Below are 57,671 nucleotides of genomic sequence, written 5' to 3'. Positions count from 1 at the left end.
CGGGAGGCGGCCATCTCCTCACCGATCCTGGCCAGCGGCCGGTCGTCGGCGCTGCGGACGGACTCACCGTGCGCGTTCAGACCCGGCGCCCTGGCCCCGACGAGTCGGGCCTCGCACGCCGTGTGTACCCCGTCTTCCTCGAAGCTCAGCTCCACGTCCCACTGGTTGTGCATGCCGCACCTCCTGCGCCGACCCCCTCGTCGCACCCGCTCCCACCAGCGTGCGCCCGCGCGGGGCCCGGCGGCAAGCCGCAACCGGGGGCCTGCGGTGCGACGCGCGCGCCGGTGGCGCACCGGACCGGGCCGGGCCCCCGGCGGTAGGCTGGCGACAGCGCGCCGTGGCACCGGACCGGCCGGACCGGCTCGGATACGGCGCAGCCACCAGACCTTTGGGTGGTCCTCCGTGGTGGTCTTCCTCCTGGCTATCGGCGCGGCCTGCTGCCTGGGTCTCGGGTTCGTCCTCCAGCAGCAGGCGGCCCAGCGCGCACCGCGCGCCGACCTGCTGCACTGGCGGCTGCTGCTGGACCTGCTCCGGATGCCGCAGTGGCTGCTGGGCACCGCCTTCATGGTCTGCGGGCTGGCGCTGAGCGCGCTCGCCCTGGACAAGGGCGAGGTCTCGCTGGTCGAACCCCTGCTGGCCACCAACCTGCTCTTCGCGATGGCCCTCGCCCGGATCCTGACCCGCCAGTCGCTCGGCCGCTCCGGCTGGTTCGGGGTCCTGCTGCTCGCCGCCGGGGTGACGGCCTTCATCGTGGCCGGCCAGCCGCAGGGCGGCGGGCCGGAGGCGGGCGCACTGCGGCACTGGCTGACCGTCGGCATCGTGGTCGGACTGACCGTGCTGCTGGTCTCGACCGCCCGCCGGATGCCGCTGCTGGAGGAGGCGACCCTGCTCGCCCTCGCCGCCGGCCTGCTGTACGGCCTCCAGGACGCGCTGACCCGGACGGTCGCGCAGCGGCTGGACGATCACGGGGTCGGCGAGGTGCTGCGGACGTGGGAGCCGTACGCCGTACTGGCCGCGGGCGTGGTGGGACTGCTGCTGGTGCAGAGCGCCTTCGAGGCGGCCCCGCTGCGGATGTCCCTGCCCGCGCTGACCGCCGCGCAGCCGCTCACCGGGATCGCCTGTGCGGTGGCCTTCCTCGGCGACCGGTTACGGGTCACGCCGGGGGCGCTGGCCTGGGAGGCGGTCGGGCTGGTCGGCATCGTGGTCGGCGTGGTGGTGATCGGCCGCCATCCGGCCATGCCCGGCTCCGGCCCGGGCGCCGACACCGGCACCGGCCCCGACCCCGGTAGCGGCAGCGGCAGCGGCAGTCCCAGCGGCAGCGGTACGGAGACGGGCCATGGCCCCGACGGCCCGGCGGACCCCGGCACCGGCACTGGCACCGGCACCGGCCGCTGACACGGCGACGGCCCGTCACCTCCCCAACCCGTCACCGCCCGAACCCGTCACCAGGAGTCCCCATGTGCTGGAGCGCCGAGGCCGATCTGGTGGCGGGCGCCGTGGTCAGCGGAATCGGGCTCGCCTGCCTGGCGCAGGTCAGGCGGGCCGGGCAGCTGCCACTGGCCGCGCTGCCGCTCGTCCTGGGGGTCCACCAACTGGTCGAGGCGGCGGTCTGGCTGGGCGTCGACGGCAGGATCGGCCCGGGGCCCGCGCAGTGGGCGCGCACCGTCTGGGCGGTGATCGCGCTGCCGCTGCTGCCCGCCCTGGTGCCGGTGGGCGTCCGCCGGGCGGTTCCCGATCCGCCCGGCCGGGGCCTGCGGACCGCCCTCGCGGTGCTGGGTCTGGTGGTCGCGGCGGCGCTCGCGGTGGCCGTCGCCACGCACCCCGTGTCCGCCGAGGCGAGCGGGCACGCCCTGAGCTACGCGATCGGCATCCCGTACGCGCCGCTGCTGGTGGCCGGGTACCTGCTCGCCACCGTGGGCTCGCTGCTGCTCAGCGGCGACCGGGTGCTGCGGCTGCTCGGGCTGCTCACCGGCGCCGGCGCCGTGGCCGGCGCGCTGCTCTGGCGGCTGGCCTTCGCCTCGGCCTGGTGCGCGCTGGCCGCGCTGGTCAGCGTCGTCCTGCTGTGGTGGGTCCGCCGGGACGGCCACCCGGGGGCGGCTCCGCTCAGCGCCCGGCGTGACCCAGGCCGCGCAGGGCGGAGCGGGCCGCGTTGAACCCGCACATCCCGTGCACCCCGCCGCCGGGCGGCGTCGCGGCCGAGCACAGGTAGACCCCGGGGACCCCGGTGCGGTACGGGTCGAGCGCCGCCCGGGGGCGCAGCAGGGTCTGCCGGGCGGTGTTGGCGCCGGTGCCGATGTCACCGCCCACGTAGTTGGCGTTGTGCCGCTCCAGCCCGCTCGCCGAACGGCTCGCCAGGCCCACGATCCGCTCCCGCACACCGGGCGCGAAGCGCTCGATCTGGTCGAGCAGGGCGTCGGTGGCGTCGCCCGCGTACCCGTGCGGGACGTGCGTGTACGCCCAGACCGGGTGGACGTCACCGGCCGAGCGGCCCGGGTCCGCGAGGTACTGCTGCGCGACCAGCACGAACGGGCGCCGGGGCATCCTGCCGCGGTGGATCTCCCGCTCGGCGAAGGCGATCTCCTCCAGGGTGCCGCCCAGGTGCACGGTGCCGGCCCGGCGGCAGGCCTCGTCGGTCCACGGCACGCCGCCCTCCACGGCGAGGTCCACCTTGAAGGCGCCCGGCCCGTACTGCCAGCGCCGGTAGGCGCGGCGGACCCGGGCGGGCAGGCGCTCCCCGCAGATGTCCGCGGCCGCGCCGGGCGCCACGGCGAGCATCACCGTCGCCACCGGCGGCAGCTCGTCCAGCGACCGCACCCGCACGCCGGTCTCGATCCGGCCGCCGAGCGCACGCAGGGCGGCGGCCAGCGCGTCGGTGACGGTGCGGGAGCCGCCCCGGGCCACCGGCCAGCCGAAACGGTGCCCGGAGGCGAGCAGCATCAGGCCGAAGGCGGAGGTCATGGGGTGGCTCAGGGGCTGCATCGCGTGCGCGGCGGCCCCCGCGAACAGGGCGCGGGCCTGGTCGGTGCGCCAGCGCCGGGCGAGCAGGTCGGCGGGCTGGACGGCCCGCAGGCCGAAGCCGGTGAGTTTCAGCGGGTGTCCGGGCAGTCGCAGTGCGGGCTGCAGGACGTCCGCGGCCAGCTCGTCGAAGCCGCCCGCCAGCGGCCCGAACAGCCGGCGCCAGGCCGGGCCGTCCGCACCGAGGCGCTCGGCCGTCCCGTCGAGGCTGCGGGTCAGTACGCCCGCCGGGGCCGCGTCCAGCGGATGCGCCAGGTCGAGCTCGGGCCAGAGCCACTCGACCCCGTAGTCCTCCAGGCCGACCGACCGCAGGAAGGGCGAGCCGACGCCCAGCGGGTGCACCGCCGAGCAGTGGTCGTGCAGGAGGCCGGGGAGGGTCAGCTCGCTCGTCCGCGTCCCGCCGCCGATCTCGGACTCCGCCTCCAGCACGGTGACGCCGATCCCCGCCCGGGCCAGCGTGAGCGCCGCCGCCAGCCCGTTCGGGCCGGAGCCCACCACGATCGCCTCACCCGTACGAGCCGCGTCCATGAGGCGCATCATCCCAGAGACCGCTCAGGGAGCCGTCCAGAGGGTGAGCTTCCCCTCGATGTCGAACAGGCCGCCGACGGGGGTGAGGGCGGTGATCTCCAGCATCGCGAGATCGCCCTTGGTGGTGACGGTGCACAGCAGGGAGCCGACCGGCAGGGTGGCGGGGAGCTCCTTCATCCGGACCGGGGAGCGCAGGGGGCTGCCGTCGGCCGCCTCGCGGCACTTGTCCGCCGTCCGGCCCCGGCTCTTCCCGGTCCCGGTGAGGAAGGTCAGGGTGGAGCTGTCGTCGTTCTCGTAGTAGTTCCACTCCTTGTCGCTGGTGTCCCAGTCCCGCTCCACCTTGGCCAGGTCGAAGTCCACCATGGCGCTGTTCAGCCGGCCGGCCCCGCGAATCGCCATCGGCCGGTCCTGGAACCTGACCACGTAGCCGGCCGACGGGGCCGCTCCCCCGGTGGGGGGCGTCGAGGCCGCGCCGGGCGTGGGCCCGGTCGGCGCGGCGTCCCCCGCCGGGGTCTGCGCACCGGCCGCCGGCGCGGAGGCCCCCGGTTGCGGGGTGCCCGGCCCGCCGGCGGTGTCCTCCTTCCCGTCGTCCCGGCTGATGATCCAGCCGGTCACCGAGGCCGCGACCACGGCCGCCACCAGCAGCGCCGCCCACAGCCGCACCCGGCGGCCGCCCGCCCGCGCCGAAGCCGGGGCGACCGACCCGACGGCGGGCGCCGACTGCGGCGGTGACTGCGGCGGCGGCGCCGGGTGCTGCGGTTGGTGCTGCTGGTACTGCTGGTGCTCGGACTGCTGGGATTGCTGGGACTGAGCGGCCGGGGCCGGCGGGCCGGGCCACGGCGGCCGGGTCGGCTGCGCCGGCGCGGGCCGGGCCGGCTCCGGGTGGGCCCCGACGACCGGGGGCGGACCGTTCGGGCGCGGCGGCTCCGCCGGCGGCGGGCCGTACCCGGGCGGGCCGTACGCCGGGGGCCCGGGCGGCGGCGGGCCGGCCGCGTCCCTGGCAGCCGCGTCCTGGACCTCCCGGGCGAGCGCGGCCCGGCGGGCGATCTCGGCCATCACCGGGTCGGGGAGCCAGCCGGCGAAGTCGCTGGGCGCCCGGCCGACGGCCACCTCGCAGAGCGCGGCCAGCTCGCCGGCCGAGGGCCGGTCGGCCGGGTCGGCGGCCAGGCAGCGCTCCAGGATGCCCCGCAGCGGCGCCGGGTAGCCGCCCAGCTCCGGCGGCCGGAAGGCCGTGTTGACGATCCTGGCGACCAGGGTGATGGTGCCGCCGTCACCGTAGGGGTGCCGACCGGTGGCCGCCACCGCCGCCAGCAGGCCCAGGGAGAAGACGTCGCTGGCCGGGGTGAGCGGCTCCCCGCCGGCGTGCTCCGGCGACATGTACTCCGGGGTGCCGATCAGCCCGCCGCTGCGGGTGAGCTTGGTGGCGTCGGCGGCGCGGGCGATGCCGAAGTCGATCACCCAGGGGCCGCCCGCCCCCAGCAGGATGTTGCTCGGCTTGAGGTCGCGGTGGATCACCCCGGCGGCGTGGATGGCCCGCAGTGCCTCCGCCACCGCGCCGACCAGCTGGAGGGTGGTGGCCACCGGCAGCGGCCCGCCCAGGTCGAGGGTCTCGTCCAGGGCGAGTCCGGGCACGAACGTGGAGGCCAGCCACGGCCGTTCGCCCGTGGTGTCGTGGTCCACCACCGGGACGATGTGGTACCCGGACACCTGCCGCGCCGCCCGTACCTCGTGCTGGAACCGGCGGCGGAACTCCGCGTCGTCGGTGTACTCCCGGCGGATCACCTTCAGCGCGACGGGCTGCCGACCGCGCGTGTACGAGAGGTACACCACCCCCATCCCGCCCGCGCCCAGCCGGGCCAGCAGCCGGTATCCCGCCAGCTCCCGCGGATCGTCGGGACCGATCGGCTTCAAGTACCCGCCGCCACCCATGCCGTTGATGTGATCGCCCTCCCCGGTCTGATCGCAGAGCGATGCTACTGGCGGCCGGGCGGGCCGGGGAGGGATTCCGCACACCCGGCCGCCGCCCCGGACGGGCCCGCCGCGCAGGCCGGTGGTCCGGCCCGGCCGGTGGTCCGGCCCGCGAGCGCCCGGCCCGCGAGCAGCGCCCGGCCCGGCGAGCACCCGGTGGCGCCCTCCCGACCCTCCCGATCCGCCTGCCGCGCGCGGTGCGACCCGCGTACAGTGCCGTCCTGTCCGGCGGTTCGCCGCCGCCGCACGACATGACGATGCGTCAGCACGGCTCTGGAGGCGTGGTGGAGAAGAACCTGGCGTCCGCGGCGGACCGGGCCGACTACCTGGTCGACCTCTCCAACATCGTGCGCGACACGGCACTCGGCGGGATCGGCCCGCGCTCGCTGCGCCGGCTGGACCTCGTGGTCAGGGCGCTGATCACGCTCACCGGGGACCCGGGGGTCACGCTCTACCCGATCGCCGACCGCAGCCTGCTCGGCGGACAGCACGAGTTCGCCGACCCGGCCGAGCCGGTGCTGCTGCGCCGCTGGGTCGACCGGGGCCTGGTCGAGGAGGTGGGCGACGCCGACGAACGCGTGCTGGAGATCGCCGGGATGACCGGCACCCGGGTGATCACCGGCGACCACTACGTCCCCTACCGGGAGGAGCACCCCTGGTTGCAGGGCAACACCTGGCAGTTCCTCAAGCCGGAACGCCGGCACGGCCGGCTGCCGGGCCCCGGGACCGTCCTGCTCGTCCCGCTCGACATGGGCCACCGCACCGCGGTGGAGATCTCCCGCAAGCTGGAGCTGGACGCCCTCAAGAAGCAGGGGCTGCTCGACTCCCGCCGGACCCCGCTGACGGACGTCGTCCGGCGCTCGTGGACCTGCCCGGAGCCGCGCTGCTCGCTCTACGACACCCGCAGCGGCGGGCGGATCCTGCTGCCGCGGATGAGGCGCGGGGTGCCCACCTGCGAACTGCACGGCAGCGCACTGCTGGAGGCCGGCCCGCGCACCGGGACGGCGCAGCTCAAGGCGGTGATCGACGGCGTCTGCGCGGCCCGCTACACGCTGGACGAGGGCTCGCGGACGGTCGTCGGGCGCAACCCCGGCGGCGAGGGCATCCCGCTGCACGGGCTGCTCGCGCCGGAACGCGCCGGCCGGCTCAGCCGCCGCCACCTCGGCGTCACGGTACGGCAGGGTTCCGTCCGCGTCGAGGACCTCAGCAGCTACGGCACCCGGATCCGGCGGGCCGACCGGCGCGGGCGGCTCGGGCTCTGGCAGCAGCTCCCGCCCGGCGGCGAGCACGGGTTCCGGCCGGGGGACGAACTCGAACTGGCCCCCGGGGTCGTCCTGGTGCGCAGCGGCCGGCTCTTCCCCGCCGAGCTGTCCGACGTCTGGCGCTCCGAGGCCGGCCGCACCCCGCCGCCGACCTACGCCTCGGGCGTCACCCGGGTGCCGACGGTGCCGAAGCCCTGACGGCCGCCGGCGACGGCCCGGTGCCGCCCCGCGGGCCCGGGGCGCCACCGCCGGCGGCCACGCCGCCCGGGCGCTCCGGGCGGGGCCGAGGGCGGGTCCGCGGCCGGTGTCGGCGCCGCCGGCCGGTCTGTGGCCTGACTCACCTGTGCCCGACCTCACATCCGCCCGCCCCGGCCGGCCCGTACCGCCGTTCACCAGGCACTTTGTCGACGAACGAGCCCGCAGCCGGCTGGCATATGCCGAAATCCGAGCTTGCGCCGGAGCGGCCCGTTCCCGCAGGCTCCACGTTCATCGGGCTCTCCTCCGCTCCTGCCGGCGGATGAGTCCGGCCACGTTGAGGGGGGGTAGGAAAGGTTCCCCCACAGCATGCTCAATCACGCGAAGCACCGCCGTGCCCGAACGGCCGCCTGGAAACGGGCCGCCGCCGCCGGCCTCGCCACCGCCGCAGTGGCGACCGGCGCCGCCACCTGGGCGGTCCAGTCCCAGGCCGCGACGATCCCCGTGGTCGTCGACTCCCTGACGCTCTCCTCCACCGCCCCCTCGGCCACCTCCCCGGTGACCGCGACGGCCAAGATCCACGCCACCAAGCGCATCAGCCTGCAGAGCCTGACCGTGGCCGTGCGGGCGGCGAACGGCGCCAACTACGACTTCCCCGGGGCGATCCAGACCACGCTGGGCACCTCGCAGACGACGTTCAAGCCCGACAGCCGGAGCTTCCCGGCGGGCAAGTACACCTACTTCGTCGCCTACAAGGCCGGCGGTGTCTGGAAGAACCTGACCCCGGTCGGCACCTTCACCTCGGACGCCGCACCCGCCCCGACGCCGTCGCCCACGCCGACCGCGACGCCCAGCCCCACGGCGAGCGCGACGCCCAAGCCGAGCCCGACCGCGAGCGCGACGCCCAGCCCCACGCTGAAGCCCAGCCCCACCGCGAGCCCGACGCCCAAGCCGAGCCCGACGCTGAAGCCCAGCCCGAGCGCCAGCGCGACGCCGAGCCCGACCGCGAGCCCCACCCAGACCCCGACGCCGACGCCGAGCCCGTCCTCCTCGCCGGCCGGCAGCGGCCCGGTCGGCATCGCCGGCAGCTGGCGCTCGGTCTTCGCGGACGAGTTCAACGGCTCCGGCCTGGACAGCTCCAAGTGGACCCCCAACTGGCTGGGCTGCCCGACCTGCACCACTCCGCCGGTCACCGGCTCGGAGACGGCCGCCTACGCGCCGTCCCAGGTCAGCGTCGGCGGTGGCTCGCTCCACCTCACCACCGCCCAGCAGGACACGGTCGCCAACGGCAAGACCTACCCGTACCGCTCCGGCATGGTGCAGTCCAACGGGAAGGCCCAGTTCACCTACGGCGCCTTCGAGGCCCGGATCTACCTGCCGGCCGCCGGCAACACGATCGCCAACTGGCCGGCCTTCTGGACCGACGGCCAGAACTGGCCGACCGACGGTGAGATGGACGTGATGGAGGGCCTGGGCGGCGACGCCTGCTACCACTACCACTCGCCCTCCGGCGGCCCCGGCGGCTGCGCCCCCGGCAACTACAGCGGCTGGCACACCTACGGCGCCGAGTGGAAGCCCGGCTCGGTCACGTACTACTACGACGGCAAGCAGGTCGGCCAGATCACGACCGGCATCAGCTCCTCCCCGCAGTACCTGATCCTGAACAACGCGGTCAGCCCCGAGGGCGGGACGATCGTGCCGCAGGCCGACATGCAGGTCGACTACGTGCGGGTCTGGCAGCACTGACCCGACCCCTCCGCCCCGGCCGTACCCATCCGGCCCGGGCCACCCGTCCCGGGGGGGCCCCCCCCGGCCCCCCCCCCCCGGGGGGCCGGGGGGGGGGGGGGGGGGGGGCCCCCCCCCCCGGGGGGGGCCCCCCCCCCCCCGCCCCGGCCCTACCCCCGGGGCCCGGGCCCCCCCGCCCCGCCGGGCCCGCCGCGCCCCCCCGCGGGGGCGGGCCCGGCGGGACGGTCGTGTCCGCTCCGCCCGTTCCGGGTTCCGCCCCTTCCGACGAGCCGGGCAGGGCAGGGCCGGGCGGAGCGGAGCCGGGCGGAGGCAGGCAGGCCCGGGGCCGGAAAGCACCCGGAAGCGTCCGCAAGCGCCTGGAAGGGCCCGGAAGGGGACGCAACGGACTGCACGTCACATCGGATGCTCCGCAAGCCGGTTGTCTCGACCACTGACCGGAACCGGCCGTCGCGCCCGCGGCCCCGCACCCCTATCCTGATCCCGACCGGGAGCGATCAAGGAACGCGGAGGCAGTCATGGCCGAGAACACCTCGTGGATGGACGGGACGGCGGAGGACTTCCGTCCGCCCACCGATCTGCGGCCCGACATCCCCCACCCCGCCCGCATCTACAACTACTTCCTCGGCGGCAAGGACCACTTCCCCGCCGACCGCGAGGCCGCCGAGAAGGTGCTGGCCTTCGCCCCGGCGACGCCGTCCGCCGCCCGCGCCAACCGCGCCTTCCTCCAGCGCGCCGTCCGGTACGTGGCGGGCGAGGGGATCACCCAGTTCCTGGACATAGGCACCGGCATCCCGACCGCGGGCAACACCCACGAGGTCGCCCAGCAGGTCGACCCCGCCGTGAAGGTCGTCTACATCGACAACGACCCGATCGTGCTGGCCCACGCCCGCGCGCTGATGGCGGGTGCGGGCCACGGCGCCACCACCGTGCTGCAGGCCGACCTGCGCGACCCCAAGTCGATCCTGAGCGACCCGCGGGTCCGCGAGGCGATCGACCTGGACCAGCCGATCGCGCTGATGCTGGTCGCCGTCCTGCACTTCGTCGACGACGAGCAGGACCCGCACGGCATCGTCCGCACCCTGCTGGAGGCGCTGGCCCCCGGGAGCTTCCTGATCCTCTCCCACGCCACCGGCGACTTCGACCCGGAGGAGTACTCCACCGCCGGGAAGGCCGCCTACCAGAAGGCCGCGGCCCAGGTCAGCCCCCGCCCGTACGCCGAGGTGGTGGGCTTCTTCGACGGCCTGGAGCTGCTCGACCCGGGCCTGGTCGCCCTCCCGAAGTGGCGCCCGGAGAACCCGGAGGACGCCGAGGTCTGGGCCCCCGGCTACGCGGGGGTCGCCCGCAAGGCCTGACCTCGTCGCGAGCGGTACGCGGGGGCGGGCGGGGCGGGCACCGGATCAGGAGGCTTCGGGCCGGTACCCGCCGGCCGGCCGCGCCACCCCGCCTCCGCTCGGCTCCGCGTCCGGCCGGCACCGGGCCTGCTCGGCACCGGTCGGTCAGCCGCGGTGCCGGGAGTCCCGGTCGCCGACCGTGCCCAGCTCCAGCACCAGGGTCAGGCCGCCGGCCGGGGTGTCCTCCACCCGCAGCCGGGCCCCGGCCGCCAGGGCGGCGCGCTGGGCGCGCTCGACCACCGTCCAGTACTTCGCCTCGCCCGGCCCGCTCACCCCGCGGTCCACCACGCGGATCTCCACCCGCCCGGCTCCCCCGTCCTCCGCACCGCTCACCGCCACCACCCCGACCAGGACCTTCGTACCCGGCGGGCGACGTCGCAGGGCGTGCTCGACCAGGGCGGCCACCGCCAGGCGCAGCCGGGTGCCGTCGGCGGCCACCGGCGGCAGCCCTGCCGGGATCTGCAGCCGCACGGCGCCGCTCGGCCCGCCGCCGACCGCGAGCCTGACCGCCTCGCCGGCATCGGCCACCGGGCCCGGCGCCGCATTGTCCCCGGGGACGGCCGGCGCCGCCGGGGAGAGCCGGCCCAGCGGCGTGCCGCAGCCGGCCGGTCCGTGCGCGTCGAGCCGGGCGAGCGCGTCGGCCGACAGCACCTCCGGAACGGCGAACGCCGGGGGCCGGCCCGACCGCTGCGGGCGCCCGCCCTCCGGGTCCGGCCTGCCCCTCAGGACGGTCCACCGCTTGCCCCACGCCATCTCGGCTCCTCGCTCACTTCCACACATCCCCGCCGGAGCGGCCGGGTGCCCCGGCGGGCCCGCGGTCCGCACCGCCCGGCGGCGGCCCGACACCGGGACGAGCGCCGGCAACAGCACCGAACCCGGTCCACCCGGGGTCGGCAGTCCACCTGGTACGAGGTGCGCGGGCATGAACGGGATGTGACGTACCGGCCCAGTCTGGGTGAATCCCACAGCCGGGGCATCGTGCTGCGGTCCCGGACCGACCCGCCGAACGGCGGGGTGCGTCACTCCGCCGGCGCCGCGCTGCCACCCCCGCCCGCGCCGCCCGCGCCGCCCCACCAGCCCCGCCGGCACCCGGACGGCCCGGCGCGCACGCGGCCGCCGGGCGGTCCAATCCGGCGCGATGCGGGGTCGGAACCTAGACTTGGCGGCATGGCCCGGCTCAACGACGAGGTCAGGTCGCTGCTCCAGGAGTACGCGGACCTCATCGCGATCACCGGCGGGGACGCCTTCCGGGCCCGCGCCTACGAGAAGGCCGCCCGGGCGGTCGGCGGCCACGCCGGGGACATCGCCGGGCTGGACGTCAAGGGGCTGCTGGAGATCCCGGGCGTCGGGAAGTCCACCGCCGACAAGATCGGCGAGTACCTGCGCACCGGCCGGATCGAGGCCCTGGAGCAGCAGCGCGCCAAGATCCCGCCGGGTGTGCGCGAGGTCATGGGCATCCCGACGGTCGGCCCAAAGAAGGCCCTGGCCCTGTACCGGGATCTCGGCATCGGCTCGGTGGACGACCTCGCCGAGGCGGCCCGGGCCGGCCGGCTGGCCGACGTGCCGGGCTTCGGCGAGCGCAGCGCGGAGCGGATCCTCCGCGGCGTCGAGCTGCAGCGGCAGGCGGGCGGCCGGGTCGGGATCGACGTGGCGACGGCGCTGGCGGAGGAGATCGTGGCGGCCCTGTCCGCCGTCCCCGGCTGCACCCGCTGCGAGCACGCCGGCTCGCTGCGGCGGATGCGGGAGACGGCCGGCGACCTCGACGTCCTGGCCGCCGCCGAGGACTCCGCTCCGCTGATGGCGGCGTTCACCGCGCTGCCGTTCGTCGCCGAGGTGCTGGTCGGCGGAGCCACCAAGACCTCGATCCGCACCACCAAGGGCGTCCAGGTGGACCTGCGGGTCGTGCCGCCGGAGGACTGGGGCGCGGCGCTGGTGTACTTCACCGGCTCGAAGGCGCACAACATCCGCCTGCGCACGATGGCCGTGAAGGCCGGCCTGAAGCTCTCCGAGTACGGGCTCTTCAGGGCGGGGCCGGGCGGCGCGAAGATCGTCTCGGCGACCGAGGAGGAGGTCTACGCGGCGCTCGGGCTGCCCTGGATCCCGCCACCGCTGCGCGAGGACCGCGGGGAGATCGAGGCCGGCCTGCGCGGTGAGCTGCCGCGGCTGGTGACGGAACGCGACCTGCGCGGCGACCTGCACACGCACACCGACCTGACGGACGGCCTGGCCCCGCTGGAGGAGATGCTCACGGCGGCGGCCGCGCGCGGCTACGCCTACTACGCGGTCACGGACCACGCACCGGACCTGGTGATGCAGCGGATGACCGACGAGAAGATGCTCGCCCAGCGCGAGCTGGTCCGCGAACTCGACGGCCGCCACCGCCGGATGCGGGTGCTGCACGGCACCGAGCTGAACATCGGGCCGGACGGCGGGGTGGACTGGCCGGCCGACTTCCTCGCCGGCTTCGACGTCTGCGTGGCCTCCGTCCACTCGCACTTCGGCCTGGACCGGGCCGCGCAGACCCGCCGGCTGGTCCGCGCCTGCGAGAACCCGCACGTCCATGTGATCGGTCACCCCACCACCCGGCTGATCGGGCGCCGGGCGCCGATCGACGTGGACCTCGACGAGGTGTTCCGGGCCTGCGCCCGCACCGGGACGGCCATGGAGATCAACGGCTCCCCGCACCGGCTGGACCTGCGCGACGAGGACGTGCTGCGCGCCCGGGCCCTCGGGGTCCGGTTCGCGGTCGACAGCGACGCGCACTCCACCCGCGACCTGGCGAACCCGAGGTACGGCATCGGCACGGCGCAGCGCGGCTGGCTCACCCCGGAGGACGTGATCAACACCTGGACCTGGCAGCGGCTGAAGAGGTTCCTGCGCAAGGATTCCCCGCAGTGAACCCTGGCATCCCGGACAATTCGGGCGCATCATGGAGGTGGACCTGCGAAGTGGGCGAGGAGTTCGACCGCAGGAGGCAGTGGCGACAGATCGAGGTCTGCCGCTGGTACCTCGGTCGACGATCGAACTGAGCGGCCGGAGGGCGATGGTTGAAGCCCGGAGGCCAACCGCCCACCTCGTGGGTCCGCCCACGTCCCCACCGGCGCACCCCGCCGCGCGGTCGGCGTCCCCGCCTCGCGGCTCGGTCCGTCGGGCTCACCGACGGTCGCGGCCGGGCGCCGTAGGATCGGCTCGAACCGCCCGATGACGAACGCCGCCGGCCCGCCCAGGGGGACCACCCGCCGTGACCGAGCCCCGCACCGCACGCCCGGCCCGCCTCACCGCCCACCTCACCGCCCGACTGGCCGCCGTCGGGCCGTACTTCGAGATCCTCACGGACGCACCCGAGGGCCCCACCGACCCCCGGAGCGGCACGGGTGGTACGTCGGGGCGGGCCCGGCCGGACGGCCTACGGCCGCTGCGGGAGCTCTACGCCACCGGGCCGGACGCCGTCCTCGCGGAGCGGATCCCGGCGGTGGCCCGGCGGTTGGGCACGACGGAGCCCCGGGTGGCGGCGTCCATCCTGCAGCTCGGGCTGGCCTCCCGCCTCTGGTCCGTGGCCCTCGGTGCGGCCGCGCTCGGTGGCACGACGGTGGACCTGCACCCCGACCGCGTCCACGCCCTGCTGCCCCCGCAGGGCCCCCTGGTGCTCCGCCTCACGGCCGACCCGCTCGGCCGTGATGGGCGGGACGGCCGGGAGCCGTCCGAGGGCTCCCGGGCGCACGGGGTGGAGCCGCCGACCGCGGCCCGGCTGTACCGCACCGTGGTGACCGAGAACCTGGTGCCGCTCGCCGCCGCCGTCCGTGCCGTGGCGCCGGTCTCCGAGGGGCTGTTGTGGGGCAACGCGGCCTCCGCGCTCGCCGGTTCGCTGCGGGTCCTGCACAGCTGGGCGAGCGCGTACGATCCCGAGGCCGCACGGACGGCCCGGCGGTTGGCCGACGACCTGCTGGCGCTCGGGCCGCTCGCCGGCACCGGCACCCTGACCTGCGCGGGTCCGGCCGCCACCCCCGTGTTCCGGCGGGGCAGTTGCTGCCTGTACTACCGCATCGGCCCGCGGGCCGGCATCTGCGGCGACTGCGTCTTCGACGCACCGCCGCGCAGGCCCTGAGACCGTCCGGCCCGCCGGAGGGCCCGGGGCTCGGGTGCCGGTCGGCCGCGGGTGCCGCGGGTGCCGCGGCCCGGGGCAGTCAGGCGCCATGTACTCAATGTCCATGTACGGTATTTGTATGAGCAAGGCAACCCCGGGCCCCACCCCCGGCTTCCTGGTCTGGCGGCTGTCCACGAAGTGGCGGGTCGCCGTCGACCGGGCGGTCGCACCGCTGGGCCTGACCCACGCGCAGTACTCGCTGCTGGCCTCCCTGCTGGGCATGCAGCGCACCGGCCGGCAGCCGAGCCAGCGCCAGCTGGCCGAGCACACCGGGCTGGAGGCCCTGTACGTGTCCAAGCTGGCCCGCGCCCTGGAGGAGGCCGGCCTGGTCGAGCGCGCCAAGGACCCGGCCGACTCCCGGGCGGTCCGGCTGTCGCTGACCGACCGGGGGCAGCAGACCACCCGCCGGGCCGTCGACGTCGTGCAGCAGCTCCTGGAGCAACTCCTGGCCCCGCTGGGCGGCCTGGACAGCGCGCGGACCGAGGTGCTGGTCGCGGAACTGAGCACCCTGCTGGACACGCCCCTCGACGTCCAACCCTCCGACGTCCCGGGCTGATCCGCGCGCTCCGTCCGTCGGCGCGGCGGCTGCCGCACGGGCGGTCGGCGCCTCCGTCCGCCACCACGCAGTCCCGTCCGCCGCCGGGCCGTTCGCCCACCGCCGGCCCGGTGTGGCCCCCGCGCCGGCCGGGGCCCGCTCGACTACCGTGGTCCGGCGGGCGCCGCACGGCGCCCGCCGGAGCGGGTGCCCCGGGCGGCGCCCGGAGCAGGAGGCAGCGCATGACCGAGTACGAGGCGACGGCCAGCCCCACCGGCTGGGTGGCCGAACAGGCCCGCCGCTACGAGGAGTCCGGCGGCACCGTCGGCACCACCATGCAGGGCGCCCCCTGCCTCCTGCTGGACACGCTCGGCCGCAAGAGCGGCCAGTGGCGCCGCACCGTCCTGATCTACGGGCGCGACGGCGAGGACTACCTCGTCGTCGCCTCGCTCGGCGGCTCCGACCACCACCCCGTCTGGTACCTCAACCTGACGGCGAACCCCGGAGTCCGGCTCCGGGTCGGCACCGAGCGGTTCACCGCCACCGCCGAGGTGCTGTCCGGCGACGAGAAGGCCCGGGTGTGGCCGTCGCTGGTCGACGTCTTCCCGCCCTACGCGGGCTACCAGCGCCGGACGGAGCGCGACATCCCGGTGATCCGGCTGCGCCGCGCCACCCCCGAGAACGCCTGAACCACGACGGAGCGGGCCCGCCGCCGGTTGCCGCCCCCGTCAGGCCCACCAGGGCGGTGGCGGCCCGGTCATCCGGGCCCGGTCATCCAGGCCCGGTCATCCAGGCCCGGTCATCCAGGCCCGGTCATCCAGGTGGGCGCCTCCTCCCCCGTGACCGCCCGATACCGTTCGGCGACGCCGTCCGGATCCCCGCTGTGGGCATCGCGGAGGGCCCCCCGAATCGCCTCGGAGATCGATCGTTCGTCCTCGGGGAGCTCCCGCACCATCCCGAGCGCGTCCACCAGCGGGAAGACCGCCTCGCTGAACCGCGAGTCCATGACCATGACGAATCCCAGCATCGTGATGCTCCGGACGTGGCCCGATCGATGAGCGTCCCGGTCCACCCCCACCAGTTCCCTGAACGCGCCGACCGCGTTCCCCGCTTGGATCAGGGCCTCGGCGACCTTGCCCGCCGCTACCAGCAGACCCGCGTGGAACGTCAGCGTGTCCGCGAGGCCGGGCAGGTGGGCATCGCGGCTCGGACCCACCAACTCCCGGTACCGGACGACGGCCTCCCCGGAGGCGGCCAGTGCCTCGGCCCGCCGACCCGCCTGCGCCAGCCGCGCGGCATGGATGCCGAGCATCTCGGCGAGGCCCGACACCTCGGCCGTCCGGTTCAGCCCCACCAACTCCCGGTACAGCGCGACGCCCTCCTCGGAGGCGGCCAGTGCCTCGGCCCGCCGACCCGCCTGCGCCAGCCGCGCGGCATGGATGCCGAGCGTCTCGGCGAGGCCCGACAGATGGGCCTCCCGGTCCTGCCCCACCAACTCCCGGTACAGGACTTCGGCCTCCCCGGAGGCGGCCAGCGCCTCGGCGGACCGACCCGCCTCCGCCAGCCACCGGGCCCGGTTGGTCACCGCACCGGCGAGTACCGGCAGGTGGGCCGCGCGGTCCACCTCGGAGAACTCCCCGCACAGCGCGACGGCCTCCTCCCCGTACCTCAGGGCCTCGGCCCGACGCCCCACCGCCGCCAGTCGCAGCGCGTGATCGAGCACGGCACCGGCGAGCTGCGGAAGACGGGCGGCACGGTTCGCCCCCGCCAGCTCCCGGTGCAGCGCGACGCCGTCCCCGGAGGCGGCCAGTGCCTCGGCAGACCGGCCCGCCTCCGCCAGCCACCGAGCCCGGTTGGTCACCGCACCGGCGAGTACCGGCAGGTGGGCCGCGCGGTTCACCCCGACCAACTCCCCGCACAGCGCGACGGCCTCGTCGGACGCCAGCAGGGCTTCGGCCCGACGCCCCACCTCGGCCAGTCGCCCCGCGTGATTGATCACGGCGCCGGCGAGCTCCGGAAGGTGAGCGACACGGTTCGCCCCCGCCAACACCCGTGACAGGGCGACCGCCTCCCCGGAGACGCTCAGCGCCTCCGCAAGCCGGCCCTCCTCCGACAACCGGAGGGCGTGGGTACCGAGCGAGGCTGTGAGGCCGGGCAGATGGGCGGGCCGGTTCAGTTCCACCAACTCCCGGCACAGCGCGACGCCCTCCTCGGAAAGGGTGAGCGCCTCCTCCCGCCGGCCCGCCTCCGCCGTCGTCGACGCGTGGTTGGTCACCGCGGTGGCCAGCCTGGGGAGGTGGGCGTCGCGGTTCAGACCCGCCAACTCCCGGTACAGGACGACGGCCTCCCCGGAGGCGGCCAGGGCCTCGGCCTCCCGACCCGTCTCCGCCATCAGCACGGCATGGTTGGTCACCGCCGCCGCGAGCTCGGGCAGGTGGGCGTCGCGCTCCAGACCCACCAACTCCCGGTACAGGACGACGGCCTCCCCGGAGAGGGGCAGGGCCTCGGCCTGCCGGCCCACCTCCGCCAACCGCCCCGCATGGTTGGTCACCGCCGCCGCGAGCTCGGGCAGGTGGGCGTCGCGCTCCAGACCCACCAACTCCCAGTACACGTCGAGGGCCTGCGCCGAGTGGGTGACTGCCTCGGCGTGCCGGCCCACCTCCGCCAACTGCCCCGAGTGGTTGGTGAGCGACTGCGCGAGGTCGGGCAGGTAGGCGTCCCGATTCAGTGCCACCAGCTCCTGACGGAGAGCGACCGCCTCCCCGGAGAATGTCAGGGCGCGGTCGCGCCGGCCCGCCTCCGCCAGCCACACCGCGTGGTTGGCGAGCGAGACGGCGAGCTCGGGCAGGTGGGCTTCCCGGTCCGTCGTCGCCAGCTCCCGCCACCGGGCCACCGCCTCGTCGGAGTGGGGTACGGCCTGGTCCCGGCGGCCGGCCCGGTTGAGCCGGAGGGCGAGGTCGCCGTGGATGCGGGCCCTCCGGGCCGGGTCGTCGACGGCGGCGGCGAGGCGGCGGTCGGCCAGGCGCTCGGCGATGACGGCGGCGGCGATGTCCAGCTCGATGTGCCGTTCCGGGAGCAGGCGGTCGATGGCCTCCAGCAGGTCCGGGTCGACGTGCGGGTGCCGGGCGAGGGCGGCGAGGGCGGCTCCGCCGGCCTGCAGGGCCAGGGCGGGGCGATCGCGCAGCAGGGGGTAGAGCTGGATGCGGGCGAGGTGGGGCCAGCGGGCGGCGGCTTCGATCAGGGTCGTCACCGCGTGCCGCGACCACACCGGCGCGACCTCCTCGGTGGCGGCGGCCGGGCGGGCGCCGGGTGCTGCGGGGGCCGAGGGTTCGAGCAGCCGGGCCGGTGCTCCGTCGGCCCAGGGGTCGGTGGGGTGGTCGCAGTGCTGCCCGGCGGGATCGAGGAGGGTGAGGGCCAGGAAGTCCTCTCCCATCCGGTCCGGGTGCAGCGGCTCCAGCACGGTCGCCGCCGTGGCGCCCTCCGGTCGCTCCGAGCCCGGTTCGGCGCGGCCCGGTGCGGACGGCGGGTAGCAGCGGGCGTGCTCCTTCAGCATCTGCCCGGGAGCCTCCCTGCTCTCGATGCCCACCCGCTCCAGCGCCTGCTTGCCGTCGGTGCGGGGGAGCGGGCCGGTGAGCGTGGCGGTGTAGACGAGTTGCGCCATGGCGTCGGGGGTGACGGCGAGCGGGTCCTCGGTACGGCTGTGGAGCGCCGACCAGTGGTCCCGCTCGCGGGCGAGCAGGAAGGCGGACACCTCGACCGGATCGCCGGGCGGCCCTCCCCCATCGGGTGTAGGCGCCAGGTCCTCGGTGCCGACCCGGTCGCCCTCCGGTGCCGTCCGTCGGGCGGCGAGGACGGTGGCCAGGGCGGCCATGTGGACGGTCAGGACGAGCCGGTAGTCGTCGTGGGTGGCCAGCTCGGGCGGTTGTCCCACCGTCCTGGCTCCGGGAACGCCCAGCAGGTCGGCGAAGCGGTCGCGGGCGGCGGTGAACAGCTCGGCCCGGCTGACCCCGGGGTCGTCCTCCAGCGGGGGGAGCTCGGACCGGGCCGGGACCACGTGAAGAGCGTGCTCGATGCGGAAGGCGAGGTTCTGCCACCAGGGCCCGGCGGGTCGCGCCAGCAGCAGGATGCGCACCGGGATCCCCCGGCGCGCGCCGACATGGGTGTCGGTCAGCAGCGTCAGCAGGTCCTCGGTGTCCCACCGTTCCGCGTAGTCCACCACCACCAGGACCCCCGGCGCCCGCTCCAGGTCCTCCGGTACCGGGAATGCGGGCGGCGCCTGGCGGTCCCGCCGGTGGAAGGCCCCCAGCACCACCCACCCCCGGGCCCGCCACTCGGCCGCCGTCTGGAACGCCAGCCGGGTCTTGCCCTGGCCGCCCGGTCCGTGCAGCAGGAAGACGCCCAGAGCGGCGCCGTCGTCGCGCCACCGCCGCAGCCGCTCCCGCTCGGTGGTGCGGCCGGCGAAGTCCACCACGGCACTGCCCGCGCGCAGCAGCATGCTCGGCAGCGGCGGCCCTTCGCCCGCCACCGGGATCTGCGGTGTCTCGGCGCCGTCCGGGCCGGCGAGCGGCCAGGGCGCGAGTCGGTAGGGCTCCCCGCCCTGGTAGACCACCATGTCCCCGGCCGCCTGGAACACCTGCGCGAACCCGGTCGCCTGCGCGCTCGGGCCCCCTCGGCCCGGGGCCGGCGGCCGGCCCGGCTCGGGCGTCGGCTGCCCGCTCACCGGGCGCCGCTCCCGTCGAACGTCAGGTCCCGGCCCACCCGGGGGATCGGGCCGCTCCCCGAGAACTCGATCGCTGTCATCCCCACCATCCGGTCAGATCGATACCGGCCTCCGCCGGCAGCGAGCCCCCGCCCGCCCGAGCAACAGCATTCCTCGCCGCGGTCCCGCGCACTCGTGCTTCGGGCCCTTCGGACGGCCCGGCGCCGACACGCGTTCGACCGACGCCCGCCCCGCTCCGACCGGCGCGGCCCTGCTCGGGCGCCCTCGCCCGGAGGTGGCCGGGGAGCGCTCCCATATGCTGCGATGCGGACCTCGCCGACCGCACCGAGCGGCCGCCCCGACGAGAACGGGCCCCATGACCGCCCCCACCTCGCCCAGCCCCGCCGAGCACACCCCCGCAGCCACCGACCCCGCAGCCACCGAACGGGCCGCCACCGACCCCGCCACCGGCTCGGCCGTCCCGCCCGTCCGCTGGGGCATCCTCGCCACCGGATCCATCGCCGGCTCGTTCGCCGAGGACCTCGCCCTGCTGCCGGACGCCCGTCTCACCGCCGTCGCCTCCCGTACCGAGGAGTCCGCCCGGCGCTTCGCCGACCGTCACGGCATTCCGCGGGCGTACGGCAGCTGGGCGCAGCTCGCGCAGGACCCGGACGTGGACGTCGTCTACGTGGCCACGCCGCACGCCCAGCACCACGCCGCCACCGCCCTGCTGCTGGCGGCCGGAAAGCCGGTGCTCTGCGAGAAGCCGTTCACCCTCGACCTGTCGCAGGCACAGGACCTGGTGCGGCTGGCGCGCGAGCGCGGGGTGTTCCTGATGGAGGCCATGTGGACGTACCTGGATCCGGCCGTCCGCCGCCTGACGCAGTTGATCGCCGACGGTGCGATCGGCGAGGTCCGGACGGTCCAGGCGGAGTTCGCGTTCACGGCGACGCCGGCCGAGAGCGGTCGGCTGCGCGACCCGGCGGCCGGCGGCGGTGCGCTGCTGGACATCGGCGTCTACCCCGTCGCCTTCGCCCAACTGCTGCTGGGCGCACCCGACTCCGTCCAGGCCTGGGGTCGGATCGCTCCGGACGGGGTGGACGACAACACCGGCATCGTGCTCGGACACCCCGGCGGGGCGCACGCGGTGCTGTCCTGCTCGATCGTCTCCGACGGCGCGCAGCGGGCGGAGATCGGCGGCTCGCTCGGCCGGATCGAGATCCCGCGCGACTTCTACCGCCCGGAGGGCTTCGTGCTGCACCGCCGGGGCCGGGAGCCGGAGGAGTTCCGCTTCCCGCGGGCGGCCGGCCACGGCTACATCCACGAGGCGGCGGAGGTGATGCGCTGCCTGCGCGCCGGGGAGCGCGAGTCGCCGCTCGTCCCGCTGGACGGCACGCTCTCGGTGATGGCCACCCTCGACGCCGTCCGGCGCCGGATCGGCCTGGTGTACCCGGGGGTGCCCGCCTGATCCCGTCCGACCCCGCCTGATCCCGTCCGACCTCGTCCGACCTCGTCCGACCCGGCCGCCCCGTCCGCCCCGGCCGGCCCGGCCGGCCCGCAGCCACTCGCGGGGTGGCCGACCCCGGCAGTCCGGCGCAGGACGACCTGTCCTGCCGACACCCCCGAACGCAGGACATCCCGTCCACTGCCTTCGCACCTGATCGACTCCACAATGATCGCCAGGACCGGTCCCGGTCGGCGCCGCTCGGCCGGGCGGCAGGTGCGGAGCAGGGAGTGCCATGCAGGAGAGAACAGCGGCGGACGAGGAGCTCCCCGGTCACGACCGGGCCCGCCCGGAGGCGGTCCGCCGGCCCACCCGCCCGGCCGCACGGGCCGAGCGCGTCGACACCGGCGGTGGCCGGTGAGCGCCACCGGCGGACTGCCGCTCTCCGGCGTGCTGGTCGCCGACTTCGGCCGGGTGCTGGCCGCCCCCTACGCCACCATGCTGCTCGCCGACCTCGGCGCGGACGTGGTCAAGGTGGAGCAGCCGTCCGGCGGGGACGACACCCGGGCCTGGGGCCCGCCGCACGCGCAGGGCGAGGCGACCTACTTCCTCTCCGTGAACCGCAACAAGCGCTCGCTGGCACTCGACCTGCGGGATCCCGCGGACCACGCCCGCGCGGTCGAACTCGTACGCCGCGCCGACGTCCTGTTCGAGAACTTCCGGCCGGGCACGATGGAGCGCCACGGCCTCGGGTACGAGCGGGCCCGCGCCCTCAACCCCGGACTGGTCTACTGCTCGGTGAGCGGCTTCGGGCCGGGCCCGGGTGCCGCGCTGCCGGGGTACGACCTGCTGGTGCAGGCGGTCGGCGGCCTGATGAGCGTGACCGGCCCGGCGCCCGGCCAGCCGGTCAAGGCGGGCGTGGCGCTGGTGGACGTGCTCACCGGACTGCACGCCGCCGTCGGGGTGCTGGCGGCCCTGCGCGAGCGCGACGGCACCGGCGAGGGGCAGCACGTCGAGGTCAACCTGCTGTCCTCGCTGCTGTCGAGCCTGGTGAACCAGTCCGCCGGGTACACCCTGGCCGGGGTGGTGCCGGGGATCCTCGGCAACCGGCACCCGTCGATCGCGCCGTACCAGGTGTTCGAAGCCGCCGACCGGCCGTTGGTGATCGCCGTCGGGAACGACCGCCAGTTCGCCGCGCTGTGCCGCGGGCTGGCCTCGCCCGAGCTCGCGCACGACGCCCGGTTCGCCACCAACCCGGACCGGGTGGCGCACGTGGCGGAGCTGTCCGCCGTGCTCTCCGGCCTGCTCGCCGGCCGGACCGCCGCCGAGTGGTTCGACCTGCTCACCCCGCTCGGCGTGCCCTGCGGCCCGGTCAACGACCTGGCCGGCGCCTTCGGTCTGGCGGAGGCGCTGGGCCTGGCGCCCCGCGCCACGGTGGCCGGCGACGAGGGCCCGCTGGACCTGGTGGCCAACCCCATCGGCCTCTCCCGCACCCCGCCGCGCTACGACCGCCGGCCACCCCACCTCGGCGAGCACACCGACGAGTTGACCGCCTGGCTGGACTCCTGACCACCGCCCTCCTCCGTCCTCGGTGCGGAGGAGGGCGACGTCGAGTCCACCGGCGGTCCTCATCGACCGGGCCCTGACCGGCCGGGCCGCCTACCGGGATCGGCCATCGCTGACGGCCCACCGCTGACGGCCCACCAGTGACCGCCCACCACTGGCCGGGTGCCGCTGACCGGGTGCCCCGGGGAGCCGGCGGTGGTGGTGGCGCCACCGCCGGCAGGGCCTACCGCGGCCCGTCCAGCTCGAAGATCCCGTAACCGAAGCCGTCCGCCCGCAGGCCGCCTTCGTCGAGGGCGACGCCCCGGGCCTCCAGCGGCCGGGCGCCCGCCGCACCCGGCAGTCGCAGGGCCAGCGCGACCGGCTCCCGCCCCGGGTTGACGGCGACCAGGTGGCGGTCGCCGCGCAGGTAGACCAGTGGGTAGCCGTCGCTCAGCACCTCGACCGCGCCGTGGACACCGAGCGCCGGGTGCGAGCGGCGCAGCGCGATCAGGCGGCGGACGAGGTTCAGCAGGGAGTCGGGGTCGGCCCGCTGGGTGGCGACGTCGGGGCGGTCCGGATCCGGGTCGACGGGCAGGTAGAGCCGGTCGGCGGGGGCGGTGGAGAATCCGGCGTTCGGGCCGGCGTCCCACTGCATGGGGGTGCGCGAGCCGGCCCGGTTGTAGCGGGGGCCGAGCACGCTGCCCTCGGTGTCGGGCAGGCCGGGTACGTACCGCATGCCGATCTCGTCGCCGTAGTACACGGCGGGCAGGGTCGGCCAGGTGAGCTGGAAGGCGAAGGCGGGGGCGAGTTGCTCGCGGGTGCGCGGGCCGGTGGCGAGCCGGGAGAAGTCGTGGTTGGCGGTGGGCAGCGCGAGGTGTCCGCTGCCCTCGGTCAGGTCCGCGGCGGCCCGCCAGGCGTCGACGAAGTACCGTGCGGACCCGAGGGCCTGCGCGTCGAAGTAGCACGGGCCCTGCTGCCAGTCCTCCTCCACCGTCCCGGCGCCGTTGTTCCAGAGCGAGCGCAGCGGCAGGCCGCGGTCCGGCCCGCCGAACTGGAGGAAGAAGTCGGCGTGGAACCCGGCCGCGACGGCCGCCGCCGGCTCGCCCCACTCGGCGAAGAGGGCGGCCTGCGGGTGCGCGCGGTCCAGCCAGTCGCGCAGTTCGGTCCAGAGCTTGGCGGTCTCGGTCCGGCCGGGGTCGTCCTTGACCAGTGAGGAGGCCATGTCGACCCGGAATCCCGCGACGCCGATCCGCAGCCAGTGGTCCATGATCTCGCGCAGCGCGGCCCGGTTGGCGCGCGGTCCTTCCGCGTCCACGCCCTGCCGCCAGGGCTCCTCGGGGTTCGCCCGGGCGTAGCCGAAGTTGAGCGCGGGCTGGCAGTCGAAGAAGTTCGGCAGGTACCAGCCCGCGCGGCTGCCGGGCGAGGCGACGAAGCCCTCGGCGGGCCGGTCGGACCAGATGTAGCGGTGGTCGCCCTCGTCGCCGGCGGAGGCCAGGAACCAGGGGTGCCGGTCGGAGGTGTGCCCGGCGACCAGGTCGAGCAGCACCCGGATGCCCCGGGCGCGGGCGGCCTCGACCAGGGTGGCGAGGTCCTCGGTGGTGCCGTAGCGGGGGGCGGTGCGCAGGTAGTCGGAGACGTCGTAGCCGGCGTCGCGGAAGGGCGAGGCGAAGCAGGGGTTGAGCCACACGGCGTCGACGCCGAGCCAGGCGAGGTGGTCCAGGTGGGCGGTGATGCCGGCGAAGTCGCCGATGCCGTCGCCGTCGGAGTCGGCGAAGGTCTGGGGGTAGATCTGGTACAGGACGGCGTCGGTGAGCCAGCCGGGGCCGGGGCGGGTCGAGGTCATGGCGAGGGGTCCTCCTGCCGGTGTCCGGGATCGTGCCGGTCCAGGGATTCTCGTCCATCTTCCGCCGCCGGGACAGCGCACGGACGGCCCGCCGACGGCGGCGCCCGGTTCCGGCGCCCGGGTCGGGGCGCCGGAACCGGGGCGCCGGAACCGGGGCGCCGGGCCGAGGGGTCGGGGCGCCGTCGTACGGGCGGGGCTACCGGGTGCCGCAGGCGGCGCTGAAGGCGAGTGCCCGGCGGGTGATCTCGTCCCAGTCCCCGGCGGCGACCACGGCCGGCGGCACCACGTCCGTCCCGGCGCAGACGGCCAGCGCGCCGTGGGCGAGGAACTCGGCGGCGTTGCCCGCGTTGACGCCGCCGGAGGCGACCAGCGGCAGGTCCGGGTAGGGGCCGCTCAGGTCCTTGAAGTAGCCGGGGCCGAAGGCCTTCGCGGGGAAGATCTTCACGGCGGCGGCGCCGAGGTCCACGGCCTGCGCGACCTCGGTGGGGGTGAGCGCGCCCAGCACCGCGGGCACGCCGGCGGCGTGGGCCGCGGCGGCGACCTCCGGCCGCAGGCCGGGGGTGACCAGGAAGCCGGCGCCGGCCTCCACGCCCCGCTCGGCCTGTTCCGCGGTGAGGACGGTGCCGACGCCGACCCGCCAGCCGGCCGCCGCCGCGGCGTGCAGATGGTCCGTCACGTCCGGTGTGGTGTAGGTGAATTCGACCCAGTGGATGCCGCCGGCCGCGAGCGCGGCGCAGAGCGCGGCGGCGTCGGGTATCCGGGGGGCGCGGACCACGGCGATCACCGGGTCGGCGGCCAGTGCCGCCCGGGCGTCGGTCAGGACTGTGCTGCGGGGACTGGTCACAGGGCTCGGGTTCCTCGGTCGGTGCGGCGCAGGGCGCGGCCGGGCAGTGCCCCGGTGGTGCGGCCCTGCTCGATCACGGCGGCGCCGTTGACGTAGACGTACTCGATCCCGGCGGCGGGCAGCCGGGGTTGCTCGAAGGTGGCGGTGTCCCGGACGGTGGCGGGGTCGAACAGCACCAGGTCGGCGTGGTGGCCGGGGCGGATCAGGCCGCGCCGGTCCAGGCGCAGCCGGCGGGCCGGCCGGCCGGTCATCCTGGCGACCGTCTCCTCCAGCGTGAGGACGCCCAACTCCCTTTGGTACCGGCCGAGGTAGCGGGCGAAGGTGCCCCAGGCCCGGGGGTGCGGCCGGGCACCGACCAGCAGTCCGTCACTGCCGGCGGTGTGGGCCGGATGGCGCATGATCGCGCGGACGTTCTCCTCGTGGCCGACGTGCTGCAGGATGGTGGTGGCCAACTGGTCGCCGAGCAGCAGGTCGAGGAAGACCTCGGTGCCGCTCTGCCCGGTGGCGGTGGCGAGTTCGGCGACGGTGCGCCCGACGGTCGCGGCGAGGCGCTCCTCGCGCACGCCGGAGATCTGGATGGTGGCCCAGTCGGTGACCACGCCGTGGCAGCCGTCGCTGCCCTTCTCCTCGACCTCGATCCGGATCCGCTCCCGGGCTCCGGGGTCGCCGAGCCGGGCCAGGGTGGCGTCCGGCCCGCCCTCGGTGGCCCAACTGGGCAGCAGCGCGGCCAGGGTGGTGGAGCCGGGCAGGTACGGATAGCTGTCCAGGCTGAGGTCGCAGCCGTCCGCGATCGCCCGGTCGACGAGGTCCAGCAGCTCCCCGGCCCGGCCCTGGTTGACGCCGAAGTTCATCGTGGCGTGGGTCAGGTGCAGCGGGCAGCCGGACCTGCGGGCGATCTCCACCATCTCGGCGTAGCCCTCCAGCGCGCCGGCTCCGTAGGAGCGCTGGTGCGGTGCGTGGAACCCGCCGTGGGCGGCCACCACCTCGCAGAGAGCGACCAGTTCGGCGGTGTCCGCGTACATCCCGGGGGTGTAGGTGAGGCCGCTGGACATGCCGACCGCGCCCTCCCGCAGGCCCCGGGCCAGCAGCCGGCGCATCCGGTCGAGTTCGAGGGGGGTCGGCGGGCGGTTGTCCCAGCCCATCGCGAGCATCCGCAGGGATCCGTGCGGCACCAGGTAGCAGGCGTTGACGGCGATGCCGCGGTCGAGCCGGTCCAGGTACTGCCCGACGCCGCGCCAGTTCCAGTCGAAGCCCTCGGGGTCGCCGTTCCAGCCGGCGATCTGGCGGCGCAGCGCGGCCAGGGTGGCGTCGTCGACGGGGGCGTAGGAGAGGCCGTCCTGTCCGAGCACCTCGCAGGTGACGCCCTGGGTGACCCGGGAGGGGTGTTCGGGTTCGACCAGCAGCCGCAGGTCCGAGTGGGAGTGCATGTCGATGAAGCCGGGGGCGAGGACGAGGCCGTCGGCGTCGATCGTCCGGGCCCCGCCGGGGTCGCCGCCGAGGTCGGGGCGGCCGATCTCGGCGATCACGCCTGCGGTGACCCGCACGTCGGCGCGGTAGCGCTCGGCGCCGCTGCCGTCGACCACGGTGGCGCCCCGGAAGATCAGGTCCGGTCGGGGCGCGGAGGTGGCCGGCGCGGGCGCGGCGGCGGGTGCGGGGGTCGCGGGCCGGGCCATCAGAAGTACGTCCTGACCAGGCCGACGATCCGCGGGTCGGGGCGGTCCACGTCGTCCAGGACGGGGATCAGCGACCACTTGTCGAAGGCCGTGCAGGGGTGCGAGAGGCCGAGCCGGACGACCGCCCCGACCGGGGCGAGGTCGCCGGCCCCGGTGAGGAAGGCGTGCTGGTCGTTGAGGCGGGCGACGGCGGCCGGGGCGCCGGCCAGGCTGCGCGGTCCGTTCGCGGTGCGGACGCTCTGCGGCTCGGGCATCCCCTCGTCGTAGGGCAGGTCGCGCTTGCCGGCGTCGAGCAGGGCGAGCTCCGGTTCGGGGCGCGAGACGACCCGGGCCCAGCCGTGCAGTGCGGAGCGCAGGGGGGTGCCGGCGCCCCGGGCGAGCGGGGAGATCCCCCGGTAGAAGCCGTCGTCGTGGGCCAGGTAGGCGCCCGCCCGGATGATCACCTCGGCCTCGTCGAGGGGCTTCAACTCCTCGACGACGATGTCGAAGTAGGCGCTGCCGCCGGCCGTGACGACGGGCCGCGCGACCTCGTACCGGCCGGCCAGGGCGCGGTGCAGGGCGGCGAGCCGGCGCAGGTACCCGCGGACGGCGGCGAGTCCGCTCGGGCCGGCGTCGTGGGCGAGGGCGCCCTCGTAGCCGCAGACGCCGGCCAGCCGCAGGGTGGGCGCGGCGCGGACGGCTTCGGCGATCTCGACGGCCTCGGCCTCGGTCCGGGCGCCGGTGCGGCCGGCGGGGCCGCCGAGTTCGACCAGCACCTCGACCGGGCGGGCGGCCCCGGCGGCGCGCAGCGCCCGGTCCATGAGCCGGACGCTGTCGGTGCAGTCCACCCAGGCGGTGAAGGCGAAGCCGGGGTCGGTGTCGAGTTCGGCGGCGAGCCAGCCGAGTCCGGCCGGGTCGAGCAGGGTGTTGGCGAGCTGGATCCGGTCGACGCCGAAGGCGCGGGCCACCCGCAGTTGCGGGAGGTTGGCCAGGGTGATGCCGTGGCTGCCGGCGTCGAGCTGGGCCTGCCAGAGGGCGGGGGCCATGGTGGTCTTCCCGTGCGGGGCGAGCCCGACTCCGGCGTCGGCGCACCAGGCGGCCATGGTCGTGAGGTTGTGGTCGAGGGCGCCGGCGTCGAGGGTGAGCAGCGGGGTGCCGAGGTCGGCGAGGGTGGGGCCGGTGGCCAGGTACTCGCGGACGGTCAGGCCCCAGGATGCCGGCGGCAGCGCCTTGAACCTCCAGTCGAGGGTCTCCTCGGCGAGGGCCGTGACCTCGGCGGTGTCGATGCCGCGTCCGGTGCTGCTGCTTGCGTACGTCTGGGTCACCCTGTGCCTCCGGTTGTTCCTCGGGCTCTCCGCGGAGCCGCGAGGTTGCAACATGTGCAACGACTATTGCATATGTTGATGTGACGGTTCTAGCATCGGCGCGGAACACAGGTCAACGGTCGACCGCACGACACGAGGGAGCGCACCAGATGGCAGGTCAGGACGCCGCGGCCACCGTGGACCCGGAGGCCGCGGGCCTCCCGGAGGCGGTGTGCCTGGGGGAGTCGATGGCCGTGCTGCTGCCCGAACGACCGGGCCCGCTGGACACCGTCGACGGCTTCCGGGTCGCACTCGGCGGCGCCGAGTCCAACGTGGCCGGCGCCCTCGCGGGGCTCGGCGTGCGCAGCGGCTGGATCAGCCGGGTCGGCGACGACGGCTTCGGCCGGCGCCTGCGCGCCGGAGTGGCCGCGCGCGGCGTGGACGTCTCGGCCGTCACGGTCGACCCCGCCCGCCCGACCGGCCTCTACCTCAAGGAGGTGGGCGGCTCCAGCGGCCGGCCCCACGACCTGGGCAGCGGGCGCAGCCGGCTGCACTACTACCGGGCGGGCTCGGCCGCCGCCGCCCTCTCCCCCGCGCTGCTGGACGAGCCGGCCGCGGCCCGGCTGCTGGCCGGCGCCCGGCTGCTGCACCTGTCCGGCATCACCCCCGCGCTCTCCGACAGCTGCCTGGCCCTGGTCCGGACGCTGCTCGCCCGCCCCCGCCCGGTCGGCGGCCGCGACCTCCTGGTCAGCTTCGACCTGAACTGGCGCCCCGCCCTGTGGCACGGCCGCGACCCGGCCGTGCTGCCCGCCCTGATGGACGCCGCCGACCTGCTGCTGCTCGGCGCCGACGAGGCCGAGGCCGTGCTGGGCACCGGCGACCCGCAGGCGCTCCGGGCCCGCTTCCCCTCCCCCGCCACCGTCGTGGTCAAGGACGCCGACCGGCTGGTCACCGCCCTCGACCGGGACGGCACCGTGGCCGCCGAGCCCGCGCTGCGGGTCGAGGTGGTCGAGGCCACCGGCGCCGGCGACGCGTTCGCCGCCGGCTACCTGGCCGGCACCCTGCGCGGCCTGGACCAGCGCCGCCGCCTGCGGCTGGGCCACCTCAGCGCCGCCTGCGCCCTCACCGCGCCCGGCGACCAGGGCGAGCTGCCCCCGCCCGCGGTGGTGGCGGCCCTGCTGGACGCCCCGAGCGGGGACTGGGCCGCGACCCGGGTGTCGGCGGATGGCATCGTGTCCCCGGTACTTCCCGCGTTCCTGTCCCGGCAGGTCGCGTCCCCCGTGGTTGGAGCGAGATGAGCCAGACCGTCACCCGTGCCCTGCGCCTGCTCACCGAGCTCGGCGAGGGTGAGCGCTCGCTCGACCAGCTGGCCGAGCTCCTCGGCGTGCACAAGACCACCGCGCTGCGCCTGCTGCAGAGCCTGGAGGAGGAGCGGTTCGTCTACCGCGACGCCGCCTACCGCTACCACCTCGGCGCCGGCCTCTTCGCGCTCTCCAGCCTGGCGCTGGAGCAGCGCGGGGTCCGCCGGGCGGCCGCCCCGCACCTGGCGGCGCTGAACTCGGCGACCGGCCAGACGGTCCACCTGGCCGCGTACGAGGGCGGCGAGGTGGTCTACATCGACAAGTACGACTCCCGGCACCCGGTGCGGATGTACTCGCGGATCGGCCTGCGCGCCGCGCTGCACTGCGCGGCCGTCGCCAAGGTGCTGCTCGCCGACCTGCCGGTGCCGGAGCGGCGGCGGGTGGTGGCGGGCATCGAGTTCACCCCGTACACCGCGAACACGCTGACCACGCCCGAGGCGCTGCTGGCCGAGCTGGACACGGTGGCGGCCCGCGGCTGGGCGCAGGACCACGCCGAGCACGAGTCCTTCATCAACTGCGTCGCGGCGCCCGTCCGGGACGCCACCGGCCGGGTGGTCGCCGCCGCCTCGATCTCGGTGCCCGACGTGGTGCTCCCGTACGAGCGGGTGCTGGAGCTGCTGCCCCAGCTGCTGGCCACCGCCCGGGCCGTCTCCGCGGACTGCGGACTGCCGCCGGGCGGCGCCTGACCCCGCACCCCGGCGGGCCCTGGCCACCCCGCCGGCCCCGAACCGCGCCGGGCCCGAACCCCGCCGGCCACGAACAGACAGCACGACCGGGCGACCGACCGGCCGCCTCCCCACCAGCCCACGACCGGAAGAAGAGCGAGCACCCCACGATGAGCGAGAAGACCGAGATCCGCACCGACGGCGCCCCGGCTCCGGCCTGGATGTTCTCCCAGGGCGTCCGCAAGGGCCCGATCCTGCAGGTCTCCGGCCAGGGCCCGCAGGACCCGGCCACCGCCGAGTACCTCTACCCCGGTGACGTGAAGGCGCAGACCCGGCGGACGCTGGAGAACGTCAAGGCGATCGTCGAGGCCGGCGGCGCCACCATCGAGGACGTGGTGATGTTCCGCGTCTACCTCACCAAGCGCTCGGACTTCGCCCTGATGAACGAGGTCTACGCGGCCTTCATCAACGAGAACGTCCCGCCCGGCGGCGTGAAGCCGTGCCGGACCACGATCTTCTGCGAGCTGCCGCAGGAGCCGATGCTGGTGGAGATCGACGCCCAGGCCGTCATCGGCTGAGTGTCCGGGGAGAGCGCCGGTGCCCGGCGGCCGGAGGTGGACCCCCGGGCGCCGGCGACGCCGGGCGGCGCCCGGGACCACCCGGACGGCCGCTGCGGTGGCGGGCCCGGCCCGCCGCGCCAAAGCTGGGTGGACCTGCTCCCCGCCCAGGAGGCCCGGCCATGTCCGACACGACCGTGACCGAGGCCGCCCCGGCACCGCCCACCCCGCCGTCCCTGAGCCGCCGCCAGACCAACGTCGTCTTCGTGACCATCGTGCTCGGCATGCTGATGGCGGCCCTCGACCAGACCATCGTCTCCACCGCGCTGCCCACCATCGTGGCGGACCTCGGCGGCGGCGGGCACATGGCCTGGGTGGTGACGGCCTACCTGCTGGCCGAGACGGTCTCCACCGTGCTGGTCGGCAAGTTCGGCGACCTGTTCGGCCGCAAGGTGGTCTTCCAGGTGAGCGCGGTGGTCTTCATCGCCGGCTCGGTGATCTCCGGCGCGGCGAACGGCATGGCGGTGCTGATCGTCGGCCGGGCCGTGCAGGGTTTCGGCGGCGGCGGGCTGATGGTGACCGCGATGGCCCTGATCGCCGACGTCATCCCGCTGCGCGAGCGCGGCAAGTACCAGGGCGCGCTGGGCGCGGTCTTCGGGGTCACCACGGTGGTGGGCCCCACCCTGGGCGGCCTGTTCACCGACCACGCGTCCTGGCGCTGGTGCTTCTACGTCAACATCCCGATCGCCGCCGTGATGATCGTGATGGCCGCACGGACCATCCCCTCGGTCCGGGCGGCCGTCCGGCCGGTCATCGACTACCTCGGCATCGTGCTGATCGCGCTCGGTGCCAGCGGACTGGTGCTCGGACTGGAGTGGGGCGGCAACGAGTACGCCTGGAACTCGGCGGTGATCATCGGGCTGTTCACCGCCTCGGTGCTGCTGCTGGTCGCCTTCGTGCTGGTGGAACTGCGGGCCCCGGAGCCGATGCTGCCGATGCACCTGTTCCGCAACTCGGTCTTCACGGTCTGCTCGATCCTCAGCTTCATCGTCGGCTTCGCGATGCTCGGCGCGATGACCTACCTGCCCACCTACCTGCAGTTCGTGGACGGCGTCTCGGCGACCGGCTCCGGGGTGCGCACGCTGCCGATGGTGGCCGGTCTGCTCGGCATGTCGATGCTCTCGGGCGTGGTGGTCAGCCGCACCGGCCGCTACCGGATCTTCCCGATCCTGGGCACCGCCGTGATGGCGCTCGGCCTGTTCCTGATGTCGACGATGGGCCCCTCCACCGGCGTCTGGCTGGAGTCCCTGTACATGTTCGTCCTGGGGCTCGGCATCGGCCTGGCCATGCAGGTGCTGACCATCGCCGTGCAGAACACCGTCCCGTACCACGAACTCGGCACCGCGACCTCGGGCGTCACGTTCTTCCGCACCCTCGGCAGTTCCTTCGGCACCGCGGTGTTCGGCACCCTGTTCACCAACCAGCTGGGGCCCAACCTGGAGGCGGCCTTCGCGCAGTCCCCCGGTGTGCCGCCGGCGGCGGTGCAGAGCCCGCAGGCGCTGCGGGAGCTGCCCCCGGAGCAGGCCGCGCCGTTCATCACCGCGTACGCCGACACCATCAACTACGTCTTCCAGTGGGTGGTGCCGGTCGCCCTGGTGGGTTTCGTGGTGGCCTGGTTCCTCAAGGAGGTGCCGCTGCGCGACAGTGCCCGGGCCGGGGCCTCCGACATGGGCGAGGCCTTCGGCGCGCCCGACAGCGCCGACGCCGACAAGCAGTTGGAGCGCGCCCTCGCCAACGTGCTGCGCAAGGCCAAGGGCCGCCCGGAGATCGGGCGCATGCTGCTGGCCGACTCCGGCAGCGAGGTCAGCCCGGACCAGGCCTGGATGCTCGGTCAGATCTACTGGCGCACCCGCCTCCAGGGCGGTGCGACCCTCCCGGCGATCGCCGCGGCGCACCACATGCCCGAGGAGGTGGTCCGGCCCGCCGCCGAGCGGACCCTGGGCGCGGGCCTGGCCGAGACCGCCGACGGGGTGCTGCGCCTCACCCCGGACGGCAGCCGGGAGGTGGAGCGGCTCGCCGAGGCCTGGCGGCGCTGGATCGACCGGCACCTCGACGACTGGGACGTCCATGATCCCGCCGACCGCGCCCGGCTGGACCGCGCGGTGGAGTCCATCGCGACCCGGCTGTACGAGGACGACCAGGTGCACCGGGAAAGCGTTCCGGCCTGACATCCCGACATTTCCCGTGCGGGGGGGGAACGCGAACTGGCCGGGCCCGCAGCGATGAGCGTTCGCTGCCGGCCCGGCCGGTGTTCACCTACCGCGACGCATCAGGTCGCGAGGAGTCGTACCCGGTGTCAGATGCTGACGCCGTGCGCGCGGAGGTAGGCGATCGGGTCGATGTCCGAGCCGTACTCCGAGCCGGTGCGGACCTCGAAGTGCAGGTGCGGGCCGGTCACGTTGCCGGTCGCGCCGGACAGGCCGATCTGCTGACCGACGGTCACGGTCTGGCCGACCTTGACGCCGATCGAGGACAGGTGCGCGTACTGGGCGTACTTGCCGTCGGCGAGCTTGATCTCGACCTCGTTGCCGTAGGCGCCGCCGGGGCCGGCCTTGACCACGGTGCCGGCCGCGATGGCCTTCAGCGGGGTGCCGGTCGCGGCGACGAAGTCGGCGCCGGTGTGGTGGCCGCTGGACCACATGGAGCCGGCCACGCCGTAGGCGGTGCCGAGGCGGGCGCCGGCGATCGGCGCGGTGTAGCCGGAGGTGCTGGCGGCCGCGGCCGGGGCCGGGGTGGCCGCGGGCTTCGGCGCCTGGGTGGCGGCCGGCTTCGGCGCGGGGGTCTGCACCGGCTTGGCGGCCTGGGTGGGCTTCGGGGCCTCGGCGGCCTTCGGCGCCTGGGTCGCCTTCGGGGCCGGGGTGGCCTTCTTCGCCGGGGCGGAGTCGGAGGAGGTCTTCGGGGCCGGGGCGGCGGCCGGGGCCTGGGCGGCCGCCTTGCCGACGACCAGCTGCTGGCCCGGGTAGATCAGGTTCGGGTTGGCGCCGACGACCTGACGGTTGGTCTCGTACAGCGCGTGCCACCCGCCGTCGACGTTCTTCGCGGCGGCGATCTTCGACAGGGTGTCACCGCCGACCACCTTGTAGGTCACGTCGGCGGCGGCGGCCGGCGCGGCGGCCGGGGCGGTCTCGGCGGCGGCCTTGTCGGCCACGGCGACGGCGTCGGCGCTGGTGGCACCGGTCCAGGTGGCGGACTGCGACTTGTGGGCCGGGACCTCGTGCGCCGAGGCGCTGACGGCGGTCACCAGCGGAAGGGCGAGAACCGCGCCGGTCACACCGGTGGCGATGCCGATCCGGGCGAGACGGGGCAGACGGTTACGACGGTGCTTTGCCTGTGCGGGCATGGGGTATTTCCTCTCCGACGCCTGCGAGGTGAGCTGTCGGGTTCGGGCTGGAGTTGCCCGGCCGCAAGCGCGGCTTCACCCCAAGCCGTCCCGGATGCACCGGGCCGGCGACTTACCTGTGGGTCCCCCACTCCTGCCGTACAGAGTTCGTTCGAAGCCTCCGGGCAGCGGCAGGACTAGGCGTTCCACCCGGTGGGCCCACCCGGACATTGGCCGGGCGGTCGCTGAAGCAAAGCCCATCGGCCCGGGTTAATCAATGTCGATCACATTCACCCCCGGAATTTCACGGAAATCCCAGGGAATTCCGTGACTCTCCGAATGATCGGCTGTGCAGTACGTGCACAATCCAATCGCGCTGAGCAACCGGCCGACCGCCCTGCGCTCACTTTCTCGGCCCTGCGTCCATCACCCGCCACGCTCAGCCACCACCCGAACGCGTGGCCGGTGAGCCTTGTCACGTCGGCCTCCCGGGCGCAGGATCGAGCCGTGGAAAGCGATGACGCGGGCAGCCTGAGGATCGGTACTCCGCGGGGGCGCTGGGTGGTGCTCGCCACCGTCCTCGGCTCCAGCATGGCGATGCTGGACGGCACCGTCGTCAACGTCGCGCTGCCCCGGATCGGCGCCGACCTCGACGCCTCGCTGGCCGCCCTCCAGTGGACGCTGAACGCCTACCTGCTCACCCTCGCCGGGCTGATCCTGCTCGGCGGCGCCCTCGGCGACCGGTACGGCCGGCGGCGGGTCTTCCTGATCGGCGTCTGCTGGTTCGCCGTCGCCTCCGCACTCTGCGCGGCCGCCCCCACCATCGGGGTGCTGGTCGCCGCCCGGGCCCTGCAGGGCGTCGGCGGCGCCCTGCTGACGCCGGGCTCGCTGGCGATGCTGCAGGCCACCTTCCGGCCGGACGACCGGTCAGCCGCGGTGGGGCTCTGGTCGGGTTTCGGCGGGGTCGCGGCGGCGGTCGGCCCCTTCCTCGGCGGCTGGCTGGTGGACGGCCCGGGCTGGCGGTGGATCTTCCTGCTGAACGTCCCGCTGGCCGCCGTGGTGCTGGGCGTCTCCCTCCGGCACGTGCCGGAGAGCCGGGACGAGAGCGCCACCGGGGACTTCGACGTCGCCGGCGCCGTACTCGCCGCCCTCGCCCTGGGCGGGGTCACCTACGCGCTGACCGCCGCCGGCGAGGGGCTCTCCCCCGCGGTCTGGCTGTCCGGCGCGGCCGGCCTGCTGCTGGGGGCGGTGTTCGTGGCCGTCGAGCGCCGGCGGGCGGCGCCGATGCTGCCGCTGGAGCTGTTCTCCTCCCGCCTGTTCACCGCGGTGAACGGGGTCACGCTCTGCGTGTACGCGGCGTTCAGCGGGGTGTTCTTCCTGCTGGTCGTCCAGCTCCAGACCGTCTCCGGCTTCACCCCGCTGACCTCCGGCCTCGCCCTGCTGCCGATCACCGTGCTGATGCTGGCGCTGTCCGCCCGGGCCGGGCGGCTCGGCAAGCGGATCGGCCCCCGGCTGCCGCTCTTCCTCGGGCCGCTGATCTGCGCGGCGGGCGTCCTGCTGATGCTGCGGATCGGCCCCGGCGCGTCCTACTGGACGGACGTGCTGCCGGCCACCACGGTGATGGGGTGCGGGATGACCCTGCTGGTCGCGCCGCTGACCGCCACCGTGCTGGCGGCGGTGGAGGTGCGCCGGGCCGGGATCGCCAGCGGCGTCAACAACGCCGCCGCGCGGGCGGCCGGCCTGCTGGCGGTGGCGGCGCTGCCCGCCCTCGCCGGGCTCAGCGGCGACGCCTACCGGGTGCCGTCCTCGGTGGACGCCGCGTTCCGCACCGCGATGCTGATCTGCGCGGGGCTGCTCGTGACCGGCGGCCTGCTGGCGCTGGCCACCGTCCGCGGGAACGTGCTGGCGCCCGACCGGCCGGTGGCCGAGCCGGACTGCGAGTGGACCTGCGGCGCGACCGGGCCGCCGATCGACCCCGGGCACGAGCGGCCCGTGAAACGCCAGGGCCCCGCCACCGGAACGGCGACGGGGCCCTGAGAGCCGACTGACGGAACGTCAGAGGATGTCACCCGGGGCGTACTTGGCCGCCTCCGGGTGGGCCTCGGCGACGGCCTCGATCCGCCGGACGACCTCGGCGACCTGCGCCCCGGCCGCACCGGTGAAGGAGAGCCGGTCCGCGAGCAGCGCGTCCAGCGCGGCCCGGTCGAGCGGCATCCGCTCGTCGGCGGCCAGGCGGTCCAGCAGCTCGTTCTCACGGGCGCCGGCGCGCATCGCCAGCGCGGAGGCGACGGCGTGCTCCTTGATGATCTCGTGCCCGGTCTCCCGGCCGACCCCGGCCCGCACCGCGCCCATCAGCACCTTGGTGGTGGCGAGGAACGGCAGGTAGCGGTCCAGCTCGGCCTCGATCACGGCCGGGAAGGCGCCGAACTCGTCGAGGACGGTCAGGAAGGTCTCCAGCAGGCCGTCGAAGGCGAAGAAGGCGTCCGGCAGCGCGACCCGGCGCACCACCGAGCAGGAGACGTCGCCCTCGTTCCACTGGTCGCCGCCGAGCTCGGCGGTCATCGAGGCGTAGCCGCGCAGGATGACGGCCAGGCCGTTGACGCGCTCGCAGGAGCGGGTGTTCATCTTGTGCGGCATCGCGGAGGAGCCGACCTGGCCCTCCTTGAAGCCCTCGGTGACCAGCTCGTGGCCGGCCATCAGACGGATGGTCTTCGCCAGGCTGGACGGCGCGGCGGAGAGCTGGACGAGGGCGGAGAGCACCTCGAAGTCCAGCGAGCGGGGGTAGACCTGGCCGACGCTGGTCAGCACGTTCTCGAAGCCGAGGTGGCCGGCGACGCGCTGCTCCAGCTCGGCCAGCCTGGCGGTGCCCTCGCTGCCGCCTCCGAGCAGGTCGAGCATGTCCTGGGCGGTGCCGACCGGGCCCTTGATCCCGCGCAGCGGGTAGCGGGCGATCAGCTCCTCCAGGCGGTTGAACGCCACCAGCAGCTCGTCCGCCACGGTGGCGAAGCGCTTGCCGAGGGTGGTCGCCTGGGCCGCGACGTTGTGCGAGCGGCCGGCCATGACCAGCTCGGCGTGCTGGGCGGACAGCCGGCCCAGGCGCACCAGCACGGCCACCGTACGGTCGCGGACGTGCTGCAGGGACTGGTGGATCTGGAGCTGCTCGACGTTCTCGGTGAGGTCCCGAGAGGTCATGCCCTTGTGGATCTGCTCGTGGCCGGCGAGGTCGCTGAACTCCTCGATCCGGGCCTTCACGTCGTGTCGGGTGACGCGCTCACGCGCGGCGATGGATTCGAGGTCGACCTGGTCGACGACCCGCTCGTAGTCGGCGACGGCGGTGGCGGGCACCTCGACACCGAGGTCCTGCTGGGCCTTCAGGACGGCGAGCCACAGGTGGCGCTCGAGGACCACCTTGTGCTCGGGGGACCACAGCTGGGCCAGGGTCGCCGAGGCGTACCGGGAGGCCAGGACATTGGGGATCTGGGGCTTCGCGCTCACGCTTCGCAAGCCTAACAGCCGAGGTCAGCCGGACCGTCGGCGGACCGCCCCGCGCGCCCGCGGCCCGGTCCGGCAGGGCGGCCGGGTGCGCGCGGGCAGGCAGGCGGGGCAGTCAGTCAGGCGGGCGGGCAGGCGGGCAGGCCGGGACGGGTGGGAGGGCTCAGGCCGTCGGGCGGCCGGTGAGGACGGGCAGCACCTGGTGGCAGATCGAGTACAGCGCCACCCGCTGCTCCTCGGTCATGGCGTCGAAGGCCTGGTGGGTCCTGGCCATCTCGGCGCGGATCAGCGCCAGGATCTCCCGGCCCTGCTCGGTGACCACCACGATCTTCACCCGCCGGTCGCCCTCGGCCGCCGCCCGGTGGGCCAGCCCGAGGGACTCCAGCCGGTCCACGATCCCGGTCACGTTCGAGGCGTCACAGCCCAGCCGTCCGGCCAGCGCCCGCATCGGCACCGGCTCGTGCACCGCGCCGAGGGCCTTGGCCTGGGAGGAGGAGAGACCGTGCCGGGCCGCCGCGGCCGCGAAGTCCTGGAAGTACGCGGCGCCGACGGCGGCCAGCGCCTCCATCAGCTCGCCGGTGGTCGGTGCGGCAGTCGCCGTCGGTGTCGAACCCATGACGCCAGCGTACGCGTAAAAGGTTCACCGGCTCCAGCTTTGACCACGGCAAACGTTCCAGGGGCAGCCGGGGCGGTCCCTGGTCAGAGCACCAGCAGGTCGAACAGCCGGCGCAGCTCGGCCTCCGGGTCGGCGGTCAGGCCGGTGTGCACCGGCCCGGGCTGGACGACGGCACTGCGCGGGGCGGTCAGCCAGCGGAACCGCTGCCCGGGGTTGTCGGCCGCCGCCGGCCCCGCCTCGGGCCCGCCGGCGCACACCGCCTCGATGCCGTGCAGCGCCCGGCGCACCCCCGCCACGTCGGCGACCGGGTCCAGCGCGAGCAGCCGGGCCTGGTCCAGGTGGGTCCGCGCGCCCAGGTGCGCGCTCTGCCGGCAGTAGAGCAGCACGCCGATGTTGACGCACTCCCCGCGCTCGACCCGGGGCACCGCCCGGATCACCGCGTACTCGTAGTCGTGCAGGGCGGCTTCGGTGTCCGTCACGGTGTTCTCCACTCCCTCGGCGGCGCCGGACCCGCCGGTCCGTGCCACGGTCATCCGGACACCGCCGGCAGCCAGTCGCGGGGGCCGGCCAGTCGCGCGCGCAGCTGGGCGAGGTACGCCTCGCGCACGGCCTGCGGCGAGTCGAAGCCCGGCTCGTCGACCAGCCACACGTCGGGGATCTGCGCCACCGCGCCGACCAGCGCCTCGTCCGCGAGCGGCGCCAGGAGCTCGTCGGCGGCCGCGAGGTCCGGCGCGGCCCGCAGCAGCGCGTGGTCGCCGGCCTCGTACGGGCGGCGGGTCCAGCCGGCCGCGCCGGCCCAGTGGTGGTGGAAGATCAGGCTGGCGCCGTGGTCGATCAGCCGCAGGCCGCCGGTGGCCACCAGCAGGTTGGGGTTGCGCCAGGAGCGGTCGACGTTGCCGATCAGCGCGTCGAACCAGAGCACCCGGCCGGCGAGCTCCGGGGTCACCTCGAAGCAGAGCGGGTCGAAGTTGAGCGCCCCGCTGACGAAGGCCATCCCGAGGTTGGCGCCCCCGCTGGCACGCATCTGGTCCTGCACCTGCGGGTCCGGTTCGCTGCGGGCGAGGACCGGGTCCAGGTCGACGGTGACCAGCTCCGGCACCGGCAGGCCCAGCCGCCGGCCCAGCTCGCCGGCCAGCACCTCGGCGACCAGCGCCTTGCGCCCCTGCGCCGCCCCGCACCACTTGAGCGCGTAGAGCCGGTGGTCGTCGGCCTCGACCAGGCCCGGCATCGAGCCGCCTTCACGTAGTGGCGTCACATAGCGGACCGCCGTCACCTCGCTGAGCATCCGGTCAGCCTACCGACCCGTCAGGTCCGCCGTCCGCACCGCTGCGGTGGCAGGGCCGGTTGGTCCGTGCGAGTGTGGCGGACAGTAGTTGTCCTGGCACGGCTCGGACCAGCACCGTAAGGATGAACGATGGAAAGACCTCGGATCCTGATCGTGGGTGGCGGCTTCGCCGGACTGGAATGCGCCCGCCGCCTGGAACGCAAGCTCACGCCCGCCGAGGCGGAGATCTCCCTGGTCACGCCGTTCAGCTACCAGCTGTACCTGCCGCTGCTGCCGCACGTGGCCGCCGGCGTGCTCACCCCGCAGTCGGTCGCCGTCTCGCTGCGGCGCACCCTGCGCCGCACCCACATCGTCCCGGGCGGCGCGATCGGCGTCGATCCGCGCTCCAAGGTGTGCGTGGTCCGGAAGATCACCGACGAGGTGGTCGCCGTGCGCTACGACTACCTGGTGCTCGCGCCCGGCAGCGTGACCCGCACCTTCGACATCCCCGGCCTGACGGACTACGCGCGCGGCATGAAGACGCTCGCCGAGGCCACCTACGTCCGGGACCACGTGATCGCCCAGCTCGACCTCGCCTCGGCCACCCTCGACCAGCACGAGCGGGAGTCCCGGCTGCAGTTCGTGGTGGTCGGCGGCGGCTACGCGGGGACGGAGACGGCGGCCTGCCTGCAGCGGCTGACCACCGCCGCCGCCCGGCGCTACCCGCGGCTGGACGCCCGCCAGATCAAGTGGCACCTGATCGACATCGCCCCCAAGCTGATGCCCGAACTCGGCGACACCCTCGGCGAGACCGCCCTGCGGGTGCTGCGCGCCCGCGGCATCGAGGTGTCGCTGGGCGTGTCGGTGGCCGAGGTGGGCGCGGAGAGCGTCAAGTTCACCGACGGCCGGGTGCTGCCCAGCCGGACCCTGATCTGGACGGCCGGGGTGGCCGCCAGCCCGCTGATCGGCACCCTGGACGCCGAGACCGTCCGCGGCCGGGTGGCGGTCACGGCGGAGATGCGGGTGCCGCAGTTCGAGGGCGTCTTCGCACTCGGCGACGCGGCCGCCGTCCCCGACCTGGCCAAGGGCGACGGCGCGGTCTGCCCGCCGACCGCCCAGCACTCCGCCCGGCAGGGCAAGGCGGTCGCCGACAACCTGGTCGCGGCACTGCACAACCAGCCCCTGGAGCCCTACTACCACAAGGACCTGGGCCTGGTGGTGGACCTCGGCGGCAAGGACGCGGTGTCCAAGCCGGTCGGCATCGAGCTGGAGGGGGTGCCGGCGCAGCTGGTGGCCCGCGGCTACCACCTGATGGCGATGCGGACGAACGCGGCGAAGTTCCGGGTCGGCGCGAACTGGCTGCTGAACGCGACCGCCGGCGACGACTTCGTCCGGACCGGGTTCCTCGCCCGCCAGCCCGCCCGGCTGCGCGACTTCGAGTACACCGACGCCTATCTGACGAAGGACCAGGTCCGGGCGCACGCCCAGGCGCTGCTCGCCAAGGGCTGACCGGCCCGACGGCACCCGCCGGCGCCCGCTCCCCCGCCGAGGGGGTGCGGGCGCCGGCGGCGTGCGCGGCCACTTCGCGGTCAGGTCCGTCCCGTCGGCGTCCTGGCGCGACTACTTCGCGGTCAGGTACATCCCGTCGGTGTCCTGGCCGGCCGTGTTGCGGCAGCTCCAGTTGCCGGTCGGCCTGGCCCCCAGCAGGGTCAGGCAGCGGCCGAGGGCGAGCTGGCCGTAGTAGTTCGGGTGCATCGACTCCTGGACGGTGCCCTGCGAGGCGCTCAGGCCGGCGTCGACGAACCGGGCCCACTCGCTGGTGGTCGCGGTCGGCGCGGAGGAGGAGGTCGCCTGCCGGGCGGCCGTGGCGCAGACCTCGCGGCCCTGCAGCATGTCCCGCAGGTCCATGAACTGCACGCCCTTGGCGGCGGCGACCGCGGCCAGCGCGTCGGAGATCTGCGGCACCAGCGAGTCCCGGGCCCAGTCGGCGTCGCCGTTCCAGAACGGGCAGCCCCCGGTGTCGGCCCGGCTCCAGCCGCTCTCGGCGTAGCGCATCTCGGAGCTGCGCGGGATCGGCGACGGGTACGACTGCAGCACGATCCGGTAGTCGCCGGCCGCGTAGCCGGCGGCGGTCATCACCGCGCGGATCTCGTCGACCGACTTGCGCACCCCGGCCATCGCGGTGGCCATCTTGGCGTCGACGGCGGCCTGTTGGTCGTCGTTGCAGTAGGAGTACCAGATCAGGTAGTCCTTCACGCAGGTCTGGATGACGTCCGCGAAGCCCAGGTCGTTGCCGCCGATCGAGAGCGTGATCAGCTTGACGTTGTTGGCGCGCGCGACGGCGGCGAGCTGGTCGGCCTGCGGGGCCTCGCCCTTGTACGACTGGCCGCCGCTGGCGGCCCGGTACACGTTGGCGGTGACGGCGCCCGAGCAGGCCAGGTTGATCTGGGTCTGGGCCAGGGTCGGGGCGCTGCGGACCTCGGCGACGTCCGAGCGGTCGCACCCGCTCGCGTACGTGGCGCCGTAGACCCGGGCCGGGTCGTAGGCGCTGCCGGTCCAGGACCGGTCGGTGCCGGCGCGGCTGCCGGCGGTGGTGACGCTGTTGCCCTTCCAGCGGCCGGCCTCGCCGGAGATGTAGCTGTCCCCCATGGTCACGCTGGCGGTGGGGCCGGTGGCGGCGTGGGCGGGGGCGGCGGCGGCCAACAGGCCGGTGGTGAGCAGGGGGAGTGCGAGGACGGCGGCGAGCAGCCGCCGTGTTCTGCTGGTGCGTGCGGCGGTGCTCTGACAGCTTTCGGGCACGGCGGAACTCCTGCGTTCGGTCTCGTCCGCCGTGTGGGAGCGGGGAGACGCGGGGGTGAGGGTGGGCCGCCGGCCGGTGGCGGGAGAAACATGACATGCTCGCGCTTGTTACCGCTAGGTATCTGCAGCGACTTTCTCGCCTTGTTACCGAGCGGTTCGAGGGGCCGTTCCGCAGGCCCCCCGACGACCGGGCGCCACCGCCCCGACAGGAGTTCCGGACCGCCCGAGCCGGCTGCCCCGGCAGGGGTTCCGGGCCCGCTCAGGCCGTCCGGGCACCGCCCCCGCCCGCCCCCAGGACGGCGGCCAGGTCGGCCGCCAGCCGGCCCGCCTCACCGGGAGCCAGCGTGGCCGCGGTGATCCGCACCCCGGGCGGCGACTGCAGGCGGAACCGCGCACCGGGCGCCACCACCCAGCCGTGCTGGACCAGGCCCGCCACCGTCGCCGTCTCGTCCGGGACGGGCACCCAGACGTTCAGCCCGCTGACCCCGCGCCCCTCGATCCCGTGCGCGGCCAGCGCGTCGATCAGCTCCTCGCGGCGGGCCCGGTAGGCCGCGGCGACCCGGGGCGCGGGCGCCGCGTCGGTGCGCCAGAGTTCGGCGACGGTGCGCTGGAGCAGGTGGCTCACCCAGCCGGCGCCCAGGCTCTGGCGGCCCAGCACCCGGGCGACGGTGTCCTCGTCCCCGATCGCCACGGCGAGGCGCAGGTCGGGCCCGTAGGCCTTGGCGGCGGAGCGGACCACCGCCCAGTGGGTGGTCACCGGCTCGCCCTGCGAGCCCCGGGAGAGCGACTGGAAGGGCTGGTCGACGATGCCGTGGCCGTGGTCGTCCTCGATCAGCAGCACGCCGGGATGCGCGGCCAGCACCGCGCGCAGCTCCCGCGCGCGCTCCGGGGTGAGGGCCGCCCCAGTCGGGTTCTGCGCGCGGTTGGTGACGATCGCCGCACGGGCGCCGGCGGCCAGTACCGCGCCGAGCCCGGCCGGCAGCGGCCCCTCCTCGTCCAGCGGGACGGGCACCGGCCGGAGTCCGAGCGCGGGCAGCAGGTCGAGCAGGCTGCCCCAGCCCGGGTCCTCGACCGCGACCTGGTCGCCGGGGCGCAGCCGGGCGGCGAGGACGCGTTCGATGGTGTCCAGTGCGCCGGAGGCCACCAGCAGCCGGCCCCGGGGCGCGCCGTCGGCGAGGAAGGAGGCGCGGGCGAGGTCGAGCAGCCCCGGGTCGGCCGGCGGGTGTCCGTACAGCACCGGGGCCCGGTCGGCGGCGGCCGCCGCCGCGGCCAGCGCCGGGGCCAGGGCGGGGAGCAGCTCGACGGCCGGGTTTCCGGCGGACAGGTCGCGGGCGTGCGGGGGGACGGGTACGCGGATCCGGTCGCGCGGGGCGAGGGCGGGGCGGGGGCGGATCCGGCTGCCCTTGCGGCCGGCCGTCTCGATCACCCCGCGGTCGCGCAGCAGCCGGTAGGCGGCGGCGACGGTGTTGGGGTTGACGTCGAGCTGTTCGGCGAGTTCGCGCAGCGGTGGCAGGGCGGCGCCGGGTGCCAGCTTTCCGGCGCCGACCGCGGCCTCGACGTCCGCCGCGATATCGCTGGCCCGGCGTCCCTTGATCGTATATTCTCCTAGCACAAAAGTAATTATGCACTAGTACATAGAGGTTGTCATGTCGGACGGCACCGCCTACTCCCGCACCCCGCGCACCACCCCCACCCGCTACAAGGACCGCGCCACCTGGGAGCGGGACGCGATCCACGCGATCCTCGACAGCGCCTACGTCTGCCACCTCGGCTTCGTCGCCGACGGCGCGCCGGTCGTCCTGCCCACCATCTACGCCCGGGTCGGCGACCGCCTCTACGTCCACGGTTCCACCGGCAGCCGCCCGATGCGCGGCGCCGCCGACCCGGGCCTCCCGGTCTGCCTCACCGTCACCCTGGTCGACGGCCTGGTCCTCACCAAGTCCGCCTTCAACCACTCGGTCAACTTCCGCTCCGTGGTGGCCCACGGCACCGCCCACCAGGTCACCGACCCCGACGAGCTGGCGATCGCGCTGGACGCGCTGGTCGACCACGCCGTCCCCGGCCGCTCCGGCGACGTGCGGCGGCCGAACGCCAAGGAGCTCGCCGCGACCGCCGTCGTCCGCCTGGACCTCGACGAGGTCTCGGCGAAGACCCGGGCGGACGGCGCCGACGACGACGAGGCGGACCTCGCCCTGCCGTACTGGGCCGGCGTCGTCCCGGTCTCCACGGTGCACGGCGCCCCCGTGCCGGACGCCTCCAGCACCGTGCCGCTGCCCGCGTACCTGCGCGAACTCCACTGACCGGAGGACCGGATGCTGCTCAGGAGCTGGGACCGGGGCGAGGACGCCGAATGGCGCGCCTGGCTCGCCGCCGGGCGGGACTTCGGACTGCTCGCCGCCAACGGCACCGACGGGCGCGGGCCCGTCCTCGTGCCCACGCACTTCCTCCTGGACGCGGACGCGGGTGAGATCCTGCTGCACCTCGCCGCGCCCAACCCGATCTGGGCGGCCCTGCGGGCCGACCCGCAGGTGACGCTCTCGGTGACGGACGACCACGCCTTCGCCCCCGGCCGCTGGCGCGGCGACCCCGGTACGCCGACCAGCTACTACGCCTCGGTGCAGTTCTCCTGCACCGCCGAGACCGTCGAGGACGCCGCGGGCAAGGCGGAGATCCTCAACCGCCAGCTGGCGCACTTCCAGCCGGAGGCGCCCGAGGTCCGCGTCGTCCCCGGGGCCGAGCCCTTCGGGGGGCTGCTCCCGGGGCTGCGCGGGCTGCGGCTGACGGTGCGGGAGGTCCGCGCCAAGTTCAAGTACGACGACAAGAAGCCCGCCGACGAACAGCGGGCGATCGCCGGGCTGCTGGCGGAGCGCGGGCAGGGGCTGGACGCCGGGGCCCGCGCGCAGCTGCTGCGGCGCAACGCCCGACGGGCCGGTGCCCCGGCGCCGGGGCGGCCTGGGCCGGCTCCCTCGGACTGCCCGGCGGGCTGAGCCGCCGTTCGTGGCGTGTCACGCCGAACGCGGGTCCGGCCGGCACCGCGGACGGCTCCGGCGGACGACAGACCGTCGGGCGATACGCCCGGACGGGTTGCGTCCGCCGCGACATGCCGCCGAACGGACTGCCGGCCGGGCGGACAGGTCACCCGCCTGATCGAATGTGAGGCGAATCCTGTCCACTCGGCCGTGCCGGCGGCCCGTCGCACCCTCAGGAGCTCGTCGTGGCCAGCAGCAAGTCACCAGCGCACGCCGACGAGGCGCATCTCGGGCATGTCGTGTTCATCTCGGCGGCCGCCGCGATGGGCGGCTTCCTCTTCGGCTACGACAGCGCCGTCATCAACGGCGCCGTGACGGGCATCCAGAAGCACTTCGAGGTGGGCAACGGCGAGACGGCCTTCGTGGTGGCGATCGCCCTGCTCGGTTCGGCGGCCGGCGCGGTGGCGGCCGGCTGGCTGGCCGACCACCTGGGCCGGGTCCGGACCATGCTGCTGGCCGCCGTGCTCTTCGCGATCAGCGGCGTCGGCTCGATGTTCCCGCCCACCATCCAGGTCCTGGCGCTCTGGCGGGTGGTCGGCGGCGTGGCCATCGGCATCGCCTCGGTGATCGCGCCCACCTACATCGCCGAGGTCGCGCCGACCGCGTACCGCGGCCGGCTGGCCTCGTTCCAGCAGATGGCGATCGTGCTCGGCATCACCGTCTCGCAGCTCGCCAACTACGCGCTCAACGAGGCGGCCGGCGGGGAGTCCACCGGGCACCTGGCGGGCATCCAGGCCTGGCAGTGGATGCTCGGCGTGGAGACCGTGCCCGCCCTGGTGTACGGGCTGATGGCGCTGGCCATCCCCGAGTCGCCGCGCTACCTGATCGCCGCCAAGCGCGAGGACGAGGCCCGCGAGGTGCTGCGCGAGGTGGAGGGCGAAGCGGTGGACCTGGACGCCCGGGTCGCCGAGATCCGCACGGTGCTGGCGTCCACCCACAAACCACGGGCCCGGGACCTGCTGGGCGGGCGGTTCGGCCTGCTGCCGATCGTCTGGATCGGCATCGGCGCCTCGGTCTTCCAGCAGTTCGTCGGCATCAACGTGATCTTCTACTACTCGTCCTTCCTCTGGCAGTCGGTGGGCATCGACGAGAGCAACTCGCTGCTGATCAGCCTCTCCACCTCGATCGTCAACGTGATCGGCACCGTGCTCGCGATGACCCTGGTGGACCGGATCGGCCGCAAGCCGCTGGCGCTGGCCGGTTCGGCGGGCATGGCGATCTCGCTGGGCGTGGCCGCCTGGGCCTTCTCCTTCCGGGAGGGCACCGGCGACACCGCGACCCTGGCGGACTCCTACGCCACCACGGCGCTGGTCGCCGCCCACGTCTTCGTCTTCTGCTTCGCGTTCTCGTGGGGCGTGGTGGTCTGGGTGCTGCTCGGCGAGATGTTCCCGAACCGGATCCGGGCGCTCGCGCTGTCGGTCGCCGCCTCCGCCCAGTGGATCGCCAACTGGGCCATCACGGTGACCTTTCCGGACCTCGCGGACTGGAACCTGTCGGCCACCTACGTCATCTACGCCTGCTTCGCGCTGCTGTCCATCCCGTTCGTGGTCTTCTGCATCAAGGAGACCAAGGGACGCACGCTGGAGTCGATGGGCTGACCGCACGGCCCGGGCCCGACGGCACAGGACCGAAAATCGGTTAGACACCTGACCGCGCGGGCGCCATAGTCGCGCACGTGCACAGCGAAACCACTCTCCCCCGCCGCTTCGCCTGGGCCGGCCGCAACTACCGCATCCAGACCGCGGCGACGGTGGTCAGCGGGCTGGGCAACGCCGGCGCGCCGATCGCCACCGCCTTCGCCGTCCTCGCCGTCGGCGGCTCGACCACCGAGATCGGCTACGTCACGGCCGCGCGCCTGGTGCCGCTGGTCCTTCTCCTGCTGGTCGGCGGCGCCCTCGCCGACCGACTGCCGCGCCACCACGTGATGGTCGCCGCCAACGCCTTCAACGCGCTCTCGCAGGCCGTCCTCGCCGCGCTGGTGCTGACCGGGTCGGTGCGGCTCTGGGAGCTGGTGGTGCTCTCGGCGGCGGGCGGCGCCGGGCAGGCCTTCTACGGCCCGGCCTCCGGCGGCATGATCATGCAGACGGTGGCGCCGGAGCACGCCCCGCACGCCTTCTCGGTCTACCGGATGGCCATGAACGGCGCCCAGATCGGGGGCGCCGCCCTCGGTGGCGCGCTCACCGCCACGGTGGGCCCGGGCTGGGTGCTCGCCATCGACGCCGGCTGCTTCGCGGCGGCCGCCGGACTGCGGGTGCTGCTCCGGATCGAGCCCGGCGCCAGGCCGCCGCAGGGCGGCGGGATGGTCCGCGAACTGCGCGAGGGCTGGCAGGAGTTCGCCTCCCGACGGTGGCTCTGGGTGATCGTGCTGCAGTTCTCCGTCCTGATGGCCTGCACCAGCGCGGTCGACGCCGTGTACGGCCCGATCGTCGCCGAGTCCCGGCTCGGCGGAGCCCGCGACTGGGGCATCGCGCTGGCCGCCGACGGCGCCGGACTGGTGCTCACCGGGCTGCTGATGGCGCGCTGGCGTCCGCGCCGGATCCTGCTGGTCGGCAACTACGGCGTGTTCCTGTTCGCCCTGCCCGCGGCGGCCCTCGCAGTGGCCGCGCCGATGCCGCTGCTGACCGCCGCGATGTTCCTCTCCGGCGCCGGTGTGACCGTCTTCGGGGTGAACTGGATGATCGCGCTCCAGCAGGAGATCCCGCCCGAGCTGATGTCCCGGGTCTCCGCGTACGACGCCTTCGGCTCGCTGGCCCTGGCCCCGGTGGGTACCGCCCTGGCCGGCCCGGCGGCCGGCGCCCTGGGCATCGGCGGCGCGCTCTGGACCTGCGCCGCCGTCACCGTGCTCCTCAGCGTCCTCGTGCTGGCCGAACCGCAGGTCCGGCGGCTCGGCCGGCGGGCTCCCGCCCCGGCCGACGCCCCGGTGCCGGAGGCGGCACCGGTCGGCTGAGCCCGCGCGCAGCCGCCCGCCCGTACGGCCGGGGCGCACACCGCTCCGGCAACCGCGCGCCCGGGCCGCGCGTCCGAAGGGGTGACGACGTCGAGCCGAGGGAGTGCCCGTGCCACGGCCCCTGCTGTTCCTGGACGTGGACGGCGTCCTCAATCCCGACCGCCCGGATCCGGGCGACGGCTTCGCGAGCCACCACCTGCTCGGCTGGACCGTCCACCTCTCCGACAGGCACGGCGAGTGGCTCCGCGAACTGGCCACCGGCTACGAGCTGGTGTGGGCGACCACCTGGGAGGAGGAGGCGAACCGGCACATCTCCCCGCTGCTCGGCCTGCCCCCGCTGCCCGTGGTCCGGTTCGCCGGGTACGTGCCGCAGCCGGACGACCCGCGGGTGCCCCTGATGCAGCTGATCTCCGGCCGCAAGTGGGCGCCGCTCCTCCGCTACGCCGGGGGCAGGCCGTTCGCCTGGGTCGACGACGTGATCCCCGGTCGGCTGGTGCGGCGGGCGCTGCCGCGCCGGGACCGCGTCCTGCTGCGGGTCGACCCGGCCCGCGGGCTGGAGCGCCACCACGTCGACCGCCTGCTGGGCCGGCCGCCCCGGCCGGGCCTGCTGCGAGGGCCGTCCCCGACGGGATCGCACCCTACCGACCGCTCGACCGACCGCCCTACGGACCGGCCGGCCGCCGGCTGACCCGGCCGGCCGGCTGCCCATCGGCAGGCCGTCAGCCGGTGGGCAGCCAGTCGACGTGGCCCGCCAGCAGGGCGTAGCCCACGAAGGCCACCGTGTCGATCAGCCCGTGCGCGGCCACCAGCGGCATCACCCGGCCCCACCGGCGGTAGGCCAGGCAGAAGACCACCCCCATCACCATGTTCCCGACCAGGCCTCCCACCCCCTGGTACAGGTGGTAGGACCCGCGCAGCACCGAGCTGGCGACCACGATCGCCGGCCAGCCCCAGCCCAGTTGGCCGAGCCGGCGGATCAGGTAGCCGAGCACGATGACCTCTTCGAGGATCGCGTTCTCCCAGGCCGAGGCGACCAGGACGGGGATGCGCCACCAGACGTCGGGAAGGCCGGAGGGGGCGACGGTGAGGTTGTAGCCGGCCGCCTGCGAGAGCAGGTACAGCGCCAGACCGGAGCCGCCGATCGCGGCGGCCACGGCCGCGCCCCGACCGAGGTCGCGCAGCTTCTGGGTGAGGTCGAAGCCGAGGACGCGCAGCGAGGTGCCCTCGCGCACCAGCAGGTAGCCGACCAGGACGACGGGCATCAGGCCGCGCCCGATGTAGTAGAGCTGCCAGGCGAGGTCCAGCCAGGGGCGCCCGGGCGCCCGCGACCCGTTGAGGGTGGCGACCTGCTGGCCGAGCGCGAGCGGCTGGGTGAGCGAGCCGGCGAAGCTGATCAGGGCGCTGATGCCGCTGGCACCGAGCGAGAGGCCGAGGACGATCAGCAGTTCGGCGCCGAGCAGCCGGCGGGACAGGGGCCGGATCCCGGGTTCGGTCGAGACGGTGCTCACGGCGGCTCCAGCGGGCGGGCTTCGCCCCGGGGTCGGCCGACCGCCGGGGCGATCATCCTTCCATACGGGCGCGCGCACCCGGCCGATCCACCCCGCGCTTTCGGACCGCTCCGGCGGGATCCTCAGCCGATCGGCCAGGTGTGCACCGGCTCTCCCCCGCGCATGTACTCGACGTAGCGCCGGGTCATCGCGGCGAGCGCCGCCGGCCGGTCCATCCCGAACCGTTCGCGCAGCCGGTGGAAGGTCGCGCTCTGCCAGGCCGCGCCGTTGGTCCGGCGCAGGCAGCGCTGCTCGATGATGCCGAGGTAGCGGTCCCGGTCGGCCGGCTCCACGCCCCACTCGTCCAGCCCCTGGTAGGCCAGCGGCAGCAGCTCGTTCAGCACCAGGTCGACCGCGGGCACGGCCGCCACGCCGCCGCCCCGGCCGCCCCAGCCGGCCCGCGGCCACTGGAGGACGGCGTCGATCCCGTGCCGCGCGGCGTTGTGGAAGTTCTCGTCGGCCTGGACGAACGGCAGCCGGCTCCAGACCGGCCGGGGCTGCTCGGCCAGGACCCGGACCAGCCCGTAGTAGAAGGCGGCGTTGGCGAGGGTGTCGGCGACGGTCGGCCCGGCCGGCAGCACGCGGTTCTCGACGCGCAGGTGCGGGACGCCCTCGGCGATGTCGTACACCGGGCGGTTCCAGCGGTAGATGGTGCCGTTGTGCAGGCGCATCTCGGCGAGCTTGGGGACGCCGCCGGAGGCCAGCACCTTGGCCGGGTCCTCGTCGTCGCAGATCGGCAGCAGTGCGGGGAAGTACCGCAGGTTCTCGGCGAACAGGTCGAGCGCGGAGTCGACCCAGCGCTCGCCGAACCAGGTGATGGGGCGCACGCCCTGCGCCTTGAGCTCGGCCGAACGGGTGTCGCAGGCCTGCTGGAACAGCACCGGGCGGGTCTCGCGCCACAGCTCCCGGCCGAACAGGAAGGGCGAGTTGGCGCCCAGCGCGATCTGCGGAGCGGAGAGCGCCTGGGCGGCGTTCCAGACCGAGGAGAACCGCTCGGGGGTCACCTGGAGGTGCATCTGGAGGGAGGTGGCGGCCGCCTCGGCCACCATGGTGACCGACTCCAGCTGGAGGCGTTCCACCCCCTCGATGTCCAGGGCGATGTCCTCCCCGCGGGCGGCCAGGATCTGGTCGCTGAGCAGGCTGTACCGCTGGTTGGCGGACATCGAGTCAAGACCGGTGTGGTCGCTCTCCAGCGTCGGCAGGATCCCGATCATGACGATCCGGGCGCCGGCCTCGGCCGCCCTGCGGTCGGCGTAGCGCAGGCCGGTGTCGATCTCCTCCCGCAGTTCCTCCAGCACATGGCCGGTCAGCCGGTGCGGGGCGATGTTGACCTCGATGTTGAACTGGCCGAGTTCGGTCTGGAAGTCGCTGGAGGCGATCGCCCCGAGCACCTGCTCGTTGCGCATCAGCGGCTGCCCCTGGTCGTCCGCCAGGTTGAGCTCGATCTCCAGCCCCATCACGGCCCGCGGCCGGTCGAAGCGGTTCTCGCGGAGCATCCGTTCCAGCACGTCGAGACAGGACTGGAGCTTGCGGCGGTACATCTGCCGGTCCGACAGGTCCGCGCGCGTGGCCACGACCTTCTCGCCCATGGGTCCCCTCCTCTAGGCCGACCGTGCAAGCATCATGCCCATCCCGAAGATCGATACCCGACGGGGTCGAACGTCGTACGAAGCAAGGGAACTGACGTCCTGTCAGTCGAATACCGACTTGCCCTGCACCACTGAACGTGATAAACAGGTCACCCTGCGCACCTGTTCGAGTAAATTCGCACTGCGCTCCAGCCGGCCTGCCGCCGCTCCGATGTCGACGACGACACCGGAGCCCCCTACGGCGACAGCCGCGCCCGCACCGCGATCATGCACAACCGGACAACGGCCCAGGTCCCGTCACACCAGACACGCCACGCCGGTATGCCGCACTCGCACGCCGATCTCTCACGGAGAGGCGACCCCGCCATGACACTGCAGACCCCCCAGCCCCCGCCCAGCGCCCTGCGCGCCGTTCTGGCGGCCCTCGACTCGGAGACCGCGCTGCGCCAACCGGCCGCCGCCGCGCTGCGCCATCCCGCGGGCACCCTGCTGCCCGCGCACCCGCTCGCAGTGCACGTCCTGGACGGCCCCAGGCCGCGGCTCACGGCCGCACGGCGGACGGGCTGGCGCTTCCTGATCAAGGACGGCAGCGAGGTGGCGGCGGCGGCGGAGGTGGTGCAGAGCGTCGAGGGGCACACCTTCTCCCACTTCACGGCCGGCCCCTACCTGGACTCGACGGTCCGGGCGCTGCGGCAGGCCTGGCAGCTCGCACAGACCTCGCGCGCCCGGCACCAGCCCCGACTGCTGACCTTTCCGGGCCAGTACGCCACCGCCCTGTGGCTGCACGCCCCGGACGCCGTCCCGGCCGCCGATCTGCTGATCCCGCTGGCGCCCGCGCCGCTCGGCGTCACCGCGCACCGCGCCTACCCGGCGACGGACCTGCTGGCGCTGCTCGCCGCCCCCGCCGCGGCCAAACCGCTGGTGCTCGGAGTCTCCTGAGGCGCACCCCCCGGACGGGTCATGCCGAGTAGCCCGACCGGGCTACCACAGGCATGGCCCGTCCGGTACTTATTTCCGCCGCGCACCATCTGAATGGGTGATCTATGCCCGGGAGTTGTGGCGCATGTCACCAAATTGCTGCGCTCGGGGCACCGGACGTCGACACTGGGAACCAGCGTGGAAGGACCACCTGTCCTACCCACAGAATCGTCGGCTCACACCTGGGCCGGCGGGACAGGATCCGGCTACCGCGGCGGCTCCCGGCGGACTACCCGACGGCAACCGCATCACGGGGAGGATCGCGAGCGAAGCGAGGGTACGACCCATGTGCCAGCACCGTCCGGAGTGCCCGTCCGCCGACTCCGAGGACCGCGAGGCCGCCGCGACCGTGGCCTGCCACCCCGAGCAGGGCTGGAGCCTGCTCTGCAACGGCGTCCTGCTCTTCGAGGACACCGGGGAACTGCTGCCCGACGGCCGGGTGATCGCCCCGCGCCGCCCGCTGGCCTTCGCCGCCTGAACGGCGCGGCACCGGTCGGCGACAGACTGACGGGGTGGGCCCCGGCGGAGTTCGTTCCGCCGGGGCCCACCCCGTTCACGTGCCGTCAGGCCGCGCCGCCCGGGCGCGGCACCGGTCAGGCGCCGTACTCGTCCAGCGGCGGGCAGGAGCAGACCAGGTTTCGGTCGCCGTACGCGCCGTCGATCCGGCTCACCGGCGGCCAGTACTTGTCCGCCGGGTTCACGCCGGCCGGGAAGACCGCCTCGTGGCGCGAGTAGCCGCGGGTCCACTCGCCGGCCAGGGTGGCCGCGGTGTGCGGGGCGCCGCGCAGCGGGTTGTCCTCCGCGGCCCACTCGCCCGAGCCGACCTTGTCGATCTCGGCGCGGATCTCGATCATCGCGGCGCAGAACCGGTCGATCTCGTGCAGGTCCTCGGACTCGGTCGGCTCGATCATCAGGGTGCCGGCCACCGGGAACGACATCGTCGGCGCGTGGAAGCCGTAGTCGATCAGGCGCTTGGCGATGTCGTCCACCGTCACGCCCGTCTCCTTGGTGAGCGGACGGATGTCGATGATGCACTCGTGCGCGACCAGCCCGCCGGGGCCGGTGTAGAGCACCGGGAAGTGCGGGGCCAGGCGCTTGGCGATGTAGTTGGCGTTCAGCACGGCGACCTGGGTCGCGCGCTTGAGGCCCTCGCCGCCCATCAGCCGGACGTACGACCAGGAGATCGGCAGGATCGCGGCCGAGCCCCAGGGCGCCGCCGAGATCGGGCCGACACCGGTCGCGGGTCCCGCCTCGCTCTGCAGCGGGTGGTTCGGCAGGTACGGCGCCAGGTGCGCGCGGACGGCCACCGGGCCGACGCCCGGGCCGCCGCCGCCGTGCGGGATGCAGAAGGTCTTGTGCAGGTTCAGGTGCGAGACGTCCGCGCCGAACTTGCCCGGCTTGGCCAGGCCCACCAGCGCGTTGAGGTTGGCGCCGTCCACGTACACCTGACCGCCGGCCTCGTGCACGGCCGCGCAGATGTCGGTGATGGTCTCCTCGAACACGCCGTGCGTGGACGGGTAGGTGACCATCAGCACCGAGAGCTGCTCGCGGTGCTGCTCGATCTTGGCGCGCAGGTCGTCCACGTCGACGTCGCCGTCGACCAGCGTCTTGACCACGACCACGCGCATGCCGGCCATCACGGCGGAGGCCGCGTTGGTGCCGTGCGCCGAGGACGGGATCAGGCAGACGTCGCGCTGGGTGTCGCCGTTCGCGTGGTGGTAGGCGCGGACGGCCAGCAGGCCCGCCAGCTCGCCCTGCGAACCGGCGTTGGGCTGGATGGAGACCGCGTCGTAGCCGGTCACCTCGACGAGCTGCTGCTCCAGCTGGCGGATCAGGGTGAGGTAGCCCTGGGCCTGCTCGATCGGCGCGAAGGGGTGCAGCTGGCCGAACTCGGGCCAGGTCACCGCCTCCATCTCGGTGGTCGCGTTGAGCTTCATGGTGCAGGAGCCCAGCGGGATCATGCCGCGGTCCAGCGCGTAGTCGCGGTCCGACAGGCGGCGCAGGTAGCGCAGCATGGCGGTCTCGGAGCGGTGGCTGTGGAAGACCGGGTGGGTGAGGTAGTCGTCCTCGCGCAGCAGCGCGGCGGGCAGCGCCTCGGCGGTCTCGTCGATCTCGGTCTGCGGCACGCCGAAGGCGGCCCAGACACCGGCCAGGTGCTCGCGGGTGGTGGTCTCGTCACAGGAGACCGAGATCAGGTCCGCGCCGTCCTGGTGGACGTTGATGCCGTGGGTCCGCGCGGCGGCGGCGATCTCGGCGGCGCGGCCGGGGACCTTGGCGGTGACGGTGTCGAAGAACTCGCCGTGCAGCAGCTCGACGCCCCCGGCGCGCAGCCCGGCCGCGAGCGCGGCGGCGTAGCGGTGGGTGCGGCGGGCGATGTCGGCCAGGCCGTCGGGGCCGTGGTAGACGGCGTACATCGAGGCCATCACAGCGAGCAGCACCTGCGCGGTGCAGATGTTGCTGGTGGCCTTCTCGCGGCGGATGTGCTGCTCGCGGGTCTGCAGGGCGAGCCGGTAGGCGCGGTTGCCGTCGGCGTCGACCGAGACGCCGACCAGGCGGCCGGGCAGCGAGCGGGCGTACTCGGCGCGCACCGAGAGGTAGCCGGCGTGCGGGCCGCCGAAGCCCATCGGGACGCCGAAGCGCTGCGAGGTGCCGCAGGCGATGTCGGCGCCGAGCGAGCCGGGCGACCTGAGCAGGGTGAGCGCCAGCAGGTCGGCGGCCACGGCGACGACGGCGCCGAGCCCGTGGGCCTGCTCGATCAGCGGCTCCAGGTCGCGCACCACACCGGTGGCACCCGGGTACTGGAGCAGCACGCCGAAGACGCCGCGCTCGGCGATCTCGGCCGGGATGCCCGCCGCGAGGTCGGCGACGACCACCTCCACGCCGGTCGGTTCGGCGCGGGTCCGGATCACCGCGACGGTCTGCGGCAGGGTCTCGGCGTCGACCAGGAACACGCCGCCCTTGACCTTGGTGACCCGGCGGGTCAGCGCCATCGCCTCGGCGGCGGCGGTGCCCTCGTCCAGCAGGGAGGAGCCGGAGGTCGGCAGGCCGGTGAGGTCGGAGACCACGGTCTGGAAGTTGAGCAGCGCCTCCAGGCGGCCCTGCGAGATCTCGGGCTGGTACGGCGTGTAGGCGGTGTACCAGGCCGGGTTCTCCATGACGTTGCGCAGGATCACCGGCGGCGTGAAGGTGCCGTAGTAGCCCAGGCCGATCATCGGCGTGAGCACCTGGTTGGCGGCGGCGAGCTCGCGCAGCTCGGCCAGCACCTGGGCCTCGGTGCGGCCGGCGGGCAGGTCGAGCCCGTCGATCGAGCGGATCGCCTCGGGCACGGCGGCGGCGGACAGCTCGTCCAGGGAGGCGTAGCCCACCTGGGCGAGCATCTTCTCCTGGGCCCCGGTGTCGGGGCCGATGTGGCGGGTCTCGAAGGGGCTGGCCTGCTCAAGCTCGGCGAGGGTCGCTGAGCTGAGCGGGCGACCGGCGTTCGGCTGGGCGTTCATGATGGTCGAGGCCTCCTGGTCACGGACCGGCGGGGGCGCGCACGCCGGTCGGCCGTGGCCGCTGCGGACAGCGGGCCGGCCCTGGCGAACGAACCCAACAGGCCTCCCCCTCTGTCATCGGGACCTGAGAGCTTCGCCCGCGCGGGGTGCGTCGGCACCCCGCCGGCTTGCACCGTCGGTGAGGGTGGTGGCCGTCGGCTCCCTCGCCGGCGGTCCTGCCCTGCTTTCCAGAGTGACCTATCCCACACGGTACGGATGCCTGAGAGATTCCGGGGAGGAGTTGCTCCTTCGGCGCCCCCGCCACGGGTTCCCGGTGGCCGGGGACTCTCCCGAGCGGGCTCGGCGGTCGCGCCCAGGGTACCAGCGGGAGCCCTCCCGATCACGGGTGCGCCCCCGCTCCTCGTCCGGGTGCGCACTGGTCCGGGAAGGCGGACGGCCCGCCCGGACGGCGGCGCTCGGCTCGCAGGCGCCCGGTTCATGCCTTTTCGTATGAAGTGGCGGATGGGCCGGACCCTCCAGCCGCACCCCTGCGGGAATTCCGCAGGAGCATCCGCACCGGAGGAATTGAGTGCAAACCGACATCGACCCCAGAGACCTGATCGGGCACCGGGCGGTCGACCGCAACGGCGACAAGATCGGCACCGTGGACGAGGTGTACCTGGACGACGCGACCGGCCAGCCCGAGTGGGCCGCCGTGCGGACGGGCATCTTCGGCCGCGACGCCTTCGTCCCGCTGACCACCAGCGAGTTCTCGGGTGAGGAACTGCGGGTCCCGTACGACAAGTCGCTGGTGAAGGAGTCGCCGGACTTCGGCGTGGGCCAGCACCTCTCCCCCGCCCAGGAGCTCCAGCTGTACCGCTACTACGGGCTCGACACCCCGGCGGACAACCAGTCCGGCTCGGCGAAGGACGACACCCGCGCGGACGACCGGCCGGCCGACCTCGACTTCGGTGCCGTCCCCGGCGCGGCCGGCCCGGCCGGTACGGCGGCGGCCGGCGCGGCCGTGGCGGGGGGCGCGGCGGCGGCGGCAGCGGCGGGCGGCGCGGTGGCGGGCCGCGGCACCGAGGCCTCCGCGGCGGAGCAGGCCGCACCGGCCGCCGCCGTACCGGAGAAGGCCGAGAAGCTGGAGAAGCTGGAGCGGGTCGCCGAGCCGCCGGCCTCGTTGACGCCCGAGCACCGGGCGCCCTCCGGCGAGGAGGCGGGCGGCCGTGCGGCGGGCGCGGACTCCGCCGCGCCGGCGGGCCGGTCGGGTCCGACGCCGATGTACGCCAAGCCGGCCGCGGCCGAACCGCTCGCCGGCGCCGGCGCGGATGCCGCGAGCACCGCTCCGGGTGGCCCGGTGGAGATCACCTGCCACGAGGAGCGCCTCGACATCTCCACCGAGTGGCAGGTGACGTACACGGCGCGGCTGCGCAAGTACGTGACCAGTGAGACCGTCGAGCGGCACGTGCCGGTGGTGCGGGAGCGGGTGCGGGTGGAGCGGGTCCCGGTGACCGAGGGCGAGCGGGACGCGCTGACCCAGGAGGAGATCGCGGAGGCCGTGGAGGAGGTCACGCTGCGCGAGGAGCGGCCGGTGGTGCGCAAGTACCTGGTGCCGATCGAGCGGGTGCGGCTGGTGGTGGAGCGGTACACCGACGACCACGTGGTGCGCGAGGAGCTGCACCGGGAGCACGTCGAGATCCAGGACGGCTCGACGGCCGGCACTCCGAGCTCCCCGGCCGGGTCCGACGCCCGGGCGGTGTCAGGCGCGGCGCCGGGCCGGGGGGTCCGGGCTGGTCGGTCACGCTGGGGTCCCTCCTTCGCCGCGGGCGGTCCGCACGGCGGGCGGTCCGCCCGACA

The 57,671-nt window shown here is 74.9% G+C and carries 45 protein-coding genes and 2 riboswitches (1 of these 47 running past the window's edge); of the genes, 26 read left to right on the top strand and 19 right to left on the bottom strand.

Annotation, left to right across the window (positions count from 1 at the left end; genetic code table 11):
- A protein-coding gene (locus ACFTWP_RS17615) for a dsRBD fold-containing protein (RefSeq protein WP_380265466.1) crosses the window boundary here: on the bottom strand, positions 1–173 show its 5' portion. The gene continues 91 nt to the left of window position 1, outside the view; 173 of the gene's 264 nt are visible here — the first part of the coding sequence; it begins with the start codon at positions 171–173; its stop codon lies off the left edge, out of view.
- Between the two features lie 229 nt (positions 174–402).
- Between ACFTWP_RS17615 and ACFTWP_RS17610 the strand changes: the two genes are divergently transcribed.
- Entirely contained in the window at positions 403–1,395 is a 993-nt protein-coding gene (locus ACFTWP_RS17610) for a DMT family transporter (RefSeq protein ID WP_380265465.1), read from the top strand.
- A 62-nt stretch (positions 1,396–1,457) separates the two neighbouring features.
- Positions 1,458–2,153: a DUF6629 family protein gene (locus tag ACFTWP_RS17605; RefSeq protein ID WP_380265464.1), complete on the top strand. Its 696-nt coding sequence runs from the start codon at positions 1,458–1,460 to the stop codon at positions 2,151–2,153.
- Here ACFTWP_RS17605 and ACFTWP_RS17600 read toward each other — a convergent pair.
- A complete protein-coding gene (locus ACFTWP_RS17600) occupies positions 2,104–3,543 on the bottom strand; it encodes a phytoene desaturase family protein (RefSeq protein ID WP_380265463.1) in 1,440 nt (479 codons plus the stop codon). The genes ACFTWP_RS17605 and ACFTWP_RS17600 overlap by 50 nt on opposite strands.
- Before the next feature lie 24 nt (positions 3,544–3,567).
- Positions 3,568–5,454: a serine/threonine-protein kinase gene (locus ACFTWP_RS17595; protein WP_380265462.1), complete on the bottom strand. Its 1,887-nt coding sequence runs from the start codon at positions 5,452–5,454 to the stop codon at positions 3,568–3,570.
- A 341-nt stretch (positions 5,455–5,795) separates the two neighbouring features.
- Between ACFTWP_RS17595 and ACFTWP_RS17590 the strand changes: the two genes are divergently transcribed.
- From ACFTWP_RS17590 to ACFTWP_RS17580, 3 genes are all read left to right on the top strand, one after another.
- Complete coding sequence (locus ACFTWP_RS17590; RefSeq protein WP_380265461.1) at positions 5,796–6,971, top strand: FHA domain-containing protein; 1,176 nt, start codon at positions 5,796–5,798, stop codon at positions 6,969–6,971.
- 366 nt (positions 6,972–7,337) lie between these two features.
- On the top strand, positions 7,338–8,714 hold the full coding sequence (locus ACFTWP_RS17585) for a family 16 glycosylhydrolase (RefSeq protein WP_380265460.1): 1,377 nt from the start codon (positions 7,338–7,340) through the stop codon (positions 8,712–8,714).
- A 515-nt stretch (positions 8,715–9,229) separates the two neighbouring features.
- Positions 9,230–10,066: an SAM-dependent methyltransferase gene (locus tag ACFTWP_RS17580; protein WP_380265459.1), complete on the top strand. Its 837-nt coding sequence runs from the start codon at positions 9,230–9,232 to the stop codon at positions 10,064–10,066.
- Between the two features lie 144 nt (positions 10,067–10,210).
- Here ACFTWP_RS17580 and ACFTWP_RS17575 read toward each other — a convergent pair whose 3' ends face one another.
- Positions 10,211–10,858, bottom strand: a complete 648-nt coding sequence (locus ACFTWP_RS17575; RefSeq protein ID WP_380265458.1) for a hypothetical protein — start codon at positions 10,856–10,858, stop codon at positions 10,211–10,213.
- 414 nt (positions 10,859–11,272) lie between these two features.
- Between ACFTWP_RS17575 and polX the strand changes: the two genes are divergently transcribed.
- From polX to ACFTWP_RS17555, 4 genes are all read left to right on the top strand, one after another.
- Positions 11,273–13,003, top strand: coding sequence for a DNA polymerase/3'-5' exonuclease PolX (polX, locus tag ACFTWP_RS17570; RefSeq protein ID WP_380265456.1), 1,731 nt, complete (start codon positions 11,273–11,275; stop codon positions 13,001–13,003).
- A gap of 343 nt (positions 13,004–13,346) precedes the next feature.
- Entirely contained in the window at positions 13,347–14,210 is an 864-nt protein-coding gene (locus ACFTWP_RS17565; protein ID WP_380265455.1) for a (2Fe-2S)-binding protein, read from the top strand.
- A 118-nt stretch (positions 14,211–14,328) separates the two neighbouring features.
- Entirely contained in the window at positions 14,329–14,805 is a 477-nt protein-coding gene (locus ACFTWP_RS17560; RefSeq protein ID WP_380265454.1) for a MarR family winged helix-turn-helix transcriptional regulator, read from the top strand.
- A gap of 221 nt (positions 14,806–15,026) precedes the next feature.
- Complete coding sequence (locus ACFTWP_RS17555) at positions 15,027–15,473, top strand: nitroreductase family deazaflavin-dependent oxidoreductase (RefSeq protein ID WP_380265453.1); 447 nt, start codon at positions 15,027–15,029, stop codon at positions 15,471–15,473.
- A gap of 110 nt (positions 15,474–15,583) precedes the next feature.
- Here the strand turns inward: ACFTWP_RS17555 and ACFTWP_RS17550 are convergent, their stop codons facing one another.
- Complete coding sequence (locus ACFTWP_RS17550) at positions 15,584–19,504, bottom strand: hypothetical protein (RefSeq protein ID WP_380265452.1); 3,921 nt, start codon at positions 19,502–19,504, stop codon at positions 15,584–15,586.
- Positions 19,505–19,859: 355 nt separating this feature from the next.
- Between ACFTWP_RS17550 and ACFTWP_RS17545 the strand changes: the two genes are divergently transcribed.
- The 3 genes from ACFTWP_RS17545 (at position 19,860) to ACFTWP_RS17535 (ending at position 22,496) form a co-directional block, all read left to right on the top strand.
- Entirely contained in the window at positions 19,860–20,951 is a 1,092-nt protein-coding gene (locus tag ACFTWP_RS17545) for a Gfo/Idh/MocA family protein (protein ID WP_380265451.1), read from the top strand.
- Between the two features lie 271 nt (positions 20,952–21,222).
- Entirely contained in the window at positions 21,223–21,348 is a 126-nt protein-coding gene (locus tag ACFTWP_RS17540) for a hypothetical protein (RefSeq protein ID WP_380265450.1), read from the top strand.
- Positions 21,345–22,496: a CaiB/BaiF CoA transferase family protein gene (locus ACFTWP_RS17535; protein WP_380265449.1), complete on the top strand. Its 1,152-nt coding sequence runs from the start codon at positions 21,345–21,347 to the stop codon at positions 22,494–22,496. The genes ACFTWP_RS17540 and ACFTWP_RS17535 overlap by 4 nt, the downstream gene beginning before the upstream one ends.
- 220 nt (positions 22,497–22,716) lie before the next feature.
- Here ACFTWP_RS17535 and ACFTWP_RS17530 read toward each other — a convergent pair whose 3' ends face one another.
- The 4 genes from ACFTWP_RS17530 to ACFTWP_RS17515 form a co-directional block, all read right to left on the bottom strand.
- Entirely contained in the window at positions 22,717–24,315 is a 1,599-nt protein-coding gene (locus tag ACFTWP_RS17530; protein ID WP_380265448.1) for an alpha-amylase family glycosyl hydrolase, read from the bottom strand.
- Between the two features lie 196 nt (positions 24,316–24,511).
- A complete protein-coding gene (locus tag ACFTWP_RS17525; protein WP_380265447.1) occupies positions 24,512–25,159 on the bottom strand; it encodes a bifunctional 4-hydroxy-2-oxoglutarate aldolase/2-dehydro-3-deoxy-phosphogluconate aldolase in 648 nt (215 codons plus the stop codon).
- Positions 25,156–26,832, bottom strand: a complete 1,677-nt coding sequence (locus ACFTWP_RS17520; protein ID WP_380265446.1) for an amidohydrolase family protein — start codon at positions 26,830–26,832, stop codon at positions 25,156–25,158. The genes ACFTWP_RS17525 and ACFTWP_RS17520 overlap by 4 nt, the downstream gene beginning before the upstream one ends.
- Positions 26,832–28,136 carry an alanine racemase gene (locus ACFTWP_RS17515; protein WP_380265445.1) on the bottom strand — a complete coding sequence of 435 codons (1,305 nt, stop codon included), beginning with the start codon at positions 28,134–28,136 and terminating at the stop codon, positions 26,832–26,834. Before ACFTWP_RS17515 ends, ACFTWP_RS17520 begins: the two co-directional genes overlap by 1 nt.
- Positions 28,137–28,285: 149 nt before the next feature.
- Between ACFTWP_RS17515 and ACFTWP_RS17510 the strand changes: the two genes are divergently transcribed.
- The 4 genes from ACFTWP_RS17510 to ACFTWP_RS17495 all read left to right on the top strand — a co-directional run bounded on the left by ACFTWP_RS17510 (position 28,286) and on the right by ACFTWP_RS17495 (position 32,926).
- Entirely contained in the window at positions 28,286–29,413 is a 1,128-nt protein-coding gene (locus ACFTWP_RS17510; RefSeq protein ID WP_380265444.1) for a sugar kinase, read from the top strand.
- On the top strand, positions 29,410–30,162 hold the full coding sequence (locus tag ACFTWP_RS17505) for an IclR family transcriptional regulator (protein ID WP_380265443.1): 753 nt from the start codon (positions 29,410–29,412) through the stop codon (positions 30,160–30,162). Before ACFTWP_RS17510 ends, ACFTWP_RS17505 begins: the two co-directional genes overlap by 4 nt.
- A 149-nt stretch (positions 30,163–30,311) precedes the next feature.
- On the top strand, positions 30,312–30,719 hold the full coding sequence (locus ACFTWP_RS17500) for a RidA family protein (protein WP_380265442.1): 408 nt from the start codon (positions 30,312–30,314) through the stop codon (positions 30,717–30,719).
- A 161-nt stretch (positions 30,720–30,880) separates the two neighbouring features.
- Complete coding sequence (locus tag ACFTWP_RS17495) at positions 30,881–32,926, top strand: DHA2 family efflux MFS transporter permease subunit (protein WP_380265441.1); 2,046 nt, start codon at positions 30,881–30,883, stop codon at positions 32,924–32,926.
- Between the two features lie 128 nt (positions 32,927–33,054).
- Here the strand turns inward: ACFTWP_RS17495 and ACFTWP_RS17490 are convergent, their stop codons facing one another.
- The gene (locus ACFTWP_RS17490; RefSeq protein WP_380265440.1) at positions 33,055–34,098 is read right to left on the bottom strand and encodes a peptidoglycan DD-metalloendopeptidase family protein; all 1,044 of its coding nucleotides are present in this window, start codon (positions 34,096–34,098) and stop codon (positions 33,055–33,057) included.
- Positions 34,099–34,101: 3 nt separating this feature from the next.
- A riboswitch (cyclic di-AMP (ydaO/yuaA leader) is annotated at positions 34,102–34,254 on the bottom strand.
- Positions 34,255–34,584: 330 nt separating this feature from the next.
- On the opposite strand from ACFTWP_RS17490, the gene ACFTWP_RS17485 reads away from it, so the two are divergent.
- A complete protein-coding gene (locus ACFTWP_RS17485) occupies positions 34,585–36,114 on the top strand; it encodes an MFS transporter (RefSeq protein ID WP_380265439.1) in 1,530 nt (509 codons plus the stop codon).
- A gap of 18 nt (positions 36,115–36,132) precedes the next feature.
- Here ACFTWP_RS17485 and purB read toward each other — a convergent pair whose 3' ends face one another.
- The 4 genes from purB to ACFTWP_RS17465 all read right to left on the bottom strand — a co-directional run bounded on the left by purB (position 36,133) and on the right by ACFTWP_RS17465 (position 39,470).
- The gene (purB, locus tag ACFTWP_RS17480; protein WP_380265437.1) at positions 36,133–37,572 is read right to left on the bottom strand and encodes an adenylosuccinate lyase; all 1,440 of its coding nucleotides are present in this window, start codon (positions 37,570–37,572) and stop codon (positions 36,133–36,135) included.
- 160 nt (positions 37,573–37,732) lie between these two features.
- Positions 37,733–38,185: a MarR family winged helix-turn-helix transcriptional regulator gene (locus tag ACFTWP_RS17475; RefSeq protein WP_380265436.1), complete on the bottom strand. Its 453-nt coding sequence runs from the start codon at positions 38,183–38,185 to the stop codon at positions 37,733–37,735.
- A gap of 83 nt (positions 38,186–38,268) precedes the next feature.
- Complete coding sequence (locus ACFTWP_RS17470) at positions 38,269–38,718, bottom strand: DUF3037 domain-containing protein (RefSeq protein WP_380265435.1); 450 nt, start codon at positions 38,716–38,718, stop codon at positions 38,269–38,271.
- Positions 38,715–39,470: a HipA family kinase gene (locus ACFTWP_RS17465; RefSeq protein WP_380265434.1), complete on the bottom strand. Its 756-nt coding sequence runs from the start codon at positions 39,468–39,470 to the stop codon at positions 38,715–38,717. Before ACFTWP_RS17465 ends, ACFTWP_RS17470 begins: the two co-directional genes overlap by 4 nt.
- Before the next feature lie 129 nt (positions 39,471–39,599).
- On the opposite strand from ACFTWP_RS17465, the gene ACFTWP_RS17460 reads away from it, so the two are divergent.
- Complete coding sequence (locus ACFTWP_RS17460; protein WP_380265432.1) at positions 39,600–40,958, top strand: NAD(P)/FAD-dependent oxidoreductase; 1,359 nt, start codon at positions 39,600–39,602, stop codon at positions 40,956–40,958.
- Between the two features lie 111 nt (positions 40,959–41,069).
- On the opposite strand, the gene ACFTWP_RS17455 is transcribed toward ACFTWP_RS17460, so the two are convergent.
- Together ACFTWP_RS17455 and ACFTWP_RS17450 are read right to left on the bottom strand one after the other, a co-directional pair.
- Complete coding sequence (locus ACFTWP_RS17455) at positions 41,070–42,248, bottom strand: GDSL-type esterase/lipase family protein (protein WP_380265431.1); 1,179 nt, start codon at positions 42,246–42,248, stop codon at positions 41,070–41,072.
- A 259-nt stretch (positions 42,249–42,507) separates the two neighbouring features.
- A complete protein-coding gene (locus ACFTWP_RS17450) occupies positions 42,508–43,860 on the bottom strand; it encodes an aminotransferase class I/II-fold pyridoxal phosphate-dependent enzyme (protein WP_380265430.1) in 1,353 nt (450 codons plus the stop codon).
- Between the two features lie 34 nt (positions 43,861–43,894).
- Between ACFTWP_RS17450 and ACFTWP_RS17445 the strand changes: the two genes are divergently transcribed.
- From ACFTWP_RS17445 to ACFTWP_RS17425, 5 genes are all read left to right on the top strand, one after another.
- Positions 43,895–44,548, top strand: a complete 654-nt coding sequence (locus ACFTWP_RS17445) for a pyridoxamine 5'-phosphate oxidase family protein (RefSeq protein ID WP_380265429.1) — start codon at positions 43,895–43,897, stop codon at positions 44,546–44,548.
- 12 nt (positions 44,549–44,560) lie between these two features.
- Positions 44,561–45,235, top strand: a complete 675-nt coding sequence (locus tag ACFTWP_RS17440) for an FMN-binding negative transcriptional regulator (RefSeq protein WP_380265428.1) — start codon at positions 44,561–44,563, stop codon at positions 45,233–45,235.
- A gap of 227 nt (positions 45,236–45,462) precedes the next feature.
- Entirely contained in the window at positions 45,463–46,875 is a 1,413-nt protein-coding gene (locus ACFTWP_RS17435; protein ID WP_380265427.1) for a sugar porter family MFS transporter, read from the top strand.
- A gap of 77 nt (positions 46,876–46,952) precedes the next feature.
- On the top strand, positions 46,953–48,224 hold the full coding sequence (locus ACFTWP_RS17430; protein WP_380265426.1) for an MFS transporter: 1,272 nt from the start codon (positions 46,953–46,955) through the stop codon (positions 48,222–48,224).
- Positions 48,225–48,333: 109 nt separating this feature from the next.
- Positions 48,334–48,912, top strand: coding sequence for an HAD domain-containing protein (locus ACFTWP_RS17425; RefSeq protein WP_380265425.1), 579 nt, complete (start codon positions 48,334–48,336; stop codon positions 48,910–48,912).
- 31 nt (positions 48,913–48,943) lie between these two features.
- Here the strand turns inward: ACFTWP_RS17425 and ACFTWP_RS17420 are convergent, their stop codons facing one another.
- Positions 48,944–49,732 carry a CPBP family intramembrane glutamic endopeptidase gene (locus ACFTWP_RS17420; protein ID WP_380265424.1) on the bottom strand — a complete coding sequence of 263 codons (789 nt, stop codon included), beginning with the start codon at positions 49,730–49,732 and terminating at the stop codon, positions 48,944–48,946.
- A gap of 122 nt (positions 49,733–49,854) precedes the next feature.
- The gene (locus tag ACFTWP_RS17415) at positions 49,855–51,360 is read right to left on the bottom strand and encodes a glutamate--cysteine ligase (protein WP_380265423.1); all 1,506 of its coding nucleotides are present in this window, start codon (positions 51,358–51,360) and stop codon (positions 49,855–49,857) included.
- A gap of 366 nt (positions 51,361–51,726) precedes the next feature.
- Between ACFTWP_RS17415 and ACFTWP_RS17410 the strand changes: the two genes are divergently transcribed.
- Together ACFTWP_RS17410 and ACFTWP_RS17405 are read left to right on the top strand one after the other, a co-directional pair.
- Positions 51,727–52,299 (top strand): hypothetical protein, encoded by a 573-nt coding sequence (locus ACFTWP_RS17410; RefSeq protein WP_380265421.1) that lies wholly within the window; start codon positions 51,727–51,729, stop codon positions 52,297–52,299.
- A 325-nt stretch (positions 52,300–52,624) separates the two neighbouring features.
- Positions 52,625–52,816, top strand: coding sequence for a DUF5999 family protein (locus ACFTWP_RS17405; RefSeq protein ID WP_073927307.1), 192 nt, complete (start codon positions 52,625–52,627; stop codon positions 52,814–52,816).
- A 115-nt stretch (positions 52,817–52,931) separates the two neighbouring features.
- On the opposite strand, the gene gcvP is transcribed toward ACFTWP_RS17405, so the two are convergent.
- Positions 52,932–55,832 carry an aminomethyl-transferring glycine dehydrogenase gene (gene gcvP / locus ACFTWP_RS17400; RefSeq protein WP_380265420.1) on the bottom strand — a complete coding sequence of 967 codons (2,901 nt, stop codon included), beginning with the start codon at positions 55,830–55,832 and terminating at the stop codon, positions 52,932–52,934.
- Positions 55,833–56,069: 237 nt separating this feature from the next.
- Positions 56,070–56,174, bottom strand: a riboswitch (glycine riboswitch).
- A gap of 226 nt (positions 56,175–56,400) precedes the next feature.
- Here gcvP and ACFTWP_RS17395 point away from each other — a divergent pair.
- Positions 56,401–57,671, top strand: a 1,271-nt coding sequence (locus ACFTWP_RS17395; RefSeq protein ID WP_380265419.1) for a PRC and DUF2382 domain-containing protein, incomplete at its 3' end; no start/stop codon positions are given.

The organism is Kitasatospora sp. NPDC057015 (genome assembly GCF_042673745.1).
Taxonomy (GTDB): domain Bacteria; phylum Actinomycetota; class Actinomycetes; order Streptomycetales; family Streptomycetaceae; genus Kitasatospora.
Note: the sequence above shows the minus strand (reverse complement) of the source record. Positions and strands in the feature narration are given on the sequence as shown.

Excerpts from the sequence above, each read along its gene's own strand:
- ACFTWP_RS17415 (WP_380265423.1), bottom strand. The coding sequence starts at position 51,360 with ATGGGCGAGAAGGTCGTGGCCACGCGCGCGGACCTGTCGGACCGGCAG.
- ACFTWP_RS17600 (WP_380265463.1), bottom strand. The coding sequence starts at position 3,543 with ATGGACGCGGCTCGTACGGGTGAGGCGATCGTGGTGGGCTCCGGCCCG.
- ACFTWP_RS17470 (WP_380265435.1), bottom strand. The coding sequence starts at position 38,718 with ATGACCGTGGCACGGACCGGCGGGTCCGGCGCCGCCGAGGGAGTGGAG.
- ACFTWP_RS17545 (WP_380265451.1), top strand. The coding sequence starts at position 19,860 with ATGACCGCCCCCACCTCGCCCAGCCCCGCCGAGCACACCCCCGCAGCC.
- ACFTWP_RS17605 (WP_380265464.1), top strand. The coding sequence starts at position 1,458 with ATGTGCTGGAGCGCCGAGGCCGATCTGGTGGCGGGCGCCGTGGTCAGC.
- gcvP (WP_380265420.1), bottom strand. The coding sequence starts at position 55,832 with ATGAACGCCCAGCCGAACGCCGGTCGCCCGCTCAGCTCAGCGACCCTC.
- ACFTWP_RS17560 (WP_380265454.1), top strand. The coding sequence starts at position 14,329 with ATGAGCAAGGCAACCCCGGGCCCCACCCCCGGCTTCCTGGTCTGGCGG.
- ACFTWP_RS17580 (WP_380265459.1), top strand. The coding sequence starts at position 9,230 with ATGGCCGAGAACACCTCGTGGATGGACGGGACGGCGGAGGACTTCCGT.
- ACFTWP_RS17440 (WP_380265428.1), top strand. The coding sequence starts at position 44,561 with ATGCTGCTCAGGAGCTGGGACCGGGGCGAGGACGCCGAATGGCGCGCC.
- ACFTWP_RS17445 (WP_380265429.1), top strand. The coding sequence starts at position 43,895 with ATGTCGGACGGCACCGCCTACTCCCGCACCCCGCGCACCACCCCCACC.
- ACFTWP_RS17585 (WP_380265460.1), top strand. The coding sequence starts at position 7,338 with ATGCTCAATCACGCGAAGCACCGCCGTGCCCGAACGGCCGCCTGGAAA.
- ACFTWP_RS17405 (WP_073927307.1), top strand. The coding sequence starts at position 52,625 with ATGTGCCAGCACCGTCCGGAGTGCCCGTCCGCCGACTCCGAGGACCGC.
- ACFTWP_RS17500 (WP_380265442.1), top strand. The coding sequence starts at position 30,312 with ATGAGCGAGAAGACCGAGATCCGCACCGACGGCGCCCCGGCTCCGGCC.
- ACFTWP_RS17460 (WP_380265432.1), top strand. The coding sequence starts at position 39,600 with ATGGAAAGACCTCGGATCCTGATCGTGGGTGGCGGCTTCGCCGGACTG.
- ACFTWP_RS17575 (WP_380265458.1), bottom strand. The coding sequence starts at position 10,858 with ATGGCGTGGGGCAAGCGGTGGACCGTCCTGAGGGGCAGGCCGGACCCG.
- ACFTWP_RS17465 (WP_380265434.1), bottom strand. The coding sequence starts at position 39,470 with ATGCTCAGCGAGGTGACGGCGGTCCGCTATGTGACGCCACTACGTGAA.
- ACFTWP_RS17505 (WP_380265443.1), top strand. The coding sequence starts at position 29,410 with ATGAGCCAGACCGTCACCCGTGCCCTGCGCCTGCTCACCGAGCTCGGC.
- polX (WP_380265456.1), top strand. The coding sequence starts at position 11,273 with ATGGCCCGGCTCAACGACGAGGTCAGGTCGCTGCTCCAGGAGTACGCG.
- ACFTWP_RS17490 (WP_380265440.1), bottom strand. The coding sequence starts at position 34,098 with ATGCCCGCACAGGCAAAGCACCGTCGTAACCGTCTGCCCCGTCTCGCC.
- ACFTWP_RS17495 (WP_380265441.1), top strand. The coding sequence starts at position 30,881 with ATGTCCGACACGACCGTGACCGAGGCCGCCCCGGCACCGCCCACCCCG.
- ACFTWP_RS17555 (WP_380265453.1), top strand. The coding sequence starts at position 15,027 with ATGACCGAGTACGAGGCGACGGCCAGCCCCACCGGCTGGGTGGCCGAA.
- ACFTWP_RS17540 (WP_380265450.1), top strand. The coding sequence starts at position 21,223 with ATGCAGGAGAGAACAGCGGCGGACGAGGAGCTCCCCGGTCACGACCGG.
- ACFTWP_RS17475 (WP_380265436.1), bottom strand. The coding sequence starts at position 38,185 with ATGGGTTCGACACCGACGGCGACTGCCGCACCGACCACCGGCGAGCTG.
- ACFTWP_RS17410 (WP_380265421.1), top strand. The coding sequence starts at position 51,727 with ATGACACTGCAGACCCCCCAGCCCCCGCCCAGCGCCCTGCGCGCCGTT.
- ACFTWP_RS17510 (WP_380265444.1), top strand. The coding sequence starts at position 28,286 with ATGGCAGGTCAGGACGCCGCGGCCACCGTGGACCCGGAGGCCGCGGGC.
- ACFTWP_RS17530 (WP_380265448.1), bottom strand. The coding sequence starts at position 24,315 with ATGACCTCGACCCGCCCCGGCCCCGGCTGGCTCACCGACGCCGTCCTG.
- ACFTWP_RS17520 (WP_380265446.1), bottom strand. The coding sequence starts at position 26,832 with ATGGCCCGGCCCGCGACCCCCGCACCCGCCGCCGCGCCCGCGCCGGCC.